At 51.0% G+C, this 54764-nt stretch carries 60 protein-coding genes, 1 tRNA gene and 5 pseudogenes (2 of these 66 only partly in view); 22 read left to right on the top strand and 44 right to left on the bottom strand.

Going from position 1 to position 54764, the window contains the following annotated elements:
* The 13 genes from ABSH60_RS22565 to ABSH60_RS22505 all read right to left on the bottom strand — a co-directional run.
* Positions 1-1380, bottom strand: partial view of a phage tail tape measure protein gene (locus ABSH60_RS22565; protein ID WP_390976286.1) — the 5' portion only. It extends 1308 nt beyond the left edge of the window; the window shows 1380 of its 2688 coding nt (coding positions 1-1380); it begins with the start codon at positions 1378-1380; its stop codon lies beyond the left edge, outside the window.
* Positions 1361-1675: a phage tail assembly protein T gene (locus ABSH60_RS22560; protein ID WP_112166094.1), complete on the bottom strand. Its 315-nt coding sequence runs from the start codon at positions 1673-1675 to the stop codon at positions 1361-1363. The genes ABSH60_RS22565 and ABSH60_RS22560 overlap by 20 nt, the downstream gene beginning before the upstream one ends.
* Positions 1676-1695: 20 nt before the next feature.
* On the bottom strand, positions 1696-2103 hold the full coding sequence (gpG, locus tag ABSH60_RS22555; RefSeq protein WP_390976284.1) for a phage tail assembly chaperone G: 408 nt from the start codon (positions 2101-2103) through the stop codon (positions 1696-1698).
* A gap of 10 nt (positions 2104-2113) precedes the next feature.
* Positions 2114-2851: a phage tail tube protein gene (locus tag ABSH60_RS22550; RefSeq protein WP_390976282.1), complete on the bottom strand. Its 738-nt coding sequence runs from the start codon at positions 2849-2851 to the stop codon at positions 2114-2116.
* 7 nt (positions 2852-2858) lie between these two features.
* On the bottom strand, positions 2859-3263 hold the full coding sequence (locus ABSH60_RS22545) for a phage minor tail U family protein (protein WP_112166089.1): 405 nt from the start codon (positions 3261-3263) through the stop codon (positions 2859-2861).
* Positions 3260-3814: a phage tail protein gene (locus tag ABSH60_RS22540; RefSeq protein WP_390976280.1), complete on the bottom strand. Its 555-nt coding sequence runs from the start codon at positions 3812-3814 to the stop codon at positions 3260-3262. Before ABSH60_RS22540 ends, ABSH60_RS22545 begins: the two co-directional genes overlap by 4 nt.
* Before the next feature lie 10 nt (positions 3815-3824).
* Positions 3825-4100, bottom strand: a complete 276-nt coding sequence (locus ABSH60_RS22535; RefSeq protein ID WP_112166085.1) for a DNA breaking-rejoining protein — start codon at positions 4098-4100, stop codon at positions 3825-3827.
* Positions 4093-4419, bottom strand: a complete 327-nt coding sequence (locus ABSH60_RS22530) for a DUF2190 family protein (protein WP_133822246.1) — start codon at positions 4417-4419, stop codon at positions 4093-4095. Before ABSH60_RS22530 ends, ABSH60_RS22535 begins: the two co-directional genes overlap by 8 nt.
* A gap of 83 nt (positions 4420-4502) precedes the next feature.
* Positions 4503-6461, bottom strand: coding sequence for a ClpP-like prohead protease/major capsid protein fusion protein (locus ABSH60_RS22525; protein ID WP_390976472.1), 1959 nt, complete (start codon positions 6459-6461; stop codon positions 4503-4505).
* Between the two features lie 49 nt (positions 6462-6510).
* The gene (locus tag ABSH60_RS22520; RefSeq protein ID WP_390976277.1) at positions 6511-7986 is read right to left on the bottom strand and encodes a phage portal protein; all 1476 of its coding nucleotides are present in this window, start codon (positions 7984-7986) and stop codon (positions 6511-6513) included.
* Complete coding sequence (locus ABSH60_RS22515) at positions 7983-8201, bottom strand: hypothetical protein (protein WP_112166080.1); 219 nt, start codon at positions 8199-8201, stop codon at positions 7983-7985. The genes ABSH60_RS22520 and ABSH60_RS22515 overlap by 4 nt, the downstream gene beginning before the upstream one ends.
* Positions 8198-10300, bottom strand: a complete 2103-nt coding sequence (locus tag ABSH60_RS22510; protein ID WP_390976275.1) for a terminase gpA endonuclease subunit — start codon at positions 10298-10300, stop codon at positions 8198-8200. The genes ABSH60_RS22515 and ABSH60_RS22510 overlap by 4 nt, the downstream gene beginning before the upstream one ends.
* Entirely contained in the window at positions 10300-10788 is a 489-nt protein-coding gene (locus ABSH60_RS22505) for a DUF1441 family protein (RefSeq protein WP_390976273.1), read from the bottom strand. Before ABSH60_RS22505 ends, ABSH60_RS22510 begins: the two co-directional genes overlap by 1 nt.
* Before the next feature lie 748 nt (positions 10789-11536).
* Here ABSH60_RS22505 and ABSH60_RS22500 point away from each other — a divergent pair.
* Both ABSH60_RS22500 and ABSH60_RS22495 read left to right on the top strand, forming a co-directional pair.
* Positions 11537-12088: an ATP-dependent Clp protease proteolytic subunit gene (locus ABSH60_RS22500; RefSeq protein ID WP_217203779.1), complete on the top strand. Its 552-nt coding sequence runs from the start codon at positions 11537-11539 to the stop codon at positions 12086-12088.
* Between the two features lie 305 nt (positions 12089-12393).
* On the top strand, positions 12394-12681 hold the full coding sequence (locus tag ABSH60_RS22495) for a hypothetical protein (protein ID WP_217203780.1): 288 nt from the start codon (positions 12394-12396) through the stop codon (positions 12679-12681).
* A gap of 17 nt (positions 12682-12698) precedes the next feature.
* On the opposite strand, the gene ABSH60_RS22490 is transcribed toward ABSH60_RS22495, so the two are convergent.
* The 16 genes and pseudogenes from ABSH60_RS22490 to ABSH60_RS22415 form a co-directional block, all read right to left on the bottom strand.
* Entirely contained in the window at positions 12699-13202 is a 504-nt protein-coding gene (locus ABSH60_RS22490) for a lysis protein (protein ID WP_217203781.1), read from the bottom strand.
* Entirely contained in the window at positions 13195-13692 is a 498-nt protein-coding gene (locus ABSH60_RS22485; RefSeq protein ID WP_217203808.1) for a lysozyme, read from the bottom strand. The genes ABSH60_RS22490 and ABSH60_RS22485 overlap by 8 nt, the downstream gene beginning before the upstream one ends.
* Before the next feature lie 34 nt (positions 13693-13726).
* Positions 13727-13996 (bottom strand): HP1 family phage holin, encoded by a 270-nt coding sequence (locus ABSH60_RS22480; protein WP_112166068.1) that lies wholly within the window; start codon positions 13994-13996, stop codon positions 13727-13729.
* A gap of 1603 nt (positions 13997-15599) precedes the next feature.
* Positions 15600-15854 (bottom strand): hypothetical protein, encoded by a 255-nt coding sequence (locus tag ABSH60_RS22475; protein WP_183850893.1) that lies wholly within the window; start codon positions 15852-15854, stop codon positions 15600-15602.
* Between the two features lie 107 nt (positions 15855-15961).
* Positions 15962-16213, bottom strand: a complete 252-nt coding sequence (locus ABSH60_RS22470) for a hypothetical protein (RefSeq protein WP_217203783.1) — start codon at positions 16211-16213, stop codon at positions 15962-15964.
* Positions 16214-16399: 186 nt separating this feature from the next.
* A pseudogene (locus ABSH60_RS22465) lies at positions 16400-17456 on the bottom strand (DNA-methyltransferase).
* A gap of 566 nt (positions 17457-18022) precedes the next feature.
* Positions 18023-18097: transfer RNA gene (locus tag ABSH60_RS22460), tRNA-Gly, on the bottom strand.
* A gap of 271 nt (positions 18098-18368) precedes the next feature.
* Positions 18369-18767: an antiterminator Q family protein gene (locus tag ABSH60_RS22455; protein ID WP_390976269.1), complete on the bottom strand. Its 399-nt coding sequence runs from the start codon at positions 18765-18767 to the stop codon at positions 18369-18371.
* Between the two features lie 16 nt (positions 18768-18783).
* Positions 18784-19794: a DUF968 domain-containing protein gene (locus tag ABSH60_RS22450; protein WP_390976267.1), complete on the bottom strand. Its 1011-nt coding sequence runs from the start codon at positions 19792-19794 to the stop codon at positions 18784-18786.
* On the bottom strand, positions 19791-19949 hold the full coding sequence (locus ABSH60_RS22445) for a hypothetical protein (protein WP_390976266.1): 159 nt from the start codon (positions 19947-19949) through the stop codon (positions 19791-19793). Before ABSH60_RS22445 ends, ABSH60_RS22450 begins: the two co-directional genes overlap by 4 nt.
* Positions 19946-21478 carry a phage N-6-adenine-methyltransferase gene (locus ABSH60_RS22440; RefSeq protein ID WP_390976264.1) on the bottom strand — a complete coding sequence of 511 codons (1533 nt, stop codon included), beginning with the start codon at positions 21476-21478 and terminating at the stop codon, positions 19946-19948. Before ABSH60_RS22440 ends, ABSH60_RS22445 begins: the two co-directional genes overlap by 4 nt.
* A gap of 44 nt (positions 21479-21522) precedes the next feature.
* Positions 21523-21774 (bottom strand): hypothetical protein, encoded by a 252-nt coding sequence (locus ABSH60_RS22435; RefSeq protein WP_390976262.1) that lies wholly within the window; start codon positions 21772-21774, stop codon positions 21523-21525.
* The gene (locus ABSH60_RS22430; RefSeq protein ID WP_390976260.1) at positions 21771-22796 is read right to left on the bottom strand and encodes a conserved phage C-terminal domain-containing protein; all 1026 of its coding nucleotides are present in this window, start codon (positions 22794-22796) and stop codon (positions 21771-21773) included. The genes ABSH60_RS22435 and ABSH60_RS22430 overlap by 4 nt, the downstream gene beginning before the upstream one ends.
* Positions 22793-22969, bottom strand: a complete 177-nt coding sequence (locus ABSH60_RS22425; RefSeq protein WP_217203791.1) for a DUF4222 domain-containing protein — start codon at positions 22967-22969, stop codon at positions 22793-22795. The genes ABSH60_RS22430 and ABSH60_RS22425 overlap by 4 nt, the downstream gene beginning before the upstream one ends.
* Positions 22970-23152: 183 nt before the next feature.
* Positions 23153-23659, bottom strand: coding sequence for a YmfL family putative regulatory protein (locus tag ABSH60_RS22420; protein WP_390976258.1), 507 nt, complete (start codon positions 23657-23659; stop codon positions 23153-23155).
* Positions 23660-23678: 19 nt separating this feature from the next.
* A complete protein-coding gene (locus tag ABSH60_RS22415; RefSeq protein WP_390976256.1) occupies positions 23679-23882 on the bottom strand; it encodes a Cro/CI family transcriptional regulator in 204 nt (67 codons plus the stop codon).
* Positions 23883-23986: 104 nt separating this feature from the next.
* Here ABSH60_RS22415 and ABSH60_RS22410 point away from each other — a divergent pair, with 104 nt between their 5' ends.
* Together ABSH60_RS22410 and ABSH60_RS22405 are read left to right on the top strand one after the other, a co-directional pair.
* Positions 23987-24634 carry a S24 family peptidase gene (locus tag ABSH60_RS22410; protein WP_390976254.1) on the top strand — a complete coding sequence of 216 codons (648 nt, stop codon included), beginning with the start codon at positions 23987-23989 and terminating at the stop codon, positions 24632-24634.
* Positions 24635-24798: 164 nt separating this feature from the next.
* A complete protein-coding gene (locus ABSH60_RS22405) occupies positions 24799-25107 on the top strand; it encodes a hypothetical protein (RefSeq protein WP_390976252.1) in 309 nt (102 codons plus the stop codon).
* Here the strand turns inward: ABSH60_RS22405 and ABSH60_RS22400 are convergent.
* The gene (locus ABSH60_RS22400) at positions 25067-25303 is read right to left on the bottom strand and encodes a hypothetical protein (RefSeq protein ID WP_390976250.1); all 237 of its coding nucleotides are present in this window, start codon (positions 25301-25303) and stop codon (positions 25067-25069) included. The genes ABSH60_RS22405 and ABSH60_RS22400 overlap by 41 nt on opposite strands.
* An 827-nt stretch (positions 25304-26130) precedes the next feature.
* On the opposite strand from ABSH60_RS22400, the gene ABSH60_RS22395 reads away from it, so the two are divergent.
* From ABSH60_RS22395 to ABSH60_RS22365, 7 genes are all read left to right on the top strand, one after another.
* Positions 26131-26502 carry a hypothetical protein gene (locus tag ABSH60_RS22395; protein WP_390976248.1) on the top strand — a complete coding sequence of 124 codons (372 nt, stop codon included), beginning with the start codon at positions 26131-26133 and terminating at the stop codon, positions 26500-26502.
* A 35-nt stretch (positions 26503-26537) separates the two neighbouring features.
* Positions 26538-27365, top strand: a complete 828-nt coding sequence (locus ABSH60_RS22390; RefSeq protein WP_390976246.1) for a DUF2303 family protein — start codon at positions 26538-26540, stop codon at positions 27363-27365.
* A 189-nt stretch (positions 27366-27554) separates the two neighbouring features.
* A complete protein-coding gene (locus ABSH60_RS22385) occupies positions 27555-28175 on the top strand; it encodes a hypothetical protein (protein ID WP_390976244.1) in 621 nt (206 codons plus the stop codon).
* Positions 28172-28618 carry a hypothetical protein gene (locus ABSH60_RS22380; RefSeq protein ID WP_122095714.1) on the top strand — a complete coding sequence of 149 codons (447 nt, stop codon included), beginning with the start codon at positions 28172-28174 and terminating at the stop codon, positions 28616-28618. Before ABSH60_RS22385 ends, ABSH60_RS22380 begins: the two co-directional genes overlap by 4 nt.
* Positions 28618-28911 (top strand): hypothetical protein, encoded by a 294-nt coding sequence (locus ABSH60_RS22375; RefSeq protein WP_390976242.1) that lies wholly within the window; start codon positions 28618-28620, stop codon positions 28909-28911. The genes ABSH60_RS22380 and ABSH60_RS22375 overlap by 1 nt, the downstream gene beginning before the upstream one ends.
* 43 nt (positions 28912-28954) lie before the next feature.
* Positions 28955-29197 (top strand): excisionase, encoded by a 243-nt coding sequence (locus ABSH60_RS22370; protein WP_136376633.1) that lies wholly within the window; start codon positions 28955-28957, stop codon positions 29195-29197.
* Positions 29181-30305: a phage integrase Arm DNA-binding domain-containing protein gene (locus ABSH60_RS22365; protein ID WP_390976240.1), complete on the top strand. Its 1125-nt coding sequence runs from the start codon at positions 29181-29183 to the stop codon at positions 30303-30305. Before ABSH60_RS22370 ends, ABSH60_RS22365 begins: the two co-directional genes overlap by 17 nt.
* 80 nt (positions 30306-30385) lie before the next feature.
* Here ABSH60_RS22365 and ABSH60_RS22360 read toward each other — a convergent pair.
* The 3 genes and pseudogenes from ABSH60_RS22360 to ABSH60_RS22350 form a co-directional block, all read right to left on the bottom strand.
* Positions 30386-31021: pseudogene (locus tag ABSH60_RS22360) on the bottom strand (porin); the annotation flags it as partial.
* A gap of 611 nt (positions 31022-31632) precedes the next feature.
* Positions 31633-31821 (bottom strand): hypothetical protein, encoded by a 189-nt coding sequence (locus tag ABSH60_RS22355; RefSeq protein WP_056773823.1) that lies wholly within the window; start codon positions 31819-31821, stop codon positions 31633-31635.
* A gap of 135 nt (positions 31822-31956) precedes the next feature.
* A complete protein-coding gene (locus tag ABSH60_RS22350) occupies positions 31957-32370 on the bottom strand; it encodes a hypothetical protein (RefSeq protein WP_122096701.1) in 414 nt (137 codons plus the stop codon).
* A gap of 240 nt (positions 32371-32610) precedes the next feature.
* On the opposite strand from ABSH60_RS22350, the gene ABSH60_RS22345 reads away from it, so the two are divergent.
* Positions 32611-33390 (top strand): (S)-acetoin forming diacetyl reductase, encoded by a 780-nt coding sequence (locus ABSH60_RS22345; protein ID WP_056773817.1) that lies wholly within the window; start codon positions 32611-32613, stop codon positions 33388-33390.
* Between the two features lie 62 nt (positions 33391-33452).
* On the opposite strand, the gene ABSH60_RS22340 is transcribed toward ABSH60_RS22345, so the two are convergent.
* The 4 genes from ABSH60_RS22340 to ABSH60_RS22325 all read right to left on the bottom strand — a co-directional run bounded on the left by ABSH60_RS22340 (position 33453) and on the right by ABSH60_RS22325 (position 37066).
* Positions 33453-34319: a helix-turn-helix domain-containing protein gene (locus ABSH60_RS22340; RefSeq protein WP_056773814.1), complete on the bottom strand. Its 867-nt coding sequence runs from the start codon at positions 34317-34319 to the stop codon at positions 33453-33455.
* A 34-nt stretch (positions 34320-34353) separates the two neighbouring features.
* The gene (locus ABSH60_RS22335) at positions 34354-34689 is read right to left on the bottom strand and encodes an SMR family transporter (RefSeq protein WP_056773809.1); all 336 of its coding nucleotides are present in this window, start codon (positions 34687-34689) and stop codon (positions 34354-34356) included.
* Positions 34682-35284, bottom strand: coding sequence for a TetR family transcriptional regulator (locus ABSH60_RS22330; protein WP_072158076.1), 603 nt, complete (start codon positions 35282-35284; stop codon positions 34682-34684). Before ABSH60_RS22330 ends, ABSH60_RS22335 begins: the two co-directional genes overlap by 8 nt.
* Before the next feature lie 183 nt (positions 35285-35467).
* Positions 35468-37066: a tannase/feruloyl esterase family alpha/beta hydrolase gene (locus ABSH60_RS22325; protein ID WP_390976236.1), complete on the bottom strand. Its 1599-nt coding sequence runs from the start codon at positions 37064-37066 to the stop codon at positions 35468-35470.
* Between the two features lie 336 nt (positions 37067-37402).
* On the opposite strand from ABSH60_RS22325, the gene ABSH60_RS22320 reads away from it, so the two are divergent.
* Positions 37403-37570 carry a YhfL family protein gene (locus ABSH60_RS22320; protein ID WP_072158075.1) on the top strand — a complete coding sequence of 56 codons (168 nt, stop codon included), beginning with the start codon at positions 37403-37405 and terminating at the stop codon, positions 37568-37570.
* Between the two features lie 313 nt (positions 37571-37883).
* Here the strand turns inward: ABSH60_RS22320 and ABSH60_RS22315 are convergent, their stop codons facing one another.
* Positions 37884-38465, bottom strand: coding sequence for a TetR family transcriptional regulator (locus ABSH60_RS22315; RefSeq protein WP_390976234.1), 582 nt, complete (start codon positions 38463-38465; stop codon positions 37884-37886).
* Between the two features lie 126 nt (positions 38466-38591).
* Positions 38592-39341 (bottom strand): annotated as a pseudogene (locus ABSH60_RS22310) (Tn3 family transposase); the annotation flags it as partial.
* Here ABSH60_RS22310 and ABSH60_RS22305 point away from each other — a divergent pair.
* The 4 genes and pseudogenes from ABSH60_RS22305 to ABSH60_RS22290 all read left to right on the top strand — a co-directional run bounded on the left by ABSH60_RS22305 (position 39289) and on the right by ABSH60_RS22290 (position 41596).
* Positions 39289-39794 (top strand): annotated as a pseudogene (locus ABSH60_RS22305) (resolvase). The pseudogenes ABSH60_RS22310 and ABSH60_RS22305 overlap by 53 nt on opposite strands.
* A gap of 58 nt (positions 39795-39852) precedes the next feature.
* The gene (locus ABSH60_RS22300; protein WP_390976232.1) at positions 39853-40017 is read left to right on the top strand and encodes a hypothetical protein; all 165 of its coding nucleotides are present in this window, start codon (positions 39853-39855) and stop codon (positions 40015-40017) included.
* A 2-nt stretch (positions 40018-40019) separates the two neighbouring features.
* On the top strand, positions 40020-41198 hold the full coding sequence (locus ABSH60_RS22295; protein WP_390976230.1) for a hypothetical protein: 1179 nt from the start codon (positions 40020-40022) through the stop codon (positions 41196-41198).
* Positions 41199-41209: 11 nt separating this feature from the next.
* A complete protein-coding gene (locus tag ABSH60_RS22290) occupies positions 41210-41596 on the top strand; it encodes a hypothetical protein (RefSeq protein WP_390976228.1) in 387 nt (128 codons plus the stop codon).
* Positions 41597-41789: 193 nt separating this feature from the next.
* Here ABSH60_RS22290 and ABSH60_RS22285 read toward each other — a convergent pair whose 3' ends face one another.
* The 3 genes from ABSH60_RS22285 to ABSH60_RS22275 all read right to left on the bottom strand — a co-directional run bounded on the left by ABSH60_RS22285 (position 41790) and on the right by ABSH60_RS22275 (position 46311).
* Positions 41790-42653, bottom strand: coding sequence for an arginase family protein (locus ABSH60_RS22285; protein ID WP_390976226.1), 864 nt, complete (start codon positions 42651-42653; stop codon positions 41790-41792).
* A gap of 251 nt (positions 42654-42904) precedes the next feature.
* Positions 42905-45046: a 5-histidylcysteine sulfoxide synthase gene (ovoA, locus tag ABSH60_RS22280; RefSeq protein WP_390976469.1), complete on the bottom strand. Its 2142-nt coding sequence runs from the start codon at positions 45044-45046 to the stop codon at positions 42905-42907.
* Between the two features lie 146 nt (positions 45047-45192).
* Entirely contained in the window at positions 45193-46311 is a 1119-nt protein-coding gene (locus ABSH60_RS22275) for a tyrosine-type recombinase/integrase (protein WP_390976224.1), read from the bottom strand.
* Positions 46312-46621: 310 nt separating this feature from the next.
* Between ABSH60_RS22275 and ABSH60_RS22270 the strand changes: the two genes are divergently transcribed.
* A complete protein-coding gene (locus tag ABSH60_RS22270) occupies positions 46622-48169 on the top strand; it encodes a methyl-accepting chemotaxis protein (RefSeq protein ID WP_390976222.1) in 1548 nt (515 codons plus the stop codon).
* 45 nt (positions 48170-48214) lie between these two features.
* Here the strand turns inward: ABSH60_RS22270 and ABSH60_RS22265 are convergent, their stop codons facing one another.
* A complete protein-coding gene (locus ABSH60_RS22265) occupies positions 48215-48724 on the bottom strand; it encodes an Rrf2 family transcriptional regulator (protein ID WP_390976220.1) in 510 nt (169 codons plus the stop codon).
* Between the two features lie 231 nt (positions 48725-48955).
* Here ABSH60_RS22265 and ABSH60_RS22260 point away from each other — a divergent pair.
* Positions 48956-50147: pseudogene (locus ABSH60_RS22260) on the top strand (NAD(P)/FAD-dependent oxidoreductase).
* Between the two features lie 55 nt (positions 50148-50202).
* Here ABSH60_RS22260 and ABSH60_RS22255 read toward each other — a convergent pair.
* Positions 50203-51750: a methyl-accepting chemotaxis protein gene (locus ABSH60_RS22255; protein WP_390976218.1), complete on the bottom strand. Its 1548-nt coding sequence runs from the start codon at positions 51748-51750 to the stop codon at positions 50203-50205.
* Positions 51751-52621: 871 nt separating this feature from the next.
* Here ABSH60_RS22255 and tssB point away from each other — a divergent pair.
* The 3 genes in view from tssB to tssK are tightly spaced (at most 31 nt apart) and all read left to right on the top strand, a layout consistent with a single transcriptional unit that may run on beyond the window.
* Entirely contained in the window at positions 52622-53116 is a 495-nt protein-coding gene (gene tssB / locus ABSH60_RS22250) for a type VI secretion system contractile sheath small subunit (RefSeq protein ID WP_390976216.1), read from the top strand.
* A gap of 31 nt (positions 53117-53147) precedes the next feature.
* Positions 53148-54701, top strand: a complete 1554-nt coding sequence (gene tssC / locus ABSH60_RS22245; RefSeq protein WP_390976215.1) for a type VI secretion system contractile sheath large subunit — start codon at positions 53148-53150, stop codon at positions 54699-54701.
* A 14-nt stretch (positions 54702-54715) separates the two neighbouring features.
* Positions 54716-54764 carry the start of a type VI secretion system baseplate subunit TssK gene (tssK, locus tag ABSH60_RS22240; protein WP_390976214.1) on the top strand. The gene runs 1304 nt beyond the window's last position, so the window shows 49 of its 1353 coding nt (coding positions 1-49); the start codon lies at positions 54716-54718; the stop codon falls past the right edge of the window.

Genomic DNA, 54764 nt, shown 5'->3' with positions numbered 1-54764 from the left:
GCGTTCGGCGATGTACTGATTAAGACGCTGGTACTCCTGCGTTCTTTGCTCTTCCTTGCTCTGACCCGCGTCTGAAATCGACTGGAAGTGCTGCTGATTCTGAAGCGAGCTGCGCTCAAGGTTTGACTGCTTCTGTTTTTCGTCGATTTTTCGCTGCTCGGCGTGAAGCTGCTCGGTCAGGGAGGAGACCATCTGACGTGCCTGATCGCGGGCGGTTTCCAGCCCAAACCGCTGCTGCCCCTGCGCGGCGGTGTTTCTCAGCCCTTTGTCCAACTCATACAGCCTGTCCGTGGCATCCGCGAGCTGTTTCTGAAGCGAGTCCGCCCGGCCTATATCCAGCAGGCGGTTCCACATGGATTTGAAAGAGTCGCCGACGTAGTCCGCCGCGGTTTCCAGCGCGCCCATGTTCTCTTTAATGTTGCCGGCCATGTCCTTGAAGCCGGCGGCGGCGGCTGTGTTGGCGTAGTTAAGCGCCTCGGTGTTTTTGCCTGAGTCCTGCAGGCTTTTCACGTAGTCCAGCTGCTGGGCGGTAACGTGACCATATTGCTCGGCCATCGCCCGCAGCCCGCTTTGCGCATCTGAGGTAATGCGGCCAAACGCCGCCGCCAAATCTTCTACTTTGGTGCCGGTGGCATCAGACAGGGTAGAAATGGAGGTGGCCACGCCCAGGAAGTTTTCCCCGAGATTGGCCCCCGCTTTGACTAACGCATTGAGCGCCGCGGTACCGGCGGTAAAGGAGTCGCCGCCCTGCGCAATCGCCTCGGCCATTACCAGCAGGTTGTTGGCAGTCTGCCCCGAGCGGTCACCGGTCATCACCAGCGATTTGTTAAATTCGCTGAGCACCCCCTGACCCTTTACAAACGAATAGGCCACGGCCACCATGGCAACGGCCAGCGCCACAAAGCCCAGGGTCGCCGGCGTGAGCAGGCCACGCACCTTCCCCAGATTTTCGGCGTTCTCCGCCAGCGCATTGGCATTCTCAGATAACGAATCTTCAGACTTTTCAGCCGAATCACTGACGCCAAAGAGCGCGGCCTGGATCGCACGGAAGAGGTTCGATACGCCGCCGAAGGAATCTTTAACCTGCCCGCCCTGCTGGAGCATGATAAGGAAGGGGCTTTGCCCACCGGCGAGCTGGGTCGCGATATCGGTAAACTGTGCGGGGAGGTTGCGCAGGGCGTTGTTGTACTGCCCCACGGATATCCCCACCCGTTTTGCCACCAGCTCCTGGCGGGAGAAGGACTGCTGAACCTGTGCGGACGTCTCAACGGCGGCGGCGCTCAGCCCGGTAAACTGCTTACGCACGTAGCCGAGCTGTTCATTGAATTTCGCGGCGTCAACGTCAAGATTAACGACCAGATCACCCACTGGCTGGGCCATAGCGCACTCCTCCTGGCAGGCTTTCTGCGATCGCCATTAGTTGTTCATCATCAGGTTCGTGATTTTCTTCCACGACCTTGGGTTTAAGCAGGCTAAAATGACCCGCGGTCAGTTCTGTTTCCCCGCACACCAGCGATAAAATATGGAGGCTAAGCGAGGCAAAGTGGGCATCAAGTAACGCCTCTTCGAAGTAATGGGTCTGATAGAACTGATGCCACTCCTCGAGCTCGCTGGAGGACATGTTTGAAAGCATGGTGCGCCAGTTGGGTCGTCTCAACTCGCGCGCCAGCTGCATAACAAAGCCCTTTTCACGGGTTAGCGCTTTTCCGCCGTCTCCTCTTCAGCGACGGACTCTGAGGGCGCAGCTTCCGTGGTGACCTCGCCCTGCTCCGGGTTCAGCATGCCGGACAGGATTTTGACCTGCGTATCCGCTTTGCCGATGGCCTCGACCGGCCAGGTGCTCATGACCTGCTGCTGCAGATCGTGAATATCCGGCTTTGGTGACTCACTGTGCCAGAGCGACATGGCAATGATCATCGCGCCGGCGCGGATATTGAGCTCGACCAGCGCGGACGTCAGAGTCTGATCATCAGGCTCATCTTTCGGCAGGGCCTTTTCCTGCCCCGCCAGATAATGCAGCAACTCAACGCGCTGCAGCGCCGAGAGCTCATAGAGCGTGGTTTTCGCCCCGTTAAACTCAAACAGTTCAGACTTTAAAAACATGCTCGCTCCGTTAGGCCGCCGTGACGGTCAGTTTACAGATGGCCACTTTCTGACCCTCATTGGTCATGATGATGATTTGCGCCGTGCCCGCTTTGACGCCTTTTGCCGTCACGTTTTTACCGGAGACGGTGATGGTGGCAACGGTCAGATCAGATGACGCCGCGCTGAAAGAACCGTTAGTCGCGCCGTCAGGCAACACCGTGACGCCGATGACGCTGCTCTGCCCGACCACGACGCTCGCGGCGGACGGGGTGACGGTGACGCCCGAGACCGGAACCGCGGCAGCCTGATTACTCTCCGCCAGCGCCGGCTTGCCGGTATTGGTGATTTTCACCGTGCGAGTGATCACCTCTTTTACCGGTACCGCTTTGCCCAGGCTGCTGATCCAGCCCCGGAAAACGTCCACGGCGGTGTTGGGGTAACGGATTTTGTACCCGCGCACCGCACCGTCGTAGAACCAGTTAACCAGATCCTGCTGGCCGCTTTCGCCCGGCTTCCAGGCCAGCGTAAAGGAGGTGTCACCCGACGATTTAGCGCCCTGCGCGGTGCCGTTCCAGTCGGCGTCGGCATCATCAAGATAGGTGTCATCGTAGGATTCCGCCGTCATTTCACCCGGCGTCAGCTCCTTGATTTTTGCCAGCCGCGTCCAGTCCTGATCCGATAACGGATTGGCATAGGGATCGCCGCTGCCGGTGTAAATCCAAAGCGTGGTGCCCGCACCTTTGGTCGGTTCGAGTTGTGTGGTCATAGATTCCTCACATTAAGTAAGTCAGGGTGTAACGCAGGTCAGCAGAGCCCCACGTCGACATTTCATCATCGCGCTGGTAGTCGTAGCCCTCCGGCGTGATGTTTTCGATAAGGTCTGAAAGTGCCGGGATGTCGCCTACCACCGGATAAATATGCTGCTCCATCCACCGGTCGAGCTCGGTGTCGGGGCTCACCGCCTTGAGAAAAACCTCGACGTGAAGCGTTGCCCGCCATTCGTCTTCATCAAGTGTTTCCCCGGTAGGTTCAGCGCCCGAAAGATAGACGGCGACGGCGGGCAGGTCTTCGGCGGTCAAAAAGCTCGGGCGACCGTCATACCAGGTCACGGAGGGGGCGGTCACCGAAAGCTTGAGCGCGTCCAGCACGGCGTTGCGGATTTTCGGGTGCTTAATCATCGTTTAACGATAAGCCTCAGTTGATTTTTCAGGGCCGCCGCCATCTCTTTAGGCATATCGCTTTGCATCAGGCGGTTTGTCTCCACCGTATAGGCGTTGGTTAGCGGCGTCGTCAGGGGGATTTTCACCACGTCAATCGGGTACCGGCTTTTCCCCGAGCGCTGGAGAACGTGCCAGCGTCCGTTGGCAAGCTGCTGAATAAAGGCGTCGCGGAAGGTGAAGCGCCCGATTTTCAGCACGCTGCCCTGCCCGCGCACGTTGCCCTTACGCCGGGAGATACGCATTTGCGCGGCCCCGAGCTTGATGGCGGGCAGGTTGCCCCGGTTGATTTTTAACGTGGCGACAGGCCGGTTCATCGTGGCCTTTTTCAGCTTTGCGCGTTGCATGACCAGCTTTCTCGGCACCTTCGTTTCCTTCGATACCGACGAACTGCTCCGGCTGATCGCCCGCCCCACCACCCGGTTCACGGCCTGCGCCGAGGCGCGGGGAACGGCGGTCTTACTGATGTTGTTAAGATTACTGATCGCCTGTTCAAGCCCTTTGATGGTCATGTGCTCCCCTTTATTCCAGCCAGATTTGCGGCTTTCCGTTAAACACCTGATGGCGGGTGACGATGTAACTTTCGCCCTGATACATCACCTGATCGTTACGGTGAGGCCGGTAAGCGGCAGAAAAAATCACCACGGACAGGCCGTCACCGCTGACCGGCCCCATTTCGGGCAAAAAGTGGCTTTCAACGCCGGTAAGCACGGCGCCGTTAATCACCACGTCTCGCCCAAAGCGCGCGACGGTGGTGGCATCCATCCGCGCCGCCAGCGCATCGAACGGGTTAGGCATTGATTTTGACTTCAACGACGGTCGAACCTGCACCGGCCTGTTCCCACGCGATCCCCGCCGCCACGGCATCCGCCGCCGCCAGCTGGATTTCACCGTCCGCGATATACACTTTTGTCCCCGCCGGAATGGCGTCGGCGGAGACTTTCGGCAGCAGGAATACCCCTTCCGCCATGCCCGTACCGGTTTCATTCGGGGCAATATCCACCAGTGAGACAACGAGCAGGGAACCCAGCACCACGGGGGCGCCGCTCTCAATCACCGCCTGACCGGTATTGGTAATGGAAATGGTCTGCCCTTCCTGCACAAAATTCTTAGCCATAACAAAGCTCCATACGCCCCGCGAAGGGCGAATTTTAGGTATAAAAAAAGCCCTGACGGGCGTGAAGGTAACGCGGGGAAATGTTACTGGCCGCTGGACTTGACCAGGCCGCGGTAATCCAGCGGCGCCACGCCGGCGTCGATGCGCACTTTCGTCGCGATGCCGTCGGTATTGAAGCCTTCCTGCTGGTCGATGTACGGCAGCTCGACCCCGTTCAGGTAAGCCACCTCGATGGTGTCCATGCCCTGCGCCGCCGCCAGATACCAGGCTTTCGCGCTGTTGTCATCGAGGCGTGGCTCACCGATAACCGTCGCAAAGTTCTGGATCGGGTTGATGATGCCGGCGTTCACGTCGGCCCCTTTCACGCTGGCTGATTTGATCGTCTGGTTGGCGACCGTCTCAAGCGAGGTCGGCACCAGCAGGAAGGCCGGGCGAATGTTCAGTGTGCGCCCGGTGGTCGGCTCTTTCTGTACGCGCATCAGCTGGCGGCCGGCGTCCAGATTGGTCACGTCAATGGCGCCGGAGGCCAGGTTTTTGTGATCGCTGCTGAACAACGCCTTGCCGTCGGATAACTTCGGGTTGCCGGTGAGCACGGCGTAGACCAGATCGCCGATTGTGGCCTTCGCCGCGCGCCCCATTTTCATCGGCACGTCGGTCAGCTGGTTCAGATCGTCATTGATGATGGCCTGACGGGTAATGGAGAAGATTTCACCGTAGGTGGCCAGCGCGATGGTTTCGCTGTTATCTGCGGTGGTCACGTATTTGTACTCCGCCCCTTCGCGCACCTTACGCAAAGACGGGAAGCCGCCCATGCCGACGCGGTGCGCCGTTTTAAAGTCGGAGAGCTGCCCTTTCTTCGTCCAGGCTTCGAAGGTCTCTTCCGACTCTTCCCAGCCCTGCAGCAGGGACTTATTCGCCACGTCCAGCAGGATATTGCCGAAGTCGGAGGTGCTGTGGGTCAGGGAAAGGCCGACCATCTGCATCGGGTTGAACGCCCCCACGCTGACGCCGCGTTCGGTCAGCGACATGCGCGCATATTCGCGCAGCGTCATGCCGTTGTAGACGTTGTCGTTTTGGCGGTCCTCATAGCCCGCGCGCGCCATCAGTGCCTGACGAATGCCGTCGCCGGTAAAGTTACCGTTCCCTGCGTAGATGTGTGCATTGCCGCCGTTTTTATTCGACGGACTGGCGTCTTTGCCCAGCATGACCAGCAGTTGGTCCTTGGCCTGCTCGACCGTGCAGTCGATGTCTTCGATGCACGTCGCCTGCAATTCCTGATGGCGGCCGCCGAACATCGCGAACAGGTCTTTGATCCCCGTGACACGCTGTTTCTGTGCCGCAATCACCTGATTACGAATGGTATTTTCATCCAGCGCGGCGGGGGCAGGAACAACCGGTGCAGCGAGCGGATTCTGCGGCGCCGGCGGGTTCTGGGTAGTCGCTTTCGGCTTAGTGATCATGTTTTTCAGTGCGTTTGGCATAGCGTCGAATTCCTCGATACGTTTTGAATTAATGCGGGCCATCGCCTGCACCGCGGTAGAGATCTGGTCGGCAAAACCGTGCTCAAGGCATTCCTGAGCGGTCATCCACGTTTCCTCACCCAGCATCAGGGAAAGTTCGTCGGAGGTTTTACCGGTTTTTTTGGCATAGGACGGGATCAGCACGGCCTCGACCTTGTCCAGCAGGTCGGCATAGTCGCGCATGTCGTTGGCGTCGCCGCCGGTGATCCCCCAGGGTTTGTGGATCATCATCATGGCATTTTCAGGCATGATGATGGGGTTCCCCACCATCGCAATCACCGACGCCATCGAGGCGGCAAGGCCGTCGATATACACGGTTTTGCTGGCCGTATGGCTGTTGAGCAGGTTGTAAATGGCAATGCCGTCAAAGACGTCACCGCCCGGTGAATGGATGTGCAGGTTGATATGGTCGAGGTCGCCCAGCGCTTTCATGCTGCTGGCAAACTGGCGGGCCGTCACGCCCCAGTAACCAATCTCGTCGTAAATATAAATATCGGCGGTCTTGTCACCGCTGGCCTTCATGCGGAACCAGCTTTTATCGCCCGCCGAGGCTTTGGGTGACACACTCAGTTTATTTCTTGGATTCTTGCGCACTGGCTTCCCCTTTTTCGTTTGCCGGATCCGTGTCGAAGACCAGATCTAACGCTTTATTTTCGTCGACTTCCGCCTTGCGGCGGCGTTTTACATCGCCCGGATTGGCGCCGCGCGCCCGGATCCAGTCACCTTCCGTTGCCGCCCCGCCGCGCAAAAGTACGCGCCACGAATTGGCCTCTTTCATTGGGTCAATCCACGGCATGACCGGTCCGCTGTACACGGCGTTAAACAGCGTCGCCGTGTCCACGTCGGGGGGCACGTTGATCACCCCCGCGGTGATGGCCATCTGCAACCAGCTGCGGTACATCGGACGGGTCACGGCGGCGATAAACGCATCCTGAAGAATGCCGTACCCTTCAAAGGACTCGACCAGCTCCTGACGCTGGGAGCTGTAGGTGCCGTTATAGTTGCGGGATATGCTGGAAAAGCTGCTGCGGCTGCCGGCGGCCACCGCCCTGAGCTGACCGTTGCGGAAACTCTCAAGGTTAGGATTGGGCCGGTCTGATTTAATCATCCCAATCTCTTCACCCGGCGCCAGTTCATCGAAAAGCATGCCGGGTTCGATGTTGAGCTCACGGGGACCTTTGTCATTACCTTCGTCGCTGTATGTCTGGCCGTCGCCTTTTTTCACGTACATGCCCAGCGCGGCGGCAATGCGGGCGGCGGTCAGTTCTGAATCCTCGTACTCTTTCAGCGCACTCAGACGGATAAGGATGCCGGAGAGCAGGCTGTTGCCGCGGACCTGATGAAGACGGCGCATGAATTTCAGGTGCATCATGCCGTCTGCGGCGATTTCTTTGGTGTTGCCCAGCGCCACGCCGGAGGTCACCAGATTCTTATACACGACGTACTTTGTCGGGCATCCCCAGCTGTTGAGATAAATGCCCTGGCAAATTCCCCTGCCGGTATCGCTCATCTCAAGCGGGATGTAATCCGGCTCCAGCGCCTCGACCCAGAAGGGGATGTTGGCCGTAGGCGTCAGTCCGGGTGCAGCACCCCGAACCATTTGCCCGAAAACCTCGCCGTCGCGCAGCCAGGTTCGCGCCATCAGACGCTCAAGGACCGGGCGGGTAAACTGCCCGGTAACGTCGGGAGAAATAGACCACTCCGCCCACGCAGCACGTATTTGTTTGGACAGGTCATCGGCCACCAGCCCCGTTTTCAGGATAGGCTGGGGATCAACAACGATGCCCCGCGCGCCGACGATGCGCTCTTCCAGCTTGTCCAGCAGGCCGATCACCAGGTCGTGATTATTGTCCAGCCAGCGCGCCTGCTCGCGGATCGAACGTCCGGCGAACTGGGTAAGCTGGTTGGCATTGCGGTTTTCGCGCTTCCCCCGGTGCGTGCGCGTCGGTAATGCCGCCTCGTAGGCGTTTACCGCCACGCGTGAACGCAGGCGGGATGCCTTCCAGCCGGGTGAAAACAGGCCAATTGCGTCATCAATCAGGCTCATCGCGGGAACCTCGCCAGCCGGTACTGCGGTCGCCCGCGCTGTGACGCCAGCAGCGTGCTGAGACGCCGCTCCCAGACGTTTCGCCCCTTCTGGATTTCGCTCAGGTTCTCCATCGTCATGGACTGCCCGTTGAACGTGATGGATTTCCCCTGCAGAACGGCGCGCTCGGCGGTCATATACTGCTGGATCATGTCTTCAATATCGGCCTGATTCATACCCAGCCTCCTGATGTCGATGGCGCCCAGGCAGAAGGTTTATCCTCTGCCCGGGCGCGGGTTGTTTTCGGTTTTGGATGATTACTGCGGGCGTGCAAGGCTGGCGGTTCTGACTGCGTGCCGGGTGTGGGGTGCGCAATGGGCTGCGCCCACGAAGGCGGTTTTACCCAGTTTATTCGCTCATACCCGCGCAATATCACCAGAGCATGGGCATAGACCATCAGGTCGAACGCCTCGTTTGCCCCCTTGCCCGGCTTAGTCCACTTGCCGTCAGCGCCCCGTTCTTCGTAGGTCAGTTCGTCATAGAACCACTCCCCCAGCCAGTCAGGAAAGTGGACGTAGTTAGCCCCCGGCGTATCGCGCTGAAGGGCGTTACTGATCCGGTCTTTGAGCATGTTGGTCTGCAGAAGGTAAAGCGGCACGTCACCGCGGGCCTCCGCCCGGCGGTTTGGGCGGTCGGTATTGTCCGGCAGTGACTTGGTGATCAGCTTGCTGCGGGTGGTGCTGTCGCCTTTGAAGAGATAAACGCGCTTGTGCACGCCATCGCGGCGGCATTGGCGCCAGAACTCATAGGCATTGCCGGTGACACCGTCTTCACCGCCGGAGTCGACGGCCATCGCCAGCACGGGCAGAGAAACGCCCGGATTGCTGTTGAGTGGCCACTGCTTATCCAGCACGTCCGTGCGCAGCAAATCCCAGTCTTCCAGATAGCCAGCCGGGTCAATCGGCAGGCTTTCGCCGTTCGGCCCCGTGCGCATCGACTGTTTAATGTTGTATCGGTCAACGACCCAACGCTCACCGTGGGCGCCATAGCCGATCACCTGCACAACGAACCGCCGGTTGCGTCCGCCCTGTACGTCAACGGTCGCCACCAGAAAACGCACCCCGTCAGGCACGGTGCGCTTGGTCACGGTCGAGGCGCGCGCCATGAGGGTTTCGGATTTGCGCTGCTCAACGCTGGACTGAGGGATATAAGGCAGACCCCAGTCAGTATTGATTACCGCTTTAAGGGTTTCTTCACTGCCGTTCGCCTCGTAGTCCTGCTGAGCGGACAGCAACTTGTAGACCAGCTGCGAAAGCGTTTGGTACGCCGCGGCGGGTCCCTCCATCCAGAATGACGCAATGCGCGATCGTCTGGCCGTTCCCGTGACAGTGCCATGACAGTCAATCTGTTCACCATCGCGCAGCCAGACACCTTTCTGATTAAGTGCGCGTTTCTGCCCTGCAGTGATTTTTCCCCGGCAATGCGGACACTCTATGAATGCCGCCTCGCTAGCGACCACAGGGTCGGCAATATTCTGATAACCCTGCACCACGTCTTTCGCGGGCTGGAAGTGTTCGCCGCAGTGCGGACAAGGCCAGTACCAACGTCGGCGATCGCCACGGTTATATAAAGAAAGAATGCCGGTGGTCGGCGGCGCCTCATGCAGCGAACTGCGGCGCCATTTGGTATCACGAATATCGCGACCCGGTGAGCTCTCCACCAGCGTCATGCCCGAAGACATAAATGTCGTCGTACGTTTTGAGGCCAGCGTAAAAGCGTCCCCCTCACCGTCAATATCTTCGGGGAATCGGTCATAGTCCGTCAGTGCGACGCACTTATAATCGGACGAGGACATAATATTAATAGAGGGCCAGCCGATTTTGAGGTAGTTCCCTGCCCGGAATGTCCGGTCGTATACGTTGTTATCATTACGGCGCGGGCTCAGGCGTTTAGCCACTTCAGGGCTGCTGCGAAAGGTCCGGTCAAGGCGCTTTTTGCTGTGCTCACGCGCCTTCTCTTCCGTCATCTGGATAAGCAACATATCCGAAGGGTCACAGACAACGTTGTAAACAATCCAGCCGTCGATCAGACCGATGGTTTTACCTGTTCGGGACGGACCGACGAAGATCACGGCGTCGTACTCGCGGGATGCCAGGCAGTTCATGGGGTCGACAACATACGGTGCCAGATTCGGATCCCAGGGAACGGAGTTTCCCGCCCCCATTGGCACGCGCATATATTGGCTGACCGCATCGGCAACCAGCATGCGCCGCGGTGCGCGAAGAATGCCCGGTACATCTCTCCGGATGCCACGCGCTGAAGCCCGCTTTGCCATCAGTCCTCCTCAGACGTGTCCTCCTCCGGTTCTGCATCAGTGACCTTCTGCGCAATCTGGTCACGCAGATCATCAATAATATTTTGTATACGCATCACGGCGGCCGGCGGTAACGCGCAATCTCGCTCGAGAACGTCCGGCAACGTTTCCAGCACCTGAACCACGGCTTTCGCCATCACTGAAAACTCTCTTGCCACATCATCTGCAGGAATGAGCTGCCCCATGCTTTGTTCAAAGGTCAGACGCTCATTCTCGGCTTTCCAGTGCGCCAGCCGATCGGACGGCGTCATTTCTGCCACGTCGCCAGAAACCGTCGGGATCATCAATTCGGTTAACACATCGGTGACGGAAAATAATTTCAGTTTCGCGTTACTGCCCGGTGCGGGATCGACGTTTTTCAGGCGCGCCGCGACCGTCTGCCGATGCACACCGGTGATCCCTGCAAGCTGGTTGATGTTCAGTTTGAGCGAGGCGATTTCTTGGTCCATGATGGTGAACACTTTTTAAACGATTCGACATCTTTGCAATTTCGCATACTGCAAAATCAATAACCTGCGCAGATGATGATGATGACACTAGATCGCGAAAACTAGCCGTTTTCCGCGAGTCCGCCGCCCCGTGGAGAGGCCCCCTGCTGGGAGTACCTTTTAATGCTAATGATTAAAAATGCAACTATATCGTAATGCGCCATTTAATCCGGAATTATGAGTAGTTGAGTTTAATACTCATTATTGCTTGCTGTTAGATCATCCTGAATTTGTTAAGACTTTTCTCCGGAAAATAAAAAACCGCCCGGAGGCGGCTTACATTCGTGCTATTTTCGGCCGAGCAGGACCTTTAGCCTTACAATTTCAGTTTCAAGTTCAACTATTGCGTCTAATGCGACATCGACTAAAGAACTGACAGGCTTACCTTTATATAAATCTGATGAGCATAGCCTACCATGAGAAGCGTTCAGTAAAATTGTATGTGCGTCGTTATCTGCCATGACTTAATTCCCTCTCAGGTCCAAGCATTTAATTACATGCTAATGAATAACACTACATAAGATTCATTAGGATTATGCAATCAGCGAAGCACTGAATTGAAAAAACAAGATGGGGCATTTCTCACTGCGATGCACATACTTAATCGACCTTAACCTTCCTATGAGAGGAATAACATTCATGTTGAAATCACGTATATTGTACCTGATACTGGTCATACCCACTTGGGGTTAACCTTCTGGTAATTATAATGATTCATACAGCTCATTTTTTATGTCCAGTTAATCCGAGCACAGTCTGTAGCCTTCAGAACAGTTGCTTATCAGCACTGGCGCAAGGTGCGACGCAAATAAATTTACACATATCCAGTTCAGGGGGGGACGTAACCTCAGGATTCACAGCTTACAACTTTATAAAAACCCTCCCTATACCTGTTCACTGCTTCAACATCAGCAATATCGATTCAATAGCTAATGCAATTTTCCTTGCTGGGTCACGTCGCTTTGCTAATCATGGCGCGAGATTTCTTTTACATCCTTTCCAATGGCAATTCGGAGGGATGCAAAGTGTCGATCATGAAAGAATGCGAGAATGGGTTTCAAGTTTAGACCACGATCTCGACCGTTTGGTCTCTTTGTTTAACGAAGAAACTATCGGAGCAACTATGCTCTGCGACTGGCGGGAGTTTATCAGAACATCCACTATTCTCAACCCTGAACGAGCTGCCGCACTGGGACTTATCGAAGGTGTACAAGAGGCCACTATCGCTAATCCCAACGCAACTTGGTGGATCAATTGTTAACATATTAGCTTTTATCCTTTCCACCCGATTGCATTAAATTACAGTCGGGTATTTAACTTATTATTTATGTACCCAATTTATCTTTCAACTTAATAAAACTGTCCATTAGCAAACAATATCCTGTCAATCAGTATGATATCGCTTCTGAGCTTCAGCGGCATAGCCCTGAAGGTATTGGATCACTTGTTACTCGTGCTGGTTGACTGCAATATTGAGAACTCATAGCTCAACTATTGTAATTTTCTAAGGACTTTAAGCATTTTGTGCTCTATTGTTAGGATATCCTTTCAACAGAGTGAAAACCTATGGAATGGAAAGTTGTAGACAGAATCTTTTCAACGGCAGAAAACCTGCAGATTTTAAAAGTGACTGCACCAGGAAATCTGAAGTTCTCAATCTGGGTTAAATCTAATCTCGAAGTGCCACTTTGTTGCATGCTAACGCCTGTGATCGATGGATATATTGCCAACCATGACAAAGGCCATTTTGTTGCTATCCAAAAAGTTGTGCCATTTAGCATCAATCAGTGGGAGCACCTTAAATCAGCCCAACAACCAACCCAGTCGGTCAATGAGGATGAAGTTGTTATCTAGGAAGTTTCTCCAGACAATTAAGGTTTGCATTGTTTTGCAACTTGCTCGACATAGCCTTGGAGATATTCAATCACTTCGTTGTCTTTGATGGCGCTGGCTCGGAGATCGAGAACAGCCCGTCCACCAGCGCCAGAGAGTTCGACTTGTGCTGCATCGCCCAGGCCGCCGGTTCCGGTAGTGCTGTTCCCGACGAGCTCGCAGGTGGCAAGGTTTGCTGCCGCGATCCGCACCCGGCGAGTGCCAGCAGCGACATCAGCACGCAACCGGTCATTTTTGGCCTGTTCATCGGCTAATTCCTTCGTGTGTTTGGCATCCAGCGCCGCCAGCGCGGTTTGTGCCGCTTCGGTTCGCTTCTTCTGCTTAGTCAGGTCAATCACGGCCTGATCACTGAATTTCTTCAGCTCTGCGGTGTGGAATTCATTCAACTTTGATACGTCAGCGTCCCAGCGTATTCCTTCAATCCACCAGGTCAGCGCCCCGCCAGCTACGAAGGCCAGCACGATCGATAAATTGTTATTCATCCAGCCCCCAGCAGGTCAGTTCGCTTTCTTGATCACGCCTGATGACCTGACCAGCGCAGTTGTTCGCCCAAATTCGGCAATCTTTCCCACCGTCCCAGATCCAGCGTTTAATCTCTGCGCAAGCACCAAGGCGGTCACCGGCGTTAATTTTTCGGTAGAACGTAGAAGGGAAGCATTTGCTCGGCCCGATGTTCCAAGGACAGAACGAGGCGATCCCTACCTTCTGGGGAGGAGTAAGCGGAACGTGAATGTTTTTATCAACCCACGCCAGCGCTTTGGCCTGCTCGGCTTTGTCGATAGCATCGCACTGTGACGGCGTTAGCTTCATGCCTTTAAGTACAGGCTTGCCATTCACATACGTCACGCCGCCGCAGATTGTCCAGATGCCACCTTGATCAGGGTAGGCAATGAGGCTTGTGCCTTCTTTCTCATCCTGAAATTGACCCATCAGAGCCGGGGCCGAGGCGCCAGCAGCAATCAGCGCCAGCATTGCTGTACTGAGCTTTGTCTTAAGCTTTGCCAAATCAGACCTCGTTGGTTTTCTGTGCGAGATCATTCACCAGCTGTACCGTTGCTGATGGGTTTTTGGCATCAACCTTATCGGCGATTTCTTGGAGTATCCGGGTGCGCTTCATCTGTTCGCGACGATTCAGGAAATACGTCAAAGCAGTAAAGAGCGCCCCGATCAGCACGCCAGCGATAAAGCCCCAATCCTGAAGGGATAAGCTTGCAAAGAAGGCCGTAATTCCAGCACCACCGTATGTAGCGTTACTGTATTTTTCGTCCATTTTCATAGTCTCCCCCTCCGGTTTGCCGGTTGGGTGCGTAGTCGAGGGTAATTTAGCGGCGCAGTCCTTTTGCGAAAGGATGAGTGGTTAGCTGATTGACTGGCCGCCAAAACGAGAAAAGGCCGCCAATTTTGCAGCCTTACGTAAGTCATTTATATTGACGTTCATAATCTATATATGGATATCAAATGAAGAAAATTATCTTTGTGGCACTAATGATAGCCAGCTTCTCATGCGCGGCTGCCTATGAAAATTGCAGAGTGGCTAACGGATCTGTAATGAGCTGTGCCGGCTGGGCTCAGTCAGGCTCTGAACCAGTGCTACAAGCTGATGGCTCTTATCACGAATGCACTATAAGTAATGGGCAAGTAACCAGTTGCAGAGGATGGTATCAGGGATCAGCCGCCATTATGCGAGAGGGTAGCTACCGCAGTTGTTCGATATCAAACGGACAAGTAATGAGTTGCGGTACCTGGTATCAGGGTGAGGCAATCATCGGACGGTGAAACGAACAAACCTTATCGCTGTTGGTGTCCTCACAACGGAATTGAGGGCATAAAAAAGCCACGCAAAAGCGCAGCCCTAAATTTTTTGCCACTTTTCGCAGTGGCCGCGCTCATGCCCTTGAGTCTATGTCGCTCCTCGCCGCTAATAACCGGTGCTCGCTTGGCGTTCGAGATGCTCTACCGGTATGCCTTTTTCGTTATTAACCCTCACCAGCGCATATTGCAGTTCGGATCTGCATCTGGCTCCCACTATGGGGACTCGGAGTAGCGTCACTACTGCTGCGTTGGCTGATGCCTGCGGTCTATCCATTTACTGGTGTATTTCTAACCTTAAGAAAGCAAAAAACGCATTTCTTCGAGGTTTTGTATTGATTTTCAATATTTCAATGTCTTACGGCTATTTCATCCATTTTTTCACTAATATGTTCGTCAGGCGTCTCTGAGGTGTCAATAATGTTGAAATGGGGCACGGCACCATGTGCAAGCTTTAGGTCTATGGGGTGAACGCCTTCCGCATACCCACCAAAAGATGCCAACATAAATAGCCAAACGAACCAAACCCTTCTCTTCACAGCGCCTCCAATGATTTAAATATCAAGAGAAATCTATATTAGAGGGCATAACGTAATGAAGTGTCTCCTTTATCTAAAGTTGATGATGAGTTTGTTTCGGCAGGCTTGCATTCTTGTTGAATATAACCATATGAGGCATTACAGCAGATTTTTCCGGCAACGCTCGTGCGAATGTGCTTTCCAGACACTCCGGGTTATCCCATCTTCGCAGACTGAAAAGCATTGTTTGATCGTTGCAGTGCCGGGTGCCTCCCGGTGAACCGTTGGTAAGCTAACCGTGGTCCGCTGTCTTCACTACAAGGGCTCAGCTATTAGCCCTACCGCTTAGGTAGGATTCACCGCAACGACATAAACTTATCATATGTGCCGATAAGACTAAAACAGCGTTGAATTCTTAGACTGTACTAATAGTCTCTGGCTGATACCGGCTCGGGTATTAATAAACTCCTTATCGCTTTTGCTGTCCTCACAACCGAATTGATGGCAATAAAAAATCCCGTATGCAGACAGTCTTCCGAAAGTTCTATAATACTATGAAGTTACTGAACTCATGAGCTGCGACCACTCTTCTATCTGAGGACGATAAATGAATTTAGCCTCATCGGGTTCGAAAAGGCTTGGACCTTTAACTATGCATGCTATGCAGGGAAACTGCTCAGGCATCTGAGCTAATAGCTCCCGCTCAAGTAAGTTGGGATCAAATAACGGACTCAACCCTTCATCTAAACGCAGAAAATCATGTGTCATCCACAATTTGTATTCGAGTTCGTTTTTTAACAGTTTCATAGCCCCTCCTTTTTTTCTAAAAAGGATAGCAATGATTCTGCCAAACGGTAATTAATTGACACATTTTTAACAGGTCACCTGCGGCAGCCGTTGGGCACTTGACTTTTCTAGTCCAAGATACCGAATAGCCTGGCCCACTCTACAACCTGAGAACGGTAGACAAATTGCAAAGCTTCAGGCTCTAAAGGGCTTGGACCTTTTACTACGAAAACAATGCATGGAAATTGATCTGGCATCTGATGCAAAAGTTCTCTTTCTAACTCATCGGGCTCGAAAACGGATGGGTATTTCTCATCAAGATGAAAGTAATCTTTCTCCATCCATTGTCTATATTCAAACTCAGTATTTAGTAGCTTCATGCAAATCACCCCACGCTAATGTCTATGAACAGGATAGCAGGCATCAGGCTACTGAACGATGATTTAGATCCACACTCTCGCAGTGTTAGATTGAGTAACGGGCATTGGTAAACCCCTTATCACTGTTATTGTCCTCCGCGAATAGTGGGCATAAAAAAGCCCAGACAATGCCGGGGCTGTAATGTGTTATGAGGTATTCGACTGTTCAGGGAATACTTCTCCCAACGTCTGGTTATACCGTTCCTCTTCGAGTTCCACGCCCAGCGCGAAACGTCCCAGGTTGATGGCTTCTTTTATCGTGGAACCTGATCCCATGAAAAAATCAGCCACTACATCACCCGGTCGGCTGCTGGCGTTGATGATGTCTCTCATCATCTCCGCTGGCTTTTCGCATGGGTGTTTTCCAGGATAATAAGGAACTGACTTATACGTCCATACGTCTGTAAACGGTACGAGACTCGTCACTGTGAAATGCCGTCGCAATTGCTTTAGCTCATCCACCAGATCCGTATAACGTCGGGATAATGAATGATATTCAACTACCAACTGATGATGAGGAAATTCCAGCTCTTGCCGCGCATGCTTTTCGCGGGCTACGCGATCAAATAAGCCTTGAAGCGCCAGATAGTCTTTCTCACTGGGTAATTGCCACTGGCTCTCGCTGAACCAATGCGAAGCCATTTGCTTACCAGTTGCCTGATGAATTTCTTTAGCACTGATCCCCAACGCTTTGCGGGCATCACTAAAATAATCAACCAGAGGCTTGAGTGTATTTTTTACGTTGTTCCTTGCACTGCGTGGAATAACTTGATGCCTTACCTCTATAAGGCCCGCTGTAATGCTCAGCGAAGAGGATCCGCTCAGTGGCTGGGAAATACGACCTCAAGTCTTCTTTGTGCTGCCTGTTCCATGGCCCGGAAGGTTTAGCCCAGATGATGTGGTTCAGAATCTTGAAACGCTCACGCATCAGTAACTCAGTGTCAGCAGCCAAACGCGAACCGCAAAAGACGTACAGGCTGCCAGATGGCTTTAGTACGCGCCAGAACTCCGCAAACATCTCGTCAAGCCATGCCAGATAAGCTGACTCGTCAGGCCATTGATTGTCCCATTTACATGATTTAACCCTGAAGTACGGAGGATCCGTGGCTATCAGGTCAATGCAGTTATCAGGTAAGGTTTTGATGTATTGGAGTGAGTCAGCACAAATAATATTTATACTGTTTAAATTCACAGTGTTTTTCATGGATCAGAGACGCCCTTTTTGATAGGCTCCATTTGCTGTGTGCACATCAGCAATGGGCCTAGGTTCGCTCGTGACCAACTAACGGGCGAATGGCGTTCACGATGTTATCAGCATCATGTACGCCGCCCATTCCACAAACAAATAAGCCCCGGCAAATGCCGGGGCTTTTCTTTGGAATAAAAAAGGCCGCCAACTGGCAGCCATTAATACGAGAAAACCGCATGAGGCGGGCTTGGGTTTACATTCGGCTGAGCGCTGAGAGTGTGAAGGGGATCGATAGTGCGTATCGTTTACCCAGCGCTCATGCGAATATATTTTTCAAATTTAAGGAGTATTCAGATAATTCTCCTTTGTCGGAAGACTCCGATCGAACTAAGTAAGCTCCCCCCAAGTCATTCACTTATTTCATTTTGCAAAGCCTCGCCAGATAAGAGTATCAACCACATTCGACTGAGCGCTGAAACGGTGCGGTCACAACGTGATGTTGATGAAATCCCAACGCTCATGCGAAAGCACTTTCCAACCACTCCGGGTTATCCCTTCTTCGCAGATTGAAAAGCATTGTTTGGAGCGGGCAGTGGGAATCGAACCCACATCATCAGCTTGGAAGGCTGAGGTAATAGCCATTATACGATGCCCGCAAATTTTGCGGCCGACACTTAAGCCTAGGACCTATATCAATAAAATTGCTACATGGTCCATCGGCCTGACTTACTGAGCTAAAGAGCCTAGTGGCGCATTCTATACACCTGAAAATACACGCACAATACTTAAGGCAAACTTTAGGATAGTCCTCAGTCTTTTCTAAATAAAAAACCGCTGGAGCGAGACTCTGTGATTCCCTAAGCTTTGAGACTAAGTGACCACTCTTAACAAGTTACAAGAGTTTTTGCGTAGCGCACTAGAACTATTTTAAGCGACTTCAGCTACCCTGATTTTCTGAGTGTAAGCGTCCATCTCCAGCACCGCGCCGGTCATCGCCAGACAGCCATCGATAAACCCTTCAGCTACCTGCAACTGTTGTCGAATTAGCCCCTCGCTAACTTTTCGCATCTTCGCTATTTTTCGTTTCGACAGGCCACTGCGATAATGAAGCATGATCAGGTCCACCTCTTCCGGTTTCCGAACTGCGGCCAGGCGCCCCACAGCGGCATCCACAATCAGGCCATCATTATCACAGCAAGATTCTACCTTGCTGGATTCGGCGGGAAGCAGGCCTTTGAAACCAGCGGCAATCGGTGACCAACTCACGCCAGAGTTATCTCGAGCCCACACACCGTAACGAGCCAGTACCAGTTGAATATCACGCATTATTCTCTCCACACTCTTATTTTGCTTTGCCGGTAGCGATAACACCCATCGCCAGCGCGCGGTCTAATGTCGTCAGTAACAGATGTTCCTGTGTACCGTGTTCTCTTTCCCAATCCTGGGTATTCGCATGAAGTGAGTCGTGACACCGTCTGCACAGCGGGATCACGAACAGGTCATGCGCTTTTGTCGCCATACCGCCAAAGCCATTTCCGGTGATGTGATGCGGATCATCAGATCCGTTACCACAGGCACAGCAGGGCTGGCGCTTTACCCACTGGGTGTATTTTGTGTTCTCATACCGGCGGCGCTTCGGGCGAAGCAAATAGGACTCAGGCGTCTCCGGATCGATTGCCAGCGCCAGCACCGGTTTGATGTTTTCCGCCAGCACTTCACCAGGCTGTTTCGCCCATGGGTTCACGTCCGCCTCTTTACGCTGTCCACCAGGTACGTCGTAAGGAATCCCCATGGCTTCACTGATAATTTTCTGCGGTAACTTGTCAGCTATGCCCTTTCCGACCGCCCACCAGCACAACTCGCCCAGTGATATTTTGTGACCAACAGGCTCGCCCAGCCAGCGGCGGATCCTTTCAGTGACAAATTCCATGGTGTTCGCCAGAGCTAAGTCATCCAGATCGACTGATTCTTTGTTCCGTAACTGAGTGTCGTGATACCAGCATAGGGATATAACTCCGCGCTTCCGGCGCGCATGCGTCATTTCGTGGTGGTGATATCCAGCATGATCGGAGCATTGGCAACCGCGATTGTGTTTAACCCAGTTAGTCATCTCCTCCCAGCCGCCAGCAGCATAAAGAACGGGCTCTGACGCAAGAAAACTGATTATCAGTGGGTGTTTGGCGATCGGCTGCACTTCTGGAAGAACAAGCCCATCTGGCGCATTACGCAAATCAGCGGGCTCGTCGGTGATCAGCAGACGTTTCCCTGTGAAGTGCTGCAGCATGTCGCCCGGCGGCCGCAACAGCACGATCCCCAAATCCCTCTGTGGGTATGGCTTCAATAATGCCCTCATTTTGCGCCCTCCCCGGCTTTGGCCAGGCTATTCAGCACAGCATCAGCATGTTCATGCGCGTTGTCGTAATCCGACGGGCAATGCTCGCCAGTCGCAGATGCAGCCTTAAGATAGCCACGATAGGCATCAAGCCAGATTTTCTGAAGTTCGTTCACGCTGCCACCTCCGACGTTGAATTGTTAAGGCGCGCCGCCTGCCAGCGGATTTGCCCAAGGAATGCCTCTCCCTGCGCCAGCAACTGTTCTCTGCTGACATAACTGATTGCCGGGCCACGCCATTTCTTATCAAACACGACGATCGCGCCAGCAAAGAAAGCGCCAGTCGGAACCTGGTCTTTATCAGCCGGAACAAACCATGACGGGGAATCAAAACCAATACGTCCGCGAATAAATGAGACGTGATCCGCGCCTTCAGGCCACCATGTTTCTGACGTGGCAGCTTTAATAAGGAATACATAGCGACCACCTAGCTCACGCATCTGGAATGCATGATTGATGATATGGCTCATGCCGGTAATGTATTGACCATCGTGTTTGCTGGCGCGGGAATAAGGCGGATTAGCAAATGCTGCACCATTCAGGTTGCCTAAGCGCGCCGCCCAATCCTGAGCTAACGCGTTATCTTCAACGGTGTAGAACGCTGGGCATTTGCTATTTTGACCGTCTGTGAAAAGGTCGAGGACTAAGGGGCCAAACATCGCATTTATGCCCCAGAAAAGCGCGTCAGGTGTGCACCATTGATCTCCGACTTCCTTCAGCTTGTGGGCAGGTTTGTTCCTCAGCGCTGAGAGAGTGTCTGCGTATTGATGAATTGGTTCTGATGTTACTTCATCAGCCTGAGTGGCGCAGTCTTCTTCATCTGATAAAGCCTCGCAGGATTCGCTGCAAGATCCGGAATCATACCCACCCATACCTCGAACTGTGGCCGCGATTTCATCACGGGAATGTTCAGAAAAAATCCCAATGATGGACTCAAGCGAGTTATCACCTCGATACATGATCTTGTTTTCCTGCTGGCTGCGTTCTACTACTCGGACGCTTTCGCTGGTGATCACATCCATAAAATCTGCAGCCATTTGTGGTTCATCGCGGGTAGCGAGCGCGACCTTATTGATGCCTTTTTTAATGCAGAACACACAATTACCAAGATGTTCAGCCAACCCCAAATCGAAAGGCTGAGCCGCCCACCAATCGAGCACATCCTGTTTTTCAAAATCACTGATTGCAGCCAAATAGTGAAAACCTTCACGCTCCTTCAGGCGGCGCGGCTCATCGATGCGGATCCCCAGCCATTTATCAAAGCTTTCGAAATTGTCTTTGCAGTAGCGGTCGAATGGCTCAATTTTCATAGTGCGGGTGCAAAAAGCGCCATGAACATAAGGGGTCCCATACTTTTCGCAAACATCGCGCCACGGTTGAAGATCCGGCCCTATCTCATCCAAGCCAATCTGACGATAGCTGTTCGCTTTACCCAGTTCTGGTGTCACAACAACACGTAGACAGACCAGATCAATAGCCCAGTGATTCGCAACGTTGCGTACGAATTCATAAGTCTTCGGATGCTCAGCGCCAGTGTCCATGAACACGTAACGGATATCTTCACCAGCTGCGCGGCGCTGTTCCATCCGATGAACCAGGTAAGCCGACGTTCTGCCGCCGGAAAAACTAACAACTTGAACTGTCATGCATGTCCCCTTCCCTGACGTACTGCCCACAGATTGCGTTCAAACTAAGCACTGATTTCTGCCTTGGTTTTCACTGAACCTGATAGTGTTGCAAGGCTGTATTTGCGCGGATAAGTCTCGGTATGAATCAGGTGCACTTCAGGCCGGGCTCTTAATGCGATGATTGCGCCGTGCACTGCCGTCTTGTGCGGTGTCACACCCGTTCTGGCGGCGATCTGGGCTTCAATCTGTGCCGATGTACGCGGGGTGTTATCGTGTTGTAGCTCTTCGAGAACTAATTCTGGGTATGATTTCATGCTGCTTTCACTCCCTGCTGACGCTGGGCGCAGTCTTTCCAAATCTTGGCCCATGTGGTGATGGCGAAGTCACTGCGCATGCTGCGGACGCTGGCCTTGCTGGCCTCGGTGCACACCAGTTTTTCCAACTCGCTCGGGGCTTTGGTTGCCGCTACACCACTGATGAACCGACGGTATGCCGCATCACGCTCGGCGGTATCAACTGCAACTTCACCATCAACGGTCCACTTTCCGTTCACACAGACCGGGCGGCCACTCTTCCCCCATTTGGTCGCGCTGAGCAGGTAGCCTTCGAATTTTGCTGGCTGGAACAACGTTGCCGGGCGCAGATACTCGGCCATCTTCGGAGAGTCGCCCCAGTGAACCTGCTTGTATTCGATAACCAGCAGCAGTTCTTCCAAGGTGTGGCCTTCTCGCAGACGGGCACGCATGTTTTCTAGCGAGCTGTTGGCAGGCTGGTAACGTGATCCGGTGATTTGGTTCAGGTGTTTCAGTGCCTGTTTAGCCTGATCAGTAATTTCAACCTCGGCGTCGGTCTGCGCAGCAGGCTGACAAAAGGTTTTTATATCTGATGGATCTTGTTTTGAATTTACTAACGGATCCCCTCCAGATTCTGGACGGTCAAAACCGCTTTTATTCACGTTTTCTGGACGTTCAGAATCTGAATATTCAGAATTTGAACGTTCAGAATCTGAATGTTCAGAAACTGGACTATCAGAATAGAAACCCGCAGCTGCCTCGCGGAGCTTCTTCACGTTCAGGTAATACAGGTTGGTTTTATTGCGGTTGCCCTTGCGGCGTTCTTCTCGAGATAACCAGCCATCTTTCTGCAACTGAGTGATGGCCGTAATGACAGTGCTGCGGCCAGCGCCAATCTGACGCGCAATCGTCTCAATACCCGGATAGCAGGTCCCTTCATCGCTGGAGAAATCCGCAAGACGCAGCATTACCAGCAATTGGGTACCTTTCACGCCAGCCTGAGCCAGCCCGTCCCAGACGTATGCGGATAACTTAACGCTCATAGGATCCTCGTGAATTTTCGCCGGAATTGTTCAGTAGGCTGGGCGCATTCATGCGGATAGCCGGTGCGCAGGAAGATGACGCGATCCCCCGCTCGGTCGAATCCCACGACGTGTACCACAACGCCCCGCCAATCCTTGTAACGCCGGTCCAGCTTTTGGATTTCTTCAGGCATGCGCTCACCTTCCGGCTGTGCTCACAGACGTAACCTACCCACCATGCCGCGAACTGGTAGTTGCACGGGATCCAGCGGTTGCCTATCATCACTTCGTACGAAAGAGATCCAGCGGTACCGACAGTCGCTATACAGCGGATTTGCGGAACTCCGGCTTTTATGAGTAAACTGTTCATGCGTTGATTACTCCACACGTTTAGTTAATGCACCCGACGCCCCGAGCTGCACACTTGGGGCGTCAACCTTTTCATGCAAGGCCACTACTGACTTCACATACTCATCACGGGCAGCTAAATGCTTACGATGAAGCGCCATAATTTCTGTCCTCTCGTTTTCATCAATAACCCCGTCGTCTGCTATCGAAGTATTTATCTGCTGATCAACCTTCCCGCTCTTAGCCGCAACCTTTACCCCCTTGATGAACAGATCAACGTGGTCCAGTTCGTCACGATTTGGGATTTCAACGAAAAAGCCGCCGCGGCGCTGAGCGAAGTAGTTCGCCAGTTGATTGGCACCACTGATGTCATCCATCGCTTCAAGCTCTGCAACCTCGAAGAAGCGACAGCCATTCTTTTCGTACAGGTTGTTGTTGAATTGCGTTTCGGTCATGCCCAAAGCGCCAGCCATGGCAGAACGCCCGCCGGGGAATGCTTTGCACATCGCTTTAACTGTTGATTTCAGGTCTACCATTTCGTTTTTCCTTCGGTAGTTATGGCTGGGCGCCAGCGGTGCTAGCCTTTTCGTACATGGAAGGGACGTACTTAATTTTCCCCTTCGTAATTCTTTCAACTTTCATCGCCTGTTTTTCCGGGATAACGTTGCCCCACTGACAAACGGCACTATGAGAAATATCCAATGCGCTTGCTGCCTTCGAAGTTCCGCCAAAATGTTTGAGAACATCACTTTTAAACATGCTTCCCCCACCCTTAAAGTAAGTATACTTACATCGTATATTCACAGAATACTTACGTCAACTAAATGTAAGATAGCTAACATTGAAAATGACGGGAGGTTCTGATGAATACCGTGGGAAGCCGTGTAAAATTTAGGCGGCGTCAGTTGAAAATGACTCAAAAGGATGTGGCTGAATATGTGGGCGTCTCCGCCTCGGCTGTCACCCAATGGGAAAACGACGCCACCGTACCATCAAGCGAAAGCCTGCTGAAATTAGCCACTGTTCTACAGTCTTCGCCTGACTGGCTGTTGAAGGGTCAAGGTGAAATCGACGCTCCAAGCAGGATCAATGCCGGTCGTTCTAAAAGTGTTCCGCTCATATCTTGGGTTCAGGCCGGGGCATGGACTGACGTAATCAGCGATAAGTTGACTGCGAGCAATACGGAATGGATAGAGACAACTGCGAAGGTTTCAGATAACTCGTTTGCCCTCAAGGTAAAGGGGGCGTCTATGACCTCAACTGGTGCCTTGAGCATTCCCGATGGTTCCATAGTTATTGTGGATCCTGAATTTGGGTTCATCGATGAGGCCAACGGCCGCATTGTGGTGGCGCAAGTTGATGGGAGCAGCCAGGCCACTATTAAGAAATTGGAAATAGATGGCCCAAATCACTACCTAATGCCGCTTAATCCAGACTTCAAACCTATTTTAATTGATAGCAGCTGCAAGTTGGTTGGTGTCGTGAAACAGATCATCATCGATTTCCACTAATCATAGCTATCTTTTAAGGCCCGCCATGCGCGGGCTTTTTTGTGTCCAAAATTTAAGTGTAAGTTAACTTAACTTTTTATTGACAGTAAATGTAAGTTTGCTAATACTGAATCACATCAGGGCAGCACAACGATAAGAGCACTTCAGCTTAATGAGGTATCAGAATGGATAAGCAAGAGCCGGTAATTATTGCCAGTAACCTGAGTAATGGAGAGTTACTGAAGTGGATGCAGGACAAGATCGGAGCGGCGGTTCAATTGAAAGAAGCGCTTTCTATGCAAAAGCATTATCAGAAAGCGCTGCAAGAAGTAACGGACAGAATTGAGATGCTTCAAAAATCTGCGGCGCTACAGGTAGAAGCATCAATTAAACCTGCTGTTATTTTTGAGTTTTTTGAATCCGCATATATTGAAGATTCAGAAATTACGAAAGCTAAGATTTCACTTGAGGGTTCAAAGACTCAATCCGTTTAACAAGAGATTTGGCTGTCTCTGCAATAACCGGATCTTTAACTTCATAAGCTTGCGCGTGGCGATTTAAATTTTCAATAACGTCGCTTTTAACTGTAGGTAAAGCAGTAGAAATGGAATGAATTGCGACAGTGAATGCGTTTTCAAGGGTTTGAATTCTTCTTGCGAGAGTTATCAGATCAACTGGAATGGTTTCCATAAGTATTTCCTTCTTGGTTGTGTGGAAACACCAAGATACCACCGCCGCCTGAGGTGGAGAAGTAACCAGGCACACAACGATAAGAGAACTGCAACTTGATGGGAGTTTGAGTAATTTTAACCTTGGCGGCTGGATTCAATATGCTGGAAGAGGTGGTCTGGCAGAGGCGGAACGAGGGCTATATATGGAGTGTCCCTAAATGTGACTACTGAGCTCACATCTACTGGGTGGTGGCAAAGAGCGCAGACGAGCGAGGAAACCATGTCAGAGCTGGGGTAATTGGAAGAGGCAACAAAACGTTCAGAAGTACATTTCTCACAAGAGAGTTTTATGTCAGGCATTTTTACAACTCGGGGATAGGTGCGGGACTTAATTAGAATTATTAAGAATTTTCCTATTCATGTTTTAGTGTAGCAGGTTTCTCGGTTTTCGCCGAATTAGCACAACGATAAGAGTATTGGTTGTTGAGCGTCTCACTAACAATCAACTTCTGAACCACAGAATCAGTGCTCTTAACGTTGTGGCAAGCATCAGGTGATGGCCGGGCCTATCCCGCCCGGTTGCGGTTTCGACTACCGCCGCCCTATCAGATCGACGTGGAACTCGATAATTGCTGTGTGTACTTGTCTTTCGGCGGTGGCATGACTCTTCAACCTACCCAAGGGGGAGCGAAGATAATGTTCTGATCATGACCACCGCCAATTTTTTCGCAGACATAGACAAGGGTTCGCTGGCCCCACCAGCACACCCAGTGCGCAACCGGTGGCCCTTTTCTATGTGTGTGAGTAATTTCCCGCGGTGTGCGCCGCGATAACGAGGGCATGAAAATGGCTGAAAGTCGTATGACCAACGTCCCGGAGTTTCTATCCGAACTGGACGCCGGTATTTTCGAAAACAAAATCGCCGCTGCACTGAATGCCGCTGCTTTGGGCGTTCTCAACAATGGCGGTAAAGGCAAAGTCACCATCGAGATTGATGTTTCCCGCATCAGTAATTCGATGGAAGAAAAACGCGTAATGCTGGCTCACAAACTGAAGTTCTCAGCACCAACGCCGCGCGGGAAAACGTCGGAAGAAGACACCACCGAAACCCCGATGTACGTCGGCAAAGGCGGCAAGTTGTCCATCATGCAGGAAGACCAAGGCCAGTTGTTCACAATGGCGGGTGCTGCTGACGGCAAACTCCGCGACGCGCGATAACCATCGCATTAAATCTTCTGAAAAAGGAAATCGTTATGTCTCAAGTTTTAGACGCATCAGCAATCAAAGAAGTCCGCGACATGTCTTTTTCGACGCTGCTGGAAGAGCGTCTTTCCTCCGCTGATTGCCCCGCTGTCGCTCTGCCAGAGTCAGTGCGCATTCATTCTCTCGAAAACCTGCAGGATGGACGCTTCCGCTTCCGCGGGAAAATGGAAACTGCCAGCATTCACGACTTCTGCCGCTACTGTAAACAGTATGCAGGTGCTGGCGTCCGCAGCTTCATCAACGCCGACAACATGGCAGCGGTGACAGTATTCAACTTCGGCACACTGGATTTGCCAGGGCACGCCGATAACACCGCTGTACTGAAGTTGAAACGCACTGCCCCATTCCAAGCTTTGCTGAATATCAACGGTGCCAAAAACTCACAGAAAGATCTGGCTGAGTGGCTGGAAGACTGGTCTGAATTCCTGATTGCATTTACCGCTGACGGCGAAGTGCTGGACATCAAGAAAGCGATCGGCGGCGTTCGTAAGATCACCATCGAAGCATCCAGCTCGGCGGATCATGAAGACAGTGATTTCGGTGCCAAGCGCTCTGTAATGGAAAGCGTGGAAGCCAAAAGCAAAGAAGTCATGCCAGCGGCTTTTGAATTTAAGTGCGTGCCGTATGAAGGTTTGGGCGATCGCCGCTTACGCCTGCGTTACAGCGTGTTGACGGGCGGCAATGCTCCGGTGCTGGTTCTGCGCATTGTCCAGCTGGAAACCGAAGAAGAGCATATGGCTACAGAGTTCCGCGAACTGCTCGAAACCAACTTCACCGACGTAGAAGTTGAAACCTTCATCGGTGAATTCAAAGCCTGATAGCGTGGCCTTAAATGCCCTGATCCGCTGGGGCATTTAGTGAATCGTTATTACTGAAATTAAATTGCCATCACTGGCAAGGGATTCGTTCACGCCGAAATCAGCAAAGGTGTATTTCATGAAAACTGATATCGCTTTCTATCTGGTCCTCGGCGTGGTTATGGCAATCACTTATTTGGGAATGCAGATATGAAAGAGCGCCCTGTTTTATTCAATGGAAATATGGTTCGCGCCATTCTCAGCGTTCGCAAGACGCAGACACGCCGAGTTATTAATCCGCAACCTTCTTCCGGCGTGCGCAAATCAGTGCTCGTCAAATCCGGTGTTGAAGACGGCCACGGCAGGGAACTTGTTTGCCCACTAGGTCAGACCGGTGATCAGCTCTGGGTGCGTGAGACCTTTGCTACAGGGTTATGCACTAAAACCACTATGGCATACAAAGCAAGCCATAAGGCTGAGGATTTGGAGGAAGGTTGGCTGGAAAAAATAAAATGGCGCCCATCCATCCACATGCCGCGCTGGGCCAGTCGTATTCAGTTGGAAATAACCAACGTTGGCGTACAGCGTCTTCAGGATATCAGTTCAGGTGATGTTGTCCGCGAGGGTATTTGCCAACTTCCGGCTTCTGGCCGGTACTGCATCAATCCTGGTGATCAGTATTTGGGTGGCGCCAGCCACGATGCCAGAGAGGTTTTTTATTGGTTATGGGATTCTATATACGGTGGCGATTCAAAACGATGCTGGCAAGCAAACCCGTGGGTATGGGTGGCCGAATTTAAGCTCTTAGCGCCAGCAGGAGAACTGTCATGACTGACAAAACTGATATTCCAGAGTTAAGAAGATTCAATTTTGAGATATGGCCTCATGAAGCCTATATCAGCGAACAATATGACGGTGCATATGTGCTTTTCGCGGATGCCAATCAGCAGCTCGAAGCAGAACGCCACACCAACTCGCGGCTTGAGGCAGAACTCGCAGCGCTGAAAGGCGATCAGGTGCCAGTGGCTTGGTTAAACGACGCGCACCTTGCGCGCGGCCACATCGAAGGTGAGGCGGGTGAAGAGGATGCCGGTCCGGGTATGATTCCTGTTTACCGGGAAAAATACATTACGCCGCAAAAGCCAGTCATCAGCAAAGAAAAACTGTGTGACTGGTTAGAAGATAATTTTGATATCGATGATAGCCAGCGCGATGCATTCGCTAATTGTTTTGCTCATCACTGCAAGTGCATCGTTAAAAAGGAAGATGAATAATGAAGAATTTAACAAACGAACGTCTGAAGGAAATCATCGCGCACCGCTCCCCTTCTCTGCGTTGGGGAGAGGCTGAAGCAATGGCAAGAGAGCTTTTAGTTTTGCGTCCTGGTGAAGTGGCCGCGGTTACTGCTGAATCCGCGCCAGCATATCTTCTGGGTTTAATGGAACAGGTTAAAGCCTGCAACACCCTGGAAGAGCTCAGAGAACTGAGGAGCCGGGTTAGCCTGTCTGATCTGAATACAGCGATCGGTTCTATCGACCAAGCAATCGAAAAACTTTCAAATCTGTAAGCCGGTGTGCAGCCAGCTATAACTTAAACGTGTGGGGTGATTTATGGCGAGAACATTAACGTTAGATGAATGGGCTCTCGATGAGTTTTCAGCACCAATACCCAGCAGAGCAACGCTGATGAGGTATGCCAAAAACGGAATGATTTACCCCCTTCCCTTTAAGGCTGGACGTTGCTGGCGTGTTGAAGCGACAGCGCGTTTTATTGGCATGGCCGAGAAGCCCGAGATCAGCAAGGACTTAGATCCACGTTTAATGAGGATTCTCGAAGATGGCACGTCCACGTAAATACAACGTGAATATCCCAGGTCTTTCCTGCTACACCGACGCCAGAACCAAAAAGGTTTACTGGCGTTATAAACATCCAGGAACAGGAAAATTTCACGGGCTTGGAGACAATGAAGAGGAAGCAAAAGCAATCGCAATAGATGCAAATATGCAATTAAACCAGCGGAAAATGGCAAACCTTCTCCGGGTAAGAAATGAAATTAGCCGTGAGGTAAGCAAAGGGATTACCACAAATGCATGGGTTGATAAGTACAGACTAATTCAATTAGAAAGAGTTAATGCCGGGGAGATCAAAGCTGATACTGCAAAGCTTCGTGAACCATCATTAAGAGCTTTGGTTTCTCACTGTGGCATAAAAACCTTATCAGATGTAGGTGCCAGAGATATCGCCGGAATTCTGGATCTATATATAGAAAAAGGCCAAGGCCGAATGGCGCAAATGGTACGCTCCACACTAAGTGATGTTTTTAAGGAAGCCCAGCATGCTGGGGAGGTTCCTGCTGGATATAATCCGGCGAAAGCAACTAAGCAACCAAGAGCGAAAGTTACAAGGCAAAGGCTTTCTTTGGATGAGTGGAAGGAAATATATAAAGAGGCTTTGAAGATGCCAGTGCACATTCCCCGTGCAATGTTGTTGGCAATGATTACCGGACAGCGAATTGGAGATATTTCAAAATTAAAATTCGCGGATATTTGGGATAACAAGCTTCATATAGTACAACAAAAAACCGGGGCAAAAGTTGCCATTCCGCTTTCTTTAAAATGTGAAGCGTTGGGCATTACACTTCAGGATGTCATTGCTGAATGTCGTGATTCAGTTTTGAGCCAATGGATCTTGCATCATCACAGAGCGAGAAGAAATTGTACGCGTGGTGGGCAGATCACTAAGAGCACACTTTCAAAGGGATTTGCAGAAGCGCGAGATAACTGCGGCCTAAAATGGACGGGGGAAAGTCCCCCCACCTTTCACGAGCAGCGTTCTCTGTCAGAACGGCTTTTCAGTGAACAGGGTGTGAACACACAGGTTTTACTCGGACACAAAAATAGCCAGATGACGGAGAAATATCACGACGATCGGGGTAAAGACTGGAAGGAGGTTATCGTTTAATTCGTTGGTGGTTTTGCAGAAGAATTTTGCAGGAGTTTTGCAGGAATGCACATTTATCTCGTAATAATATGAAGTTAGCAGTTGATACCCATGCCGAAATCATAGGTGGTGGACAAACCATAGCCGTCACCGTTCTGATGACCGACATCGCGGTGATTGTTTGTGCCTTCAGTATCGTTGGTGCCATCGTTAGCACCCTGATATTGCAGTGCAAAGTTCAGGCCTTTCACTTCGCCGAAGAAGTCAGTGTTACGGTAAGTTGCAACGCCGTTGGTACGGCCAACCATGAAGTTATCGGTGGTAGTGTAGGTATCGCCACCGAACACTGGCAGCATATCGGTCCAGGCTTCAACGTCATACACCACGCCGTAGTTACGGCCATAATCGAAAGAACCGTAGTTATCGAATTTCAGACCTGCAAAGCCCAGACGGGTCGCATTGCCTGAATTGCTACCTTCAGTGTTGTTCGCCTGAACGTTGTATTCCCATTGGCCGTAACCGGTCAGTTGGTCAGAAATTTGGGTTTCACCTTTAAAGCCAACGCGGACGTAGGTTTCATCACCATCGTCAGCCACGTTGTCAGAAAACTGATGACGGGCATCCACTTTACCGTACAGGTCAAGTTTGTTGCCGTCTTTATTATAAACTTCCGCGGAGTGTGCTGCGCCAGCAACTAATAAGGCTGGAACAATCAGGGCCAATGCTTTTAATTTCATGACGTCATTCCTTTATCATTTAATTGAATACTTAATTTTTTTATATATACTTTATTTATGAGTCAGAGCTCGCAGTAATACTAACCAACTAGTTCCCTTGTTATGTAGGGAAATTATCGCGTTTGTTTTTATTATTTATTGCTAAGTATTTCAATGCTATTGACATATATTTGGTATGAATGAATTAAAATTAAATATATATAAATTGTATTTATTTTTAGCTTTCATCTTGTGGTAATTTACTTTCCGGATTGCGGCATCATCACTGCAATTCATTTTTACCCTTCCTTGGTTTTATTGTTTATATTTATCCGTCGCGATCCCCCTGTCCGCGACCGCAATGATTACCCCGCCTGACTGCGGGGTTTTTTTTGCATAAAAAAACCCATAACCGGCGAAAGTTATGGGCTCTGCAAATGAGAGAGAACTAAGAAATACGACGAGGTCAGAGAAACGTTAAACGTCCACAACAACCTGCATATCTGATGCTGTGATTGCGCATCCGCAAGGCCAACACCCGCTATTCAGGCACAACGGCTACTCTCAGGAGAAGAGTTTGTTAAACGCACAGTTCGTTCCAGTAACTGATGCGCATTAAACGGGTATACCGGTCAGGAGCGGCGAAACCACGCCGGGTCACTGTTCCCCACATCAATGCCATACAGACACCCGGTCGCCAGAAAACTTTCCAGCAAACGCGTTGTATCCTGCGTTTTATCTTCTGTGTGCGCGCTCACCTTGCGGCGAGTCAGGCGTTGCCAGAACGAGCGTGGCGCAGCAGCTGGTGCATTCGTTGACATACGGGCCTCCGGGTATTCACTGTAAGTTCATCACTGATCAGCGCAGACATTGTCTTTCGCTGGAATGACGTCAGTTAACCGTTTCTGCGCCCTAAACTGAACCAACCATTTTTGCTTTGCAAAGCGATAAATCGACTAAGCCGCGCCCGGCCAGATACCTTCACAGAATAATTTTGCACAGGCGACGCTGTGTTGGTGGCGTAACGCCGGATCGCCGCTGTTCTGTGCCAGCTGTACCAGCATGCCGGTAAAACACTGACCGAGCAGTGGCGCAGGGATATCGTCACGAAACAGGCCATGCTGCTGACTGTGTGCCAGATTTTCAGCGATAAGCTGTGACAGTAGCGCCTGGGTCCCGGCGCTGTGCGGTGGCAGGAGAAAAGCGCGCTCCGTTAGGCTGGCATCTTCAGCCAGAAAATTAAGCAGTTTGCGGAAACTCAGTGCCATGCGGTCCAATACCTGATTTTCAGCAACCTGCGGTGAAATTTGTAATGAGCGCGTCAGCGTGGTGAGACGCTCGTGAAACAGAGTGAGGCTGTTATCGGTCATGGTGTTGCCCTGTTTATTCCTGTTAATCCCCTATTCTACCCGAGTGCGGCCTTGTTTCGCGGCCAATCTGTACCTTCCTACTTATTCGAATCGATACAGTTAGTGACGGTGGTTAACAATTGCACATGCCGTCTCAGGGGCGTAAACCAGTAAGCAGCTCACGTAACGGTACGGAGACGGTATTTCCGTGCGTTGCGCGCAGCACCTGAAGAAGATACCGAATACATAGAGGATGGTTGTATGTCTAAAAATGGAAAAGTGGCTTTAGTGACAGGTGGCGGTCAGGGGATTGGCCGTGCAATTGCCCTGCGTCTTGCCAAAGATGGTTTTGCCGTGGCTGTTGTGGATTTTAATCATGAAACGGCGAAGAAAGTGGCTGAAGAAATCAATCATGCTGGCGGCAAGGCCATTGCCCAGCTGGCCGATGTGTCAGACCGCGATCAGGTGTTTGCTGCGGTCGAAGCCGCCACAGCGCAACTCGGTGGTTTTGATGTCATCGTCAATAACGCCGGTATTGCGCCAACCACGCTGATTGAAGACATCACCCCTGAGATTGTCGATAAAGTCTATAACATCAATGTAAAAGGCGTTATCTGGGGCATTCAGGCGGCGATCAAAGCTTTTAAATCGCAGGGGCACGGCGGGAAAATCATTAATGCCTGTTCTCAGGCCGGGCATGTCGGTAACCCGGAGCTGGCGATTTACAGCTCGAGTAAATTCGCGGTCCGCGGCCTGACTCAGACTGCTGCACGGGATTTAGCGCCGCTGGGCATCACCGTGAACGCGTATTGCCCGGGGATTGTGAAAACACCTATGTGGGAAGAGATTGACCGGCAGGTGTCTGCAGCAGCAGGCAAACCGGTGGGTTATGGTACCCAGGAGTTTGCGAAAAACATTACGCTGAAACGCCTCTCAGAACCGGAAGATGTCGCTGGCTGCGTCTCTTACCTGGCAGGCCCGGATTCTGATTATATGACCGGTCAGTCATTGTTAATCGATGGCGGCATGGTCTTTAACTGAGTGTGTGTGCGTCAATCAGGCCTCTCATCATGAGAGGCTTTTTTATGCCTGGCGGTTAACCGTCAGGCGTTCGCCAGCGGTATGTAATACTCGCAGGTCACGCCGTTAAGTGCGGATTCCCGTGAGTATTTTTCGAGATCGGGCTGCATGATAAATTCCAGGCCGAGGGTGGGCAAAAATACCGAGTACATGTAGAGAATGAAATCATTCAGTCGGCTGAGATCGTAAGGGTAATTGATCTTCAGATAACGACTGGCAGGCACAAAAATGTCGTGACTGGCACCGATCCTGACTTCATGGGCCACGGTATATTCCATCTGTAACGCATTCGCCACTTCATCGTGAGTATCAGGGCGACAATCAGACAGCCCCCATACCGGCGCGAGCAATGATTCCGGCGTGGCCAGATAACGCAGCAGTTCAGCCCGGTGAACGTGGTTTTTACTGTTGAAAAGCGCTTCGATCGGATAAGAATGCGTGGTGGTTTCGCCTTCAAAGGCCATTTCCGGCAACTCAACAATTTCGTATTCCGGCTGTGGGAATTCGTCAACGGTCAATGGCGCGGTGATGCCATTCATGGTCCATGAGGCGTTGCGCCGGTACATTCCCGGCGTTTCTGCAAAGTTCTTTTTGAATGAACGGGTAAACGTCTGCTGCGAATCATAAGAATAATACAGTGAGATATCGAGGATCGGCATATTGGTCAGACGCAAAGCAATCGCCGCCATCGTCAGACGACGGTCACGGATGTATTTACCCAGCGCGTGGCCCGTTTTGCTTTTAAATAATCGCTGAAGATACCACGGAGAATAGCCGGTTTTTTTCGAGGCTTTTTCCATCGTCAGACGATCACTTAAGTTGACTTCGATCCAGTAGAGAAGCTCTTTGATCAAGTCGTCATGAAAATCAGGTTTTTGTTCGCTCTGCAAGATGGACTCCCGGTGCTGCTATAACGTCGCGCGCTTAGTGCGCAACAGATTTTGAAAACACGTTCACAACGATCACGCCGGCGATGATAAGTCCGAGGCCAATGACGGCGGGCGTATCCAGCTTTTGACCGTAACCAAACCACCCTATCGCTGAGACAAGAACGATACCGACACCGGACCAGATGGCGTATGCAATCCCGGTGGGCAGCGTTTTCAGCGTCAGCGACAGCAAAAATATCGCAATGGTGTAACCCAGTAACGTGACCACACTGGGCCATAAACGGGTAAACCCTTCCGAGCTCTTCAGGCTGCTGGTGGCGATGACTTCGGCCACAATGGCGAGTCCGAGGATCAGGTAGGTTTTAAACATCAGAAGTTTCCTTGCGGTAAAGCTCGTTTTGGATAGCGCGGTTAAGGTTGTATTCGGCGCAGACGCTGGTCAGCCCGAGAGATTCAAGACGCGACATGGCATCCATGCTGCTGCTCAGGCCAATCAGACGCCAGGCAATGTGCGCGGCGGACTCCCCTGCGATAAATTCGTGGGTATCCCTGCCGTATTCAATGGCTGATGAAACGAGCTGATGCCAGTCGGCAACAGACGCCGCAAAAGCGGATTTCATCAGCGGTTCCTGTTCAGTCAGCAGCATTGCCTCGTGCCACAACGGGATCGCCATCAGCGATTCCTGATCCTGCGGGCTTATCAGAAACAGTGTTAAGCGTTCACGTGCACTCAGGGACTGACAATCATTATCCAGTTGCTCCTTGAGGATCTTCATTACCCGCGCATACGCCTGGGCACGCAATTCAGCTGCGCTGGAAAAATGATGGTGAACCTGCCCGACCGCAACGCCGGCTACCTGAGCGACGCGCCGGACGGTGGTCGCCGCCAGACCTTCCTGACGTGCGATGCATGCGGCGGCTTCCAGAAGCGAGGCGCGACGTTCTTTTTTACACAGATAAGCCAACGAAGGATCCAAAATGAGGGACGGACAGCGGACGATAATGCCAAGACTTGAACGGATGTTCAAGTTTTTTGAGAACGTTCATTCACATAGGGATATATACAGTTAATAATACGAAAATAACTTGCAATCGAATTGAAAAAGGTACCCGCCAGACTTGACAGGCCGCACGATTATTAAATCAAATTATTCACTTGCGCACACAAAACTGCTCGCCGCGTGTGTATCACCCTGACCTTTATATTTCGGAAACAACGGATAATCACAAAGCGGCATTTCTCGCCCGGCAGTGCCTTTATTGGTGTCGATCATGACTTGCTGACCGGGGTCAATTCCGTGATCTACCCATTTATCCAGCGTGCCCAGAGAATCCCAGCTGACACGAAACGCCCCGCTGCTGTGGGTGAATCCCGGCGCCAGATAAAGGCGGGCAAACTGACGCACGGTTTTTTCGCCAAACTGCGCCTGAAGTTTCTCGTAATACGCCACGGTATTTCCCGGCGGTACGGCCATATCGGCAGTGCCGTGCATCAGCAGCAGTTTGCCCCCGTGCTGCACAAACGCGCGGATATCCGCTTCGTTGTTATCAACCTGCGAAGCCAGTTCCAGCAGACGCTGCTTATGGGCTGCCGGGTCAAAGGTCAGCGAATCGTATTGCGGCGAGCGCATCACTTCATAACGCACCGCCTGATCGCCCATCATGTAGGGAAAGGAGATGATCAGATTTGAGGCTTCAGGTTTGGGTTTGTCTGCACCAGAACCAAACACGCTGACAATGGACGGCGCATCAGCGCCCTGCAATATCGGCCATGGCGCAAAACTGTCGCCCGAAGGCAAACTGACCCCGAGTGACACCGGCTTACTCAGCCTATGTACCATCGCAATTTGGGTGTCGGACAGGCAACCCGCGCCCTCATCTTTACCGTCTTTGCAACGCAGATGGGCGAGTTTGAAGGTGGCATCGCAGGCTTTGATATTGGCAACCACGCCATCGGCCAGACCGTCAAGCTTGTCACACGCACCATTGACCGCGTTGGCGATCAGGGCTGACTTCGCGGGAGATATCCACGCGCCCGGTGTGTTGTAAATGGCCTGACCAATGCGGATGCCCGCCATATGTAATTCGACCACGTTGTAAACCGGGTGGATGGCGATGGCACCATCGTAGTCAAGGGGAAAGCGCTGAATGGCGGCCAGCGCTTCATGACCGCCCTGCGAGTTGCCCTGAAAATACATCCGCGAAGGTTTACGTCCATAAGCTTGCTGAATTAGCGCAACTGCCACATCGTGAGTTTTCTTTATTTGCGCACCGGCGAAGTTTTGCCAGGCTTCATCATTGAGAGTAAATGAGGCATCAGACACGCCGCCCTGATGTCCGGAATCACTTCCAAACGTTGCGTAGCCCTGCTTCAGCGCACCGGGTGTGGCCGCCGGAGCCAGACGCGCTGTATCTGCGCCTTTTACAGAACCATCGAAACCGCCACCGCCAAGTTGCAACGCTTTACCATTCCACATGAGCGGTAAATACAGCTGAAATTCAATATCGGGGGATTTCAGATCTACAGGTTTAATCTGCCCTTCCAGCTTACAGTGCGGTTCATTCGGCTGCCCGGCCATCGCCACGGCGGTGATCACTGCACCGCGCGTAGGCAGCCCGATACTGGCAGCATCAATGCGGGCGGTTTTCAGGCCTATGCACTGTGCCTGAGTCAATTGCTTTTGCGGTGCTGCGAGTACAGCAGTGCTGATCACCAATAACAAACCCGTAAGGAGGGACGCTTTCATCAGGCTGTGTTCATTCCGTCAAATGAGTTGCCGCAGTGTGTCATTAAAAAGGGAACGAAAAAAGCGCTGCCTGACCGCTTTCGTGACCTTTTTGAATAATTTTTGCTCGTTAATATATGTGTTTTCTATGTGTCTATAATTACCATATAGGTCATGAATATTTTTAAATGATATATATCCTGGATGATTTACTTAGCGAAATTATTAATAAAAATAAAATTTAGAAATAATGACTTTTGATTTGTCCCTTGTTGTACGTCAGAGTATATTGCTGCAGGCATTTGATAGCAGATGCCCATTAAGCGCTACTAACATAATATTTTAAAAGGATTTTTTATGAAAAACGTAATTAAAGTTGTACTTCTTGGTGCGGTTATTTCCACCCTTTCCGGTTGCACCGGCAGCGTGTCTAACAAAGATAAAAACTGCAGCTATGATTATTTACTGACACCAAGCCTGTCTATTTCCAAATGGATTGGCGGTTGCGGCCCGACTGATAAATAAGTCAATAATCACGCTACTCGCGTGATGGTCCGGCATTCATCACACCCGGATCTTTATACAGGGAGAGTTATCTCCCTTTTTAAAAACCCTTTTTTAGTTACAACATTCTAATGCTTTGGGTTTAAAACCAACGGAGTAAAGCTTTGACACTTGCGTCTTTTGAGTCTGTCAGGTGGAAGCCAGCTTGAACTTTTTCTGCAGGTGACCTGATGTAAACAGAACGGGCATGTTTAACGCCTTCCATCTTAAAAGGCGCTGTAACATCTTTGCAGGCAGATGGGCAACCCGGATCGCATTGCACGGAGAGTGGCTATCAGGATACTTTACAAAGTATTTTAGCCATCAGCTCCCTGAATGCAGGTACATCCCGGCTGAATGAGAAATCGGGATTGATTGCCTTGCGGGCTATCAGGCCGTCGATAAACGCAAACAATATGATGGTGACTTCTTCAGAATTAAGTTCACGCGGAAACTCGCCTGCCCCTATCCCCTTCTCAATAATCCCCGCGATACCCTCACGCATGATTTTGTCGCTGGAAACGAACGTTTTCTGCAAATGCGGGTTCCTGGCAGACTCGGCCATAATTTCAACCCAAAGACGATGAGTTACCGGGTAACCTACATCGCTGATACAGGAGGCCACCTGTACGCAAAGTCGATCGAAATGCGAACCGGTGTAGGGCTCATCATGCATCATCAGGGCAGAATTCTGCTCTTCGAGAACAATAGCGCGTATGAGCTCATCCTTGCTTTTGAAATAGGTATACATGGCCCCCTGACTTATACCGGCGCACGTGGAGATTTCACGCACGCTGGTTGCGCTGAATCCTTTATTAGCAAAACAGGCGGCGGCGGCAGTAATGAGCTTATGGTAGGTTTCCGTATCCTTTAACATAGCGGCCTTCAATAGTGAGTTAAGAGCGGCACTTTAACGTGCTTTTATGCTACAGACCAGAGTCACTGCGGCTCAGGCCGCTATCCATGCCGATGGAAAATTTTCCTGCCCTATAGTAATTCACTGTTATGGGCTCCTTTTGGGAAATGGAAAACATTGTACGTTTAGGTGATTTTTGTACTGACTGATATCAACTGCCCGCAAAGGTTGATACTTCCCTTCAGCCAGTTTTTTAATGTTTCGCCAGACATTGTCTCCCGTCAGATTGATGTGTTCCCAGCCCATCGGAGACAAGTGTTACAGCAATTGCTCATTGATATGTACCCCCTTCCTCTTCAGCAGGTTAACGTCGTTCTCTATATATACGGTATTCCACAATGTGATCGCGGCGGTGATCAGCGTCAGTCCGCTGGCCCGGTAACTCTGGTTTTCCAGACCTCGATCCCTTATTTCGCCCAGACGATGCATGAAAACGGCTCTGGCAAGGGCATTCCGGGTTTCCCCTTTGTTCAGGCCTGCCTGAACTCTGCGACGCAGTGAAAGATCGCGAATCCAGTCCAGCATAAATAGCGTTCGCTCAATGCGACCGATTTCCCTCTGTGCCTTGGCAAGCCCATTCTGTTTCGGATAACTGGCCAGCTTTTTCAGCATTAGAGAAGCGGTCACAGTTCCCTGCTTTATTGAGGTCGCCAGCCTCAGAATTTCATCCAAGTGGGATTCTATCTCTATGATATTCCATGTAATTATAGAAATAATTGACTGTAGAGCCGGATATTTATCAGCCTTCGCCTGAATAAATAACCGCTAGTCATGAAGATCCCGGATCCTTGGTGCAAAAGTGAACCCCAGCAGATACATCAGCGCAAAAATATGTTCCATTTTGCTGATCGAGCAGATAGACCGCCTGACCCGTCTCAGCAATAGTGACTGGATGACGCTGAAAAAGCAGATAGAACAACACGAGTTGCGGATTATCAGCCTGGATGTCTCCACTTCATGGCAGGCACTGTCAGATAAAAACCCTTCGCAGGTCGAACCTCTCACCCGCGCAGTAATAACCGCCATTATCAATATGCTTATCGTCCTGATAGCCGCAATGTCACATAAGGACTGTCTGATTCTCCGCCAGCAACAAAAACAGGGAATTGAGCGGGCGCATACGCTGGGGGTAAGCAAGCTGATCAGGACCAGCATCAGAAAGTCCTGTACTACCGGCAGGTCAAGAAACTCAGTATCAGGTAAACAGCGGATGCAGCGGGATACAGGCCTTCCCAGATATGCCGCATTCAGGCGCTGTGCCGACAATCAGAGGCGAGTTATTTTGGTTAAGTCGTGATTGCTGTATGATGCCGATGAGTATAACCGCTTATATACTGAGGGATTAATAATGGCAAGAATACTGGCCTGCCTGGATGACAAAACAAGGTTACCGGACGGTCGCACCGAAACGGGGAGTACGGATAACCACGGGATGACAGAGTGGCATTATGCTGAATCTGCTGAATCTGCTGAATCTGCTGAAAATATTAACCTGCATATATTAATGGATTAATGATGGCTGTTTACCACCTCAGTACCCGTATTAACTCTAATGTCCCGGCTGATTCTTTGTTGTATGACCTGTGTATTTATCGCATGGACGCCAGCAGGAATAAATATCCCCTAGTGGATGTGAAACAACAGCCGTTTCTGGGCAATTGTCAAACACAGAGCCACATTACCGGAAATATAAATGAGTCACTCTCGACCATTTATATTATGAAAATGAAGCTTTACCGAAAAACTATGTTGCATACGCACTGTGTGACGCCTGTTCCGTTCACTAAGATGTACACTCTTGAAGAATTTGCGTCAGGCAAAGCCTGGTCTCCGGTGAAGCGGGAGAACCCCTGTTATTTTGAATCGAAAGGGACAATGAAGCCTGAGAGTCAGGGGAGCGAAACAAAACAGATTAAAATTACTATCCCGGAACGACCATTTGTTGCGAAAGAATACCCCATTGGTAATTCCAGAGACCCTTTTGATAAAAATTTAATAGAGCGTCAAATAGATGAAAGATTTAACGGATTTGATTTCCCTAATCAAATAGCAGCAAGTGTATGTGGACCTGCTGCATTTTTTTACTGCCTGCAAAAGGATCGCCCTGATGCGTATGCGCAAGCTTCCCGTGAACTTTGGAGGTATGGGAAAACTAAAATAGGTGACTTAATCATCTCACCAGGTGAAGGCTGTCGGCATCCGACAGGTGCATTTTACTATGATGACGGCAGACCGAAGATAGCCGGTACTGACTGGATGACGCTAGCTGGGCTAAGGGATTCAGAGAATACGGTGCTGAACTTTGATGCTATAGATTCTCCAGTGGCGGGGATCACCATGTGGCAAACACTGACAGAATGGTTTGAAAAAGCCGGTTATGAAATGGTCTTTAGTAATGTAGGAATTACTCAGGCAGGCGTCCAGGGAATCAGAGATTTAAATAAATATATAGAGCAAGGCTATAAAGTCGTCACATTAATAAACGATGGACTTCTTGTAAATAGTACAAACAAAACAACGTTACCTACACACTGGATTGTGTGGGATGGTTCAGTCACACAAGATCCCAACGGATATATTAGTTTGGAGTTGTTTTCTTGGGGGAAAACAAGAAACTGGATACAACCTAAAAGAGATTTGCAATTTTTTACTAACAGATTTTTCGGAGGAATGGTTTTTAAACCATTAAAATAAAAATGAGAAGAATGTTTTTTGTTTTATCTTTGTTTTTACTATCTGCCTGTTCGTTACAGGCAGAGTTTACTCCAGAAGGAGAAATACTTAATGATGCAACTGTTGGGGTCCCCTATTATAACCAAATAAATATATTTGGCGGAGTAGTTCTTTCTTATGATATTTATGGTAAGCAAGTCATTGCAGGAGATATTCATCCAGATAGTTTAGGTCTCTACCTACAGTATTGTGATGATGATGAATTCAATAATTGCATTCAGATTAGGGGGACACCAACAAAAGCAGGTATAGCTAAAGTGCGAGTACATGGCGGCTTAGGTGGCGGAATGCTTTCAAAATCAGGAGAATTCGACAAAACCTATATGATTACGATCAAAGACTCAGAAGGATCTTCTTAAGATCCTTTGAGGGGCGCGCACCCCTAAGTGTACGAGAAAACATTCAGGTTGCGGTTCTTTCGTATCGGAATGGTCAAATTTTAGTCTTAACGTACAATATTTTCCGTATCCCAAAGTGAGCCCGTTACTGCCTGCAGGCCAGTTTAGGGATGTTTATGCTCGAAAAAAGCCTCACATCGTGAGGCTTTCTGGTTTATTTCATAAGGGGCAGCTCGCTGAGCAAATGCTTAAGGTTGACCATGTCCCAGGGCATGTGTTCCGCGATGGTGAGGCCGACAGCCTCTGCTTGCGAAGTGGCCTGATTAATTAACGTAATCACATCCTGAATGGTCAGTTTCCCTTCTGCAGCATCACCAAAATCATGCTCACCTCGGCCGGGTTTTGCGAACAGAACCGAGCGGAACAGCGCCGGATCCAGTACGTCAAGATCAAGGTGGATGGCCAGATATTCGATTTTCTCTTTTGCAATCCACTCCATAACCTCAACGGCTCCGGTTTTGACCTGCTGCGGGCCGCAGGTTGCCACCTTATGGCTGGCAAGGTAGTCACGCTCATAATCCAGCGGGTCATGAATGCCGGCGATCATGATTTTCGACGGTGACAATTTGTGCCGAACATGACTGACTAAATCTTTGTCCCCGGTGCCTGTCAATGCCCCCAAGACATGCGCATGGGCATTTGAATACTGCTCTGCCGTTTGCACGTCGGGATGAGCGTCAACCCAGAGCACGCCGAGTTTTTCACCGTATTTATTCAGCAGGTGCGCAAAAGGTGCGAGAGAAACCAGGCAGTCTCCGCCTAAAACGACAATGGCCTCAGGGTCGTGCTTTTCAATCAGGGCCGCTGCATCGCCAAGCTGCCTGAGGAGCTGAGGTTTGGCGGTTATACCGTCCACCTCTTTCAGCGGTTCAGCACCCGGTAAAGCGACAGGAACTGTTTCGACAGGTCCTTTCGCTTCCGGCGAAAGAAAGGAAAGCAGAAGGGAGCCAAGGTGATAAGGAGGGTTGTTTCCGCCCTGCCACTGTGGGAAAGAGAGTCGTAAAGTCTTTTTGTTCATATCTCACCTGCTGTTGGTTTTCACTAAATCTGCCGTTATAAAACGGTTCGGTCTTTCTTACGAAATGCACCCGTCCCGTCGGCAAACTACAAAATGAATGATCGTTCATTCATTTTGAATGACCTATGGCTCTGATGCAAGCGGAGAGTCTGATATGTCTGCCTGAATGGACATAAGCGACTGGAGGAAAGTGCAGACGAAAAAACGGCCATCATGATAATGGCCGTTTGAAGAGTCAGTTCGCGAAACGTTTAGCGTTTACGCCAGATCGTTAATTCTGCGACGGTATGCTGGAATTTTCGTGCGGTTTCGCGGATCACGAAGGGCACATCCTGCGGACCCTGCACTTCCTCAAATTCACTGGCTAAAAGACGTCGCAATGCCTGATGCGTGGTCACTGCCTCACCGTTTTCGCGGAATCCACCCAACCAGTTTTGCTTAGGCGTGTATTCTTCCATCCAGGTGTAAGGTGATGACAGCATCAGTAACCCGCCGGAGCGGATCATCGGCGCTATATCTTTCAGGAAACTTGCCGGTTCACGCAGACGATCCAGGAGATTGGCGGCCAGCACCAAATCATACAATTCAGCCTGCGGTTTAAGATTACAGGCATCGCCCTGAACGAAAGTCACCCGCTCCGTTTGTTCGGCACTGATTTCTGCCTCACTCAGTGCGGCCTGACAATAATCGACCAGCTCCCCCTCTTCCGGGATCACATACCGGCAGGCTTCTCCACGGGCCAGTGCCAAAGCCACATCGATAAAGCGCGCGGAATAATCCATCCCAACAACAGTATCGAAATGACGGGCCAGTTCGAAACTCGCACGTCCGGTCGCACAACCTATATCCAGTGCCCTGCTGCGCCCTGATACATGTTTTACGGCAATATCCACCAGTTGAGTGGCGTAATTTGGAACATCAAAATGACGCGGCCCGTACTGGAAATCCAGATATTGCGCGACCAGTCCGTCCGTCTCATACGGATTTACCGTCTGCACATCCTGATGACTGGACACCACATATCGGAAACCGGCATGCTGGAAAAAGTGACGGCGGAAGGCGTAACGTGCAGATTTCAGCGCTTCATTGCCCGTAGAAATCCAGCTGCCGCCTTTGATCATCGAATGTTTGCCATCAAAAGTTGGCGTCGAGAAATCATCATATAAAGGGTGCACGCGGAAACCGTTGTAACCGCCAATTGGCGTGGATGACCATTGCCAGACATTGCCGATGACATCGTAAAAATCACCCTGCGCGAAGTGATCCACCGGACAAGATGAGGCCCAGTATTCCAGATTGATATTACCCGGCGCCCTGTCCCAGTCGGGCTGATCGCCCTGCACCTGTTCACGTAAAATCATCCACTCTGCCTCGGTCGGCAACTGTACAGATTCACCGGTCTGCGCCGCCTTCCAGCGACAAAAAGCTGCCGCTTCAAGCTGATTAACTTCCGCTGGCCAGTCCCACGGCATCGGAATTTCTTCTGTCATCAGGCGCAGTTTCAATTGTTCAGGTTCACGAGGTGAACCGACCCAAAACGTCGGCATTTCTGCCTGAGTAAAGTCACGCCAGCCGGCACCTTCGTCATCCCACCACTGGGTATCGCGATAACCCCCGGCCAGCATAAAGGTATAAAATTCCGCGTTACTGACCAGCATCTTACTGGCGCTAAATGCCTGAATGTTATGCTCTGACGTGCCGTATTCATTATCCCAGCCGTAAGTATCGTCTTGCTTACCCAGCGTGACAATGTCACCTTTAACGGCCACCATTTCATTTTCGGGGACGGTTTTACGATCCGCACGTGCTTCCTGACAGGCAGGCCAGTGTGGCTGGGGAGTCACCCACTCCACCGGTAACTGACGGATCAGCACGCTGGAGGTTTCAAGATGAATACGCTCATGCTCGATGCCCATCAGGATCACCCAGGCCGGGCTGTTCCAGTCCACAGGCAACGTCAGCGGCATTGTGTCGATGATGCCCAGCACTTCTTCACGCACGCGATGGCGGTATTCACGCAAATTTGCGACGGAAGGCCAGTTGTAGTTTTGATCGTCGAGATCGTCCCAGCTCATCTCATCGACGCCGATTGCCAGCATCGATTCAATTTGCGAATCGATGCGCTGCGGGAGTTGCCCCGCCGCCATCAGCTTATTGATGAAAAACGTCGCCGTGTGACCGAAATAGAAAATCAGCGGATGACGCAGGGAAATCGCTTTGTTGTAATACGCCCGTTCATCCGACAGGCAGTCAAACAGGCTTTCATACAGTTCCCAGGTCTGAATAAAGTATTCACGAATTTCCTGACGTTTTTCCTCTGCAGTGCCATGACTCAGCAGCAGAGTTTTTGTCGCTTCTGGCAGCCCGACAGCGCGCGAGTGTTGTGGATGCATCATTTATTCCTCAGTCTTCTGGCATTGCCAAATCAATACACAAGTGTAGCAGCTCATTTCCGCTGCCTTTTCCCAACGCATCCCTGACGGGTTTATCGTTATATCCATCTGCAAAATATAAAAAACCTCAATGCGGCTAAAAGCGCTTAATTCTCCATATAAAGCAGCGATATTTGAGGAATCTGCAAGAATTCGCCATCAAATTTGTGCCGCAATGATAAGTAATCCGGGGCATTAATAATGTCATGAATATTGTCAGAAAATGCGTCGAGCGCCTGCTTCATCTGGGGTAAATAATCATGCGTATCATAAACACGGTCGATACCTTCCAGTGAGTGGTTCATGATTTTACGGGCGACGTCATTAGAAACATCCAGAGCCGATAATTTTGAACGTGCCGTTCGGCGCAAATCTCGGGTGGTAAAGGGGGCAATTCCAAGCCCCCTTTCCGCACGCAGCATCCGGCGAATAACCTGCGTAATCGCGCCCCGCGACAGCGGTTTGCCTGGATCCTTCGGCGAAGGCACCAGCCACGGGCTGTTTTTCGGACTGGCGGCGATCAGCGCATTGATGCAAACAAGCATCAGTGGCGTCAGCGGCAGGCTGTGATCGCGTGCTGACTTATTACGCTTGCCCTGCCGCCAGACACTGATGCGCAGATTGAATTCATCTTTGCGCGCCCGCACCACTTCATCCGGACGGCGCGCAGTCAGCAGACATAATCGCAACGCCCAGCGGCATTGTTCTGAAATATCCCACAAATCAAGACCATGCCAGAATATCCAGATTTCCGCATCGGTCAGCGTACGTTCGCGCGGCGGCGTATTACGCCCACCGACATCACGTCTTTTCATGGCGCCGAGCGGAGAATGAGGAAGATAACCCTGTGTTTCTGCCCAGCTGAAAAATTGCTTACACAACGCAAAAACCCTTTTCGCTTCCGAAATTTTTCCCTCGGCCAGCAATACGTTAAATAAACGGTTAAGGCGCAGGCGGGTAATCTTGTTCAACGGAACGTCGCCGATCACCGGCAAAACGTGTTTCATTATGGAGGAAACCGCAATTTCAGGCCGACGACGTGTCAGGATCAGCGAAAGCCGGATCCACACGTTGATCACCTGCCCGACCGTGGCATTCCCCTCTTCATCAAAATCGTCCAGTTTTGCCAGCGGCGTTGCTTTTATCTGTTGCAGATAGACCAGCACGTGACGCCCTACATTTTCAGCAGCAAAGTCGGTTTCGGTTTCAGATATCTGCTCAGTCATCAGCTAAATTTCACAACAAAGATCGCGGGCGGCAGTTATAACAAGCCTGAAGATCATAGGCAAAAGGTTTGTGACTCCAGACCTATTAAGTCTGGAGTCACAATGGCAGCGAAGTGTGAAAAATAAGAGACTTAGCTGAGGACTTATGAAGTGCTGATCTGACGCGTTTATGAACAAACAGGGGCGTGCAGGGACATTTATTTGAACATCCGAAAGGGATCCCTAAAGAAAATTTTTTTCATGCCGACATACTAACTGTTAAGGAACTTAATCTAAATTCAACCGCAGCCTGACCAGGGAATATGTCACTATGCGCAATAACCAGCCTGTCACTCAGCAGGAATATCAGTACCCGGACGACGCCACCTTGATGTCCACGACCGATGTAAACAGTCACATTACCTACGCTAACGATGCTTTTATCGAAGTGAGCGGTTTTGTCAGCGAAGACATTATCGGCCAGCCGCACAATATTGTTCGCCATCCCGATATGCCTCCTCAGGCCTTTAAAGATATGTGGGCCACACTGCAGCAAGGTTTCCCCTGGACAGCGCTGGTCAAAAACCGCCGACGCAACGGCGATCACTATTGGGTTCGCGCTAACGTGGTACCGATCATTCGCGGCGGCAAAACGCGGGGTTATCTTTCCGTACGAACGAAACCGACCGCGGCAGAAATTACTGAGACGCAGTTGCTGTACGATAAAATCAATCGCGGCGAACTGAACAACCGTCGTCTTCACAAAGGCTTGCTGATCCGAACGGGTCTTACCCGCGGACTTTCTGTGTTGAAAACACTTTCCGTCCGCTGGCGGATCCGTAGCGGATTATTCGCTGTGTTGCTGGCGGGTACCCTGCTTATATCAACGCTCTCTGCCTTACCTTCAATACAAATGATTTCCGCGCTGGTGGGGAACGCCGTGCTGATCTTTTTCCTTGGCCTTTGGCTTGAGTGGCAGATCACCCGTCCGCTCGAACAGTTGTGCAAACAGACATTACAGGTGGCGAGCGGCGCCAGCCACACCATCACGCCGATGGCGCGGACGGATGAAATTGGTATGACGCTGCGCTCGGTCGGGCAGCTCGGATTGATATGCCGCTGGATGGTCGATGATGTACACAGCCAGGCGCAGAAAGTAAAACAGGCCAGCGAATCACTGGCACAGGGCAACGATTTACTTAGCCGTCGAACAGAACAAACGGCAGCCAATGTGGGGGAAACCGCTGCGGCCATGAATGAAATGAACGCGACCGTTGAAAGCAACACTCAGACGGCGGCCGAGGCAGACACGTTATCTCTCAGTGCCAGCCAGGCGGCGGAAAAAGGCAGCCATGCCATGCAGGGCGTTGTGGGCACAATGCAGCAAATTACCGACAGTTCAAAGCAGATCGCCACTATTACATCTGTGATTGATGGCATCGCATTCCAGACTAATATTCTCGCGCTGAACGCTGCCGTTGAAGCGGCACGCGCCGGGGAACAAGGCAAAGGGTTCGCCGTGGTGGCCGGGGAAGTTCGCAGTCTTGCACAACGCAGCGCGTCAGCCGCCAGTGAAATTAAGCGATTGATCGATGCCAGCGCCGACACGGTGATTTCGGGATCAAAACAGGTCGCTCAGGCAGGCAAGACGATGGATGATATTGTCACCCAGGTGCAAAACGTTTCTGCGTTGATTGCGCAGATCAGAACAGCAACCGGCGAGCAAAATCTTGGTCTGGTGGATGTCGCCAAAGCCATCGAAGAGCTGGATCGCATCACCCATCAGAATTCCGTTCAGGTGCAGGAAGGCGCAATGGCCTCATCGGGTTTAAAGAAACAGGCGGAAAGATTAGTGGATGCTGTGGGTGTCTTCCGCTAAACCGTTAAATACAAGGCCAGTGAAACAGACACTGGCCGGGATCATTTATTGTGCACGGCGCCGTTCAGCAATCCAATCCTGCACTTCGATGGCAAAAGTGTCCGGCGCCTTGCGAAATGTTTTTCTCGCCAGATCTAAAATGCTGTGGCGGGCTAACTCTTCTTCCATACGTTGTTGCGCGCTGTCCATCACCGCGCGGATCCCGCAAGGCCCTTCGCACGCCCAGGCCGGCGGACTTTCTTCAAAAACAGCCAGCCGTTGTCTGATCTCTTTGCATTCAAAAATCCCTTTCTCCCCGTCGATGGCCTGAACCACATCCAGCATGGTGATCAGTGCCGCGGGGCGTGCCAGCCGGAAACCGCCGCCCTTCCCCTCACTGCTCACCACCAGCCCCCCGCGCGAAAGACGGGTGAAGATTTTCGCCAGATAATCATAGGGAACGCCCTGCAACTCTGCCATTTCGCGGACATTCATTTCACGATCGTCGCCTCTGATATCGACCATGCACACCAGACTATGAATGCCATATTCCACGCCAGAACTGTAAAACGCCATGATGAACTCCGTTAAACTTTAGCTGAGTCATTATACAGAAATTGTCCGCACCTGAAAGACGCGCTTTTTGAGCCTGTAATTCCCTTTGACGATTTCACAATTAATCAATCAGTTGAATATCCTCTTTTATCCTTACTTTTTTAACTCCGAAAATTATTGTCGCAGTTAACTACGACAATTATAGTGGCAGTCAGATTATTAACGCGTTCTGAACATTTAAAGGTTGAACACATGAAAAAGCATATTCTGATCCTCGGTAGCGGTTTTGCAGGTATGTGGGCCGCAGTGAGTGCAGCACGGCTGGCGAACATAAATGGCGGCGATGACATCAACATCAGCGTTCTGGCACCTCATCCTGAGCTGCGTGTGCGCCCGAGATTTTATGAAAATAATGTTGCCTCTCTGGTTTCTCCGCTGGCACCACTGTTTACAGCCCTGAACATTCACTTCATACAGGGAAACGCCAAACGCATTGATAACAAGACAAAAAACCGATGCGGAAGGTCAACTGGCATCGGCGAGTTATGACCGACTGGTGCTGGCCACAGGCAGCAATGCAAGACAGGTCACTGTTCCCGGTGCCGATCAATACACGTTCAATATCGATCAGCTGGAATCGGCACACGTTTTTGAAAAACATCTGACCGGGCTGGCAAACCAAGCGCCAACCCCGGCACGCAACACGGTGGTAGTGTGTGGCGGGGGTTTTACCGGCATCGAACTGGCGACTGAATTACCTTCCCGCCTGCGCGAGCTCTTCGGTACAGAAACCAAGACTAGAGTTATCGTAGTTGAGCGTGGTGACGTTATCGGCGGGCGTTACAGTGAAGCGCTGCGCGACGTCATCGAACAAGCCTCCAGGGAAATCGGCATCGAGTGGCGTTTACAGGCAGACATCACCGCCATTGACGCAACCGGAGTGACATTGAGTGATGGAAGCCACATTGCCTCCTCAACCGTGGTATGGACCGCCGGCGTGCAGGCCAATGCGCTGACTGAACAGTTTGCAGCGGAGCGTGACAGTGTCGGGCGTTTGTATGTCGATGAAAATCTGCAAATTCGTGGGGTTTCTGATGTCTTCGCCACCGGGGATGTTGCTCATGCCGCCACCGATGATGTCGGCAATACGGCGCTGATGTCCTGTCAGCATGCGATTCAGTTAGGTAAATTTGCCGGAAATAATGTCGCGGCAAGCATCCTGGGCCTGCCGCCTATTCCATATCGTCAGGTGAATTACGTCACCTGCCTTGACCTGGGCAGTTGGGGGGCAGTGTTTACGGAAGGCTGGGATCAAAAAGTACAATCGGTACGTGAGGAGGCGAAAAAAATCAAAATCGCCATTACAAATGAGCTGATTTACCCGCCTCGGGCTGAGCGTGAGATTGCCTTTGCGGCAGCGGATCCTCTGGCTAAATTCGTCTGATAAAAACCCAAAACAGCGCTCCCGGCACTTTCGTCGCCGGGAGTTGGGTCTTATTTTATACCGCTGCTAACCTGAACGCCGAAACCGAATGCGTCAGATGATGCACCTGCTCTTCCAGCGAAGCGGCCGCCGCCGCCGACTCCTGAACCAGCGCCGCATTTTGTTGCGTCACTCCGTCAATTTCCGTCACCGCCTGTTCAATCTGGCTGATGCCACGACTTTGTTCATCCGACGCCGTCGATATATGCTCCATCAGGACATCCACCTGAGTCACCGATGTAATGATCGCACTAATGGAATCACCGGTGCGGGAAACCTGATCCGACCCTTCTTTTATATTGGCGACAGATTCTGAAATCAGGCTTTCAATCTCCTTCGCTGCCACCGCACTGCGCTGCGCCAGATTACGTACTTCGCTGGCCACCACGGCAAATCCACGCCCCTGCTCGCCTGCTCGTGCCGCTTCAACGGCAGCATTCAGCGCCAGAATGTTGGTCTGGAAAGCGATGCTGTTAATCACACCGGTGATGTCTTCGATTTTTTTAGAGCTGCTGTTGATGCGCCCCATGGTCTGGATCACTTCCTGCGCCACTTTCTCACCGGCACGGGCATTTTTCACGGCTTCGCGGGTCAGGCTGCTGGCGCGCACGACATTTTCAGTATTCTGTTTTACCGTCGCCCCCAGTTCTTCCATGCTGGCCGCCGTTTCGGTCAGCGCTGCCGCCTGTTGTTCAGTGCGCGATGCAAGATCGATATTCCCGGCAGTAATTTCTTGTGAAGCATGCGCTACCGTGTGGCTGGTATCGCGCACCTGACTGATAATCTGCGTCAGTGCCAGTCGCATATGTTCCATCGACTGCATCAGTTGTTCGATTTCACTGCGCGAATTCATCTTCACTGGCACCGGCGTATCCAGAAATCCTTCGGCGATCTGACGGCAGTGATCACGGGAACTCAGCAACGGGTTCAGCACGTAACGTTTCATGAAGATGAGCACAGCAAGGATCACCACCAGGAATAATACGCAGAACGCGATGGTCAGCCCGATGCCAAAACTGAAGTTGTTTTGCGCTTCGCTGTTGAGGTTTTTGGCGTATTTCTCATGCAACGCCAGCACCTGATCCAGCACAATTTCATACTGGCGATCCAGTTTTATCACTGCCGGAATACGCGCTTTAAACTGCTGTTGATCGCCTGCACGGGCAGCGTCAACCAGCGGCTGAATACCATTCTGACGGTAATCAAGATAGGTGGCGCGATAGGCCTCGGCCAGGGCAGCTTCGCCCGGCAGCTTGGGTGCGCTCAGATAGGCCTGGAATGCTGCGTCCGCTTTACCGGTAGCTTCGTCCACACCCTCGAGTGCCGGTTTCAACTGGCTGTTATCCCCGCTCTCGATCTGTTTCATCAGTTCCATCACCCGTACGCGAGAAGTACGGCTGTGGTTAATCGGGTCAATAATGGAAAGCACCACGCGGATCTCTTTATTCACATCATCCAGTGAATGATTACTGCGTGTCAGCAACCAGACGTTAGACATCATACTGGCGAAAAAGAGAGCAAAAAGAACAATTAAAACAAGCAGAGAAGACTTTTTTAGGGACATGTGCGGCTCTTATACAGCGGATCAGGAGTCTATTTATCGGCATATCCCTGCGAATGTTTAGCCTTACACCCGTACTATCACAAATTTTTGGCAGGATGATCGATCTGCCCACCGTTGCTCAAGGGCATTAACGCCAGAATGTCGCCAGTGCTCATTTTTCTTACGCGGGATAAATCTCATGCTTTAACTTTTTTTCACGTTAACGTGAAGTGACTCGCAATAAGTATTATAACTTTCATTATCAGAACGAGATACTCACCCGACTTATTCCGGCCCAGTTTAAAATGGCTCTAAGATATTTCCCTCATAAAATGCAATCAAATAAAATTCTCAAATCATTTGTCATGTGAATATTCCTAATAATTACCGAGGAAAAATCTTATGAATTAAAGCTGCCTACTCAACGACCATGATTTATTTTTTCATTAATTAATGAGAATATTCCCTAACTCAAATCCCTCTTGATACGAAAACTCTTAGTTATTTTTACGCCGGGTAGAAAGGTACAATTCAGCGCAAGCCCTTGCGCTATGGCACTTAAAGAGACTCATAAAGAAATATCTTACTTATCAATGAAATATTCTTTCATGTATATAAGCTTAACCAGTAACATTCAGTAACACATTTTAGTTTTCAATATAAACATCAATGTTTCTAAAATACCGGCCACAGGTACTTATGTGGAATTTTTTCACATAAACTCAAAACACACTGCGGAATGTTTCTCAAAATATTTTGTCTTGATTGTGACCCTGATTTATCTCACCCCACCAGGTGCAGAAATGGATATCGTTTTATGGCAGGGTTGCCTACCTTTCATTTATTTATGGATTCATTGGCAGCGTTTATCACTCATCAATAAGGGATAGGCATGTCTAATAGCTTTCAGGAAGAAATACCCAAAGCTCGCGTCAATATTAAACTCGATTTACATACAGGCGGCGCGCAGAAAAAAGTCGAATTACCTTTAAAATTAATGGTAATGGGTGACTACAGCAATGGTAAAGAGACGCGTCCTTTGTCAGAGCGTGAAAAAGTCAATATTAATAAAAATAACTTTAACAGCGTACTCGCAGATTTTAGCCCGTCGCTGAACCTGACCGTCGAAAACACACTGTCAGGCGATCGCAGCGAAGAAAGCATCAAGCTTAACTTCAAAGAAATGAAGGATTTCGAGCCAGAGCGAGTGGCACGTCAGATCCCACAGCTTCGCGCGATGCTCGCGATGCGTAATCTTTTACGCGATCTCAAATCCAATCTGCTCGACAACGCGACCTTCCGCAAAGAGCTCGAAACCATTCTTAAAGATCCGTCTCTGAGCAATGAACTGCGCAGCGAACTGAATGCCCTGGCACCAAAGGCCTGATTGCCTCCACTTAACGGATTAATGCGAGATAATGCTTATGTCAGTCAATAACGAAAACGTCTCTTCTTCAAACGGTCAGACGACCGTGCTCGAGAACCCGGAAGCCAGCCCTATTTATGCCTCCCTGTTCGACAAAATTAATCTTACACCGGTTTCCTCACTGGGCGACCTGAACGATTTCCAGGATACTTCAGCGCTGGCTGATGTCACTGCCGACCAGCGTGTCACTGCGGCCGTTCAGGTTTTCCTGGAACGCCTGAAGCTGTCCGGTCAGACTGTTGAACGTCTGGATAAAACGCTCCTCGATCACCACATCGCCGAACTCGACAGCCAGATCAGCCGTCAGTTGGATGAAGTCATGCATCACCCTGAATTCCAGCGAGTGGAATCCGGCTGGCGTGGCCTGAAGTTTCTGGTTGACCGCACTGATTTTCGCCAGAACGTGAAAATCGAACTGCTGGACGTGTCTAAAGATGACCTGCGTCAGGACTTCGAAGATTGTCCCGAGATCATTCAGAGCGGCCTGTACCGCCATACCTACATTCAGGAATATGACACACCAGGCGGCGAGCCAATTGGTTCCGTCATTTCTAACTACGAGTTTGACGCGTCTGCGCAAGACGTCGCGCTGCTGCGTAACATCTCTAAAGTCTCTGCTGCTGCGCACATGCCGTTCGTCGGTGCCGTCGGTCCAAAATTCTTCCTGAAAGATTCCATGGAAGAAGTTGCCGCGATTAAAGACATCGGTAACTACTTCGATCGCGCCGAATACATCAAATGGAAATCCTTCCGCGATTCCGACGATTCCCGCTATATCGGTCTGACCATGCCGCGCGTGCTGGGTCGTCTGCCGTATGGCCCGGATACCGTGCCGGTTCGCAGTTTCAACTACGTAGAAGAAGTGAAAGGCCCGGATCACGAGAAATACCTGTGGACCAACGCCGCGTTCGCCTTTGCTGCCAACATGGTGAAAAGCTTCATCAAAAACGGCTGGTGCGTACAAATCCGTGGTCCGCAGGCAGGCGGCGCAGTGACTGATCTGCCGATCCACCTGTACGACCTGGGTACCGGTAATCAGGTGAAAATTCCGTCTGAGGTGATGATCCCGGAAACCCGCGAGTTTGAGTTTGCCAACCTGGGCTTCATCCCGTTGTCTTACTACAAAAACCGCGATTACTCCTGCTTCTTCTCTGCCAACTCTGCGCAGAAACCGGCGCTGTACGACACCGCGGATGCCACTGCTAACAGCCGCATCAATGCGCGTTTGCCTTACATCTTCCTGCTGTCACGCATCGCGCATTATCTGAAGCTTATCCAGCGTGAAAACATCGGTACCACCAAAGACCGCCGTCTGCTAGAACTGGAACTGAACACCTGGGTACGCACGCTGGTCACCGAAATGACCGATCCGGGCGACGATCTGCAGGCTTCTCACCCGCTGCGTGATGCCAAAGTGACCGTTGAAGATATCGAAGACAACCCTGGCTTCTTCCGCGTGAAACTCTACGCCGTACCGCACTTCCAGGTAGAAGGCATGGACGTGAATCTGTCATTAGTTTCTCAGATGCCGAAGGCGAAAGCCTGAGGCCCGGAGGCACGATGAAGATTGAGCGTCCGCTGTGGACTCGAGGGATCCTCGTGTCTCCAC

Source organism: Rahnella sp. R3(2024), assembly GCF_042920125.1.
GTDB classification, from domain to species: domain Bacteria; phylum Pseudomonadota; class Gammaproteobacteria; order Enterobacterales; family Enterobacteriaceae; genus Rahnella; species Rahnella rivi.
This window is presented reverse-complemented; position numbering and strand designations above follow the sequence as displayed.

Excerpts from the sequence above, each read along its gene's own strand:
- ABSH60_RS22560 (WP_112166094.1), bottom strand. The coding sequence starts at position 1,675 with ATGCAGCTGGCGCGCGAGTTGAGACGACCCAACTGGCGCACCATGCTT.
- gpG (WP_390976284.1), bottom strand. The coding sequence starts at position 2,103 with ATGTTTTTAAAGTCTGAACTGTTTGAGTTTAACGGGGCGAAAACCACG.
- ABSH60_RS22550 (WP_390976282.1), bottom strand. The coding sequence starts at position 2,851 with ATGACCACACAACTCGAACCGACCAAAGGTGCGGGCACCACGCTTTGG.
- ABSH60_RS22545 (WP_112166089.1), bottom strand. The coding sequence starts at position 3,263 with ATGATTAAGCACCCGAAAATCCGCAACGCCGTGCTGGACGCGCTCAAG.
- ABSH60_RS22540 (WP_390976280.1), bottom strand. The coding sequence starts at position 3,814 with ATGACCATCAAAGGGCTTGAACAGGCGATCAGTAATCTTAACAACATC.
- ABSH60_RS22535 (WP_112166085.1), bottom strand. The coding sequence starts at position 4,100 with ATGCCTAACCCGTTCGATGCGCTGGCGGCGCGGATGGATGCCACCACC.
- ABSH60_RS22530 (WP_133822246.1), bottom strand. The coding sequence starts at position 4,419 with ATGGCTAAGAATTTTGTGCAGGAAGGGCAGACCATTTCCATTACCAAT.
- ABSH60_RS22525 (WP_390976472.1), bottom strand. The coding sequence starts at position 6,461 with ATGAAGGCCAGCGGTGACAAGACCGCCGATATTTATATTTACGACGAG.
- ABSH60_RS22520 (WP_390976277.1), bottom strand. The coding sequence starts at position 7,986 with ATGAGCCTGATTGATGACGCAATTGGCCTGTTTTCACCCGGCTGGAAG.
- ABSH60_RS22515 (WP_112166080.1), bottom strand. The coding sequence starts at position 8,201 with ATGAATCAGGCCGATATTGAAGACATGATCCAGCAGTATATGACCGCC.
- ABSH60_RS22510 (WP_390976275.1), bottom strand. The coding sequence starts at position 10,300 with ATGGCAAAGCGGGCTTCAGCGCGTGGCATCCGGAGAGATGTACCGGGC.
- ABSH60_RS22505 (WP_390976273.1), bottom strand. The coding sequence starts at position 10,788 with ATGGACCAAGAAATCGCCTCGCTCAAACTGAACATCAACCAGCTTGCA.
- ABSH60_RS22500 (WP_217203779.1), top strand. The coding sequence starts at position 11,537 with ATGATTCATACAGCTCATTTTTTATGTCCAGTTAATCCGAGCACAGTC.
- ABSH60_RS22495 (WP_217203780.1), top strand. The coding sequence starts at position 12,394 with ATGGAATGGAAAGTTGTAGACAGAATCTTTTCAACGGCAGAAAACCTG.
- ABSH60_RS22490 (WP_217203781.1), bottom strand. The coding sequence starts at position 13,202 with ATGAATAACAATTTATCGATCGTGCTGGCCTTCGTAGCTGGCGGGGCG.
- ABSH60_RS22485 (WP_217203808.1), bottom strand. The coding sequence starts at position 13,692 with ATGCTGGCGCTGATTGCTGCTGGCGCCTCGGCCCCGGCTCTGATGGGT.
- ABSH60_RS22480 (WP_112166068.1), bottom strand. The coding sequence starts at position 13,996 with ATGAAAATGGACGAAAAATACAGTAACGCTACATACGGTGGTGCTGGA.
- ABSH60_RS22475 (WP_183850893.1), bottom strand. The coding sequence starts at position 15,854 with ATGAAACTGTTAAAAAACGAACTCGAATACAAATTGTGGATGACACAT.
- ABSH60_RS22470 (WP_217203783.1), bottom strand. The coding sequence starts at position 16,213 with ATGAAGCTACTAAATACTGAGTTTGAATATAGACAATGGATGGAGAAA.
- ABSH60_RS22455 (WP_390976269.1), bottom strand. The coding sequence starts at position 18,767 with ATGCGTGATATTCAACTGGTACTGGCTCGTTACGGTGTGTGGGCTCGA.
- ABSH60_RS22450 (WP_390976267.1), bottom strand. The coding sequence starts at position 19,794 with ATGAGGGCATTATTGAAGCCATACCCACAGAGGGATTTGGGGATCGTG.
- ABSH60_RS22440 (WP_390976264.1), bottom strand. The coding sequence starts at position 21,478 with ATGACAGTTCAAGTTGTTAGTTTTTCCGGCGGCAGAACGTCGGCTTAC.
- ABSH60_RS22435 (WP_390976262.1), bottom strand. The coding sequence starts at position 21,774 with ATGAAATCATACCCAGAATTAGTTCTCGAAGAGCTACAACACGATAAC.
- ABSH60_RS22430 (WP_390976260.1), bottom strand. The coding sequence starts at position 22,796 with ATGAGCGTTAAGTTATCCGCATACGTCTGGGACGGGCTGGCTCAGGCT.
- ABSH60_RS22425 (WP_217203791.1), bottom strand. The coding sequence starts at position 22,969 with ATGCCTGAAGAAATCCAAAAGCTGGACCGGCGTTACAAGGATTGGCGG.
- ABSH60_RS22420 (WP_390976258.1), bottom strand. The coding sequence starts at position 23,659 with ATGGTAGACCTGAAATCAACAGTTAAAGCGATGTGCAAAGCATTCCCC.
- ABSH60_RS22415 (WP_390976256.1), bottom strand. The coding sequence starts at position 23,882 with ATGTTTAAAAGTGATGTTCTCAAACATTTTGGCGGAACTTCGAAGGCA.
- ABSH60_RS22410 (WP_390976254.1), top strand. The coding sequence starts at position 23,987 with ATGAATACCGTGGGAAGCCGTGTAAAATTTAGGCGGCGTCAGTTGAAA.
- ABSH60_RS22405 (WP_390976252.1), top strand. The coding sequence starts at position 24,799 with ATGGATAAGCAAGAGCCGGTAATTATTGCCAGTAACCTGAGTAATGGA.
- ABSH60_RS22400 (WP_390976250.1), bottom strand. The coding sequence starts at position 25,303 with ATGGAAACCATTCCAGTTGATCTGATAACTCTCGCAAGAAGAATTCAA.
- ABSH60_RS22395 (WP_390976248.1), top strand. The coding sequence starts at position 26,131 with ATGGCTGAAAGTCGTATGACCAACGTCCCGGAGTTTCTATCCGAACTG.
- ABSH60_RS22390 (WP_390976246.1), top strand. The coding sequence starts at position 26,538 with ATGTCTCAAGTTTTAGACGCATCAGCAATCAAAGAAGTCCGCGACATG.
- ABSH60_RS22385 (WP_390976244.1), top strand. The coding sequence starts at position 27,555 with ATGAAAGAGCGCCCTGTTTTATTCAATGGAAATATGGTTCGCGCCATT.
- ABSH60_RS22380 (WP_122095714.1), top strand. The coding sequence starts at position 28,172 with ATGACTGACAAAACTGATATTCCAGAGTTAAGAAGATTCAATTTTGAG.
- ABSH60_RS22375 (WP_390976242.1), top strand. The coding sequence starts at position 28,618 with ATGAAGAATTTAACAAACGAACGTCTGAAGGAAATCATCGCGCACCGC.
- ABSH60_RS22370 (WP_136376633.1), top strand. The coding sequence starts at position 28,955 with ATGGCGAGAACATTAACGTTAGATGAATGGGCTCTCGATGAGTTTTCA.
- ABSH60_RS22365 (WP_390976240.1), top strand. The coding sequence starts at position 29,181 with ATGGCACGTCCACGTAAATACAACGTGAATATCCCAGGTCTTTCCTGC.
- ABSH60_RS22355 (WP_056773823.1), bottom strand. The coding sequence starts at position 31,821 with ATGTCAACGAATGCACCAGCTGCTGCGCCACGCTCGTTCTGGCAACGC.
- ABSH60_RS22350 (WP_122096701.1), bottom strand. The coding sequence starts at position 32,370 with ATGACCGATAACAGCCTCACTCTGTTTCACGAGCGTCTCACCACGCTG.
- ABSH60_RS22345 (WP_056773817.1), top strand. The coding sequence starts at position 32,611 with ATGTCTAAAAATGGAAAAGTGGCTTTAGTGACAGGTGGCGGTCAGGGG.
- ABSH60_RS22335 (WP_056773809.1), bottom strand. The coding sequence starts at position 34,689 with ATGTTTAAAACCTACCTGATCCTCGGACTCGCCATTGTGGCCGAAGTC.
- ABSH60_RS22325 (WP_390976236.1), bottom strand. The coding sequence starts at position 37,066 with ATGAAAGCGTCCCTCCTTACGGGTTTGTTATTGGTGATCAGCACTGCT.
- ABSH60_RS22320 (WP_072158075.1), top strand. The coding sequence starts at position 37,403 with ATGAAAAACGTAATTAAAGTTGTACTTCTTGGTGCGGTTATTTCCACC.
- ABSH60_RS22315 (WP_390976234.1), bottom strand. The coding sequence starts at position 38,465 with ATGTTAAAGGATACGGAAACCTACCATAAGCTCATTACTGCCGCCGCC.
- ABSH60_RS22300 (WP_390976232.1), top strand. The coding sequence starts at position 39,853 with ATGGCAAGAATACTGGCCTGCCTGGATGACAAAACAAGGTTACCGGAC.
- ABSH60_RS22295 (WP_390976230.1), top strand. The coding sequence starts at position 40,020 with ATGGCTGTTTACCACCTCAGTACCCGTATTAACTCTAATGTCCCGGCT.
- ABSH60_RS22290 (WP_390976228.1), top strand. The coding sequence starts at position 41,210 with ATGTTTTTTGTTTTATCTTTGTTTTTACTATCTGCCTGTTCGTTACAG.
- ABSH60_RS22285 (WP_390976226.1), bottom strand. The coding sequence starts at position 42,653 with ATGAACAAAAAGACTTTACGACTCTCTTTCCCACAGTGGCAGGGCGGA.
- ovoA (WP_390976469.1), bottom strand. The coding sequence starts at position 45,046 with ATGCATCCACAACACTCGCGCGCTGTCGGGCTGCCAGAAGCGACAAAA.
- ABSH60_RS22275 (WP_390976224.1), bottom strand. The coding sequence starts at position 46,311 with ATGACTGAGCAGATATCTGAAACCGAAACCGACTTTGCTGCTGAAAAT.
- ABSH60_RS22270 (WP_390976222.1), top strand. The coding sequence starts at position 46,622 with ATGCGCAATAACCAGCCTGTCACTCAGCAGGAATATCAGTACCCGGAC.
- ABSH60_RS22265 (WP_390976220.1), bottom strand. The coding sequence starts at position 48,724 with ATGGCGTTTTACAGTTCTGGCGTGGAATATGGCATTCATAGTCTGGTG.
- ABSH60_RS22255 (WP_390976218.1), bottom strand. The coding sequence starts at position 51,750 with ATGTCCCTAAAAAAGTCTTCTCTGCTTGTTTTAATTGTTCTTTTTGCT.
- tssB (WP_390976216.1), top strand. The coding sequence starts at position 52,622 with ATGTCTAATAGCTTTCAGGAAGAAATACCCAAAGCTCGCGTCAATATT.
- tssC (WP_390976215.1), top strand. The coding sequence starts at position 53,148 with ATGCTTATGTCAGTCAATAACGAAAACGTCTCTTCTTCAAACGGTCAG.